This window comes from Paraburkholderia sp. EB58, assembly GCF_050436665.1.
Lineage (GTDB): Bacteria > Pseudomonadota > Gammaproteobacteria > Burkholderiales > Burkholderiaceae > Paraburkholderia.
Map to the genome: position 1 here is coordinate 1 of NZ_JBNDMQ010000048.1, position 56,381 is coordinate 56,381.

Below are 56,381 nucleotides of genomic sequence, written 5' to 3' on the forward strand. Positions count from 1 at the left end.
CAAACAGAAACCCCACCCCGCAAAAGGTGGGGTTTCTGCGTTTACGCGTCCGGAAACAGAACGCGTGCAAGCCCGCTCAGTCAACTCACACGACCGCTATCACCGCAAGCCAAAGGCGGATGTCAGAGACCCTTAGGTCCGCGGTTTCCTCACAATCACAGATCCACTTGGCCCACATCTGCAACGGCCCCTTCGCACATTCGTAGCGCCCGCTGCATCCATCACTCAGCGGTCCTCTTGCCACCACTTCACTTTCAAATCACTGTATAAATTCACAGTGGTTTTTTTGTACTTCAGAAGATTTCGGCGGCATCATACGTATCTGGCTGACAGTCACCATCATTCAGCCCCATGGACCGGTGTTCTCCGCAGGTCAGCAGTGTGAGTGGCACGGAATCCAGTCCCCAGCACCGGCAGGCCTCTCAGCACCCATCGCCATCCACGTAAAAGTGCCAATTCGCGTCAAACAATTTGCGTGTAGGATACTGTATATATATACAGTATCCTACACGCTCAATGTCAATCCCCGCTATCAGCGCCGAAGAGATCCACCCGTCGCTCTGGCGAGCCTCTCAGCTCGCGCGTGGGCGTGGACGCACGGTGGATACGGGCTATCCAGCGCTGTCGACGGAGCTGCCCGGCGGCGGCTGGCCGGTTGGCGTGCTGGTCGATTTGATGGTCCAGCAGGCTGGCGTTGGTGAAATGCGACTTTTGCGGCCCGCGTTCAGCGCGCTAGCCGATCGGCCGGTCGCGCTGGTCCAGCCGCCGCACATCCCTGACGGGCTGGGACTGGGATATATCGGGCTGTCGCTTGATCGCCTGTTGCAAATCAAGACGCCTAAAGCCGCCGACGCTTTTTGGTCCGCTGAACAGATCCTGCGTGCCGGAAGCTGTGGCGCGCTGATTTTATGGGCGCAACATGCGCAGTCATCATCGCTGCGGCGTTTGCATCTGGCCGCACAGACGTCCGAGACGCTCTTCATCATGGTCCGCCCTCTAACGGCGGCTCAGGATTCATCGCCGGCTGTATTGCGGCTGGCATTACGACCGGCCGCAGAAGGCCTGATGGTCGATATCGTGAAACGACGAGGTCCAACACGCGCGGAGCCTCTGTCGATTTCTCTTCAACCCACTCCAGTTTTGTTTTCCCGTCATGCGCGTCTTTCTCGCCGTCCACTTGCCGAAGTTGCCCCTCGAAGTCTTCCAGCCGAGGTGGTTGTCTGAACCGGAGCACGGCAGTGCCGTGCTCGAAAAAGACAAGGTTGTAATCGCGGACAGCGCAGCGCGTATGGCTGGCGTACAACTGGGTATGAAACGCGGTGGCGTAATGACGCTGTCACCGGAAACCGTCATGTACGAGCGTGACCTCACACGCGAAACCGCTGCGCAACGAGAAGTCGGAATGGCGTTGATGAAGTTTTCCCCTGACGTCGCATTACTCGATGAGGCGACGGTAATCGTCGAAGTCGGCTCAAGTCTGCGGCTTTTCGGCGGCCTGCTGGCGCTTTGCCGGCAGGCGAAGGCCATGCTCGCCACGCTCGGTTTGACCGCGCGCATCAGCGCAGCGCCGACCGGGCATGGGGCATGGCTATTGGCGAAGCACGCGAAGGGGCCAGGTGCGCAGCGCGTATTGCAGCTCGCCTCGCTCGAGCGCGCGCTATTGCCGTTGCCCATGCTCGCGGTACCGGAAATTCGCCTATTCGCCGATTGGTTTGCCGGCCTTGGCTGCGAGTCAATCGCTGACGTACGCCGTCTGCCTCGCGCCGGTTTGCAACGCCGCTGCGGTGAACATCTGCTGGATTCGCTGGATCGTGCCTTCGGTACCGCGCCGGAGCTGTTCGACTGGCTCGAGCCGCCACCTACTTTTTCCGCACATATCGAATTGCCCGACCGGCTCGAATACGCAGACGGTGCACTGTTTGCCGCGCATCGTTTGATCGTGCAGATCTGCGGCTGGTTATGCGCGAAGCAGTTGGCAGTATCCGCGATCACGCTATCCATCGAACATGAGCGGGGCAGGCAAGCGCTCCCGCCTACGCTGATTGAAATCGCGCTCGGTGAGCCAGCATGGCGCGAAGAGCATCTGCTGCGTCTCCTGAAGGAGCGGTTGCATCGCGTGGAACTCGCGGCACCCGCTATTGCGTTGCGGCTCGATGCATCGAAGGTCGAGCCGGTCGAACCGGATACGGATAGCCTGTTCCCTGAACCTGGTGGAACGCCCGAGGATCACGCACGTCTGATCGAATTGTTGATCGCGCGCGTTGGCGACGAAAACGTGCTGCGTCCTGCGCCGACCGCGGATCACCGGCCGGAAGTCGCGAACCGCTGGGTGCCCGTCAGCCAGGCGGCGCAGAAGATCGCGCTACCCGAAAGCCTGCCGCGCCCAACGTGGATGCTGGCCACGGCCATGCGTCTTTTGATGCGTCAGCATCGGCCGTTCTATGGCTCGCCGCTGCGGATAATGTCGCCGGCCGAGCGTATCGAAGCCGGCTGGTTCGACGGTGAACTTGTCACGCGCGATTATTTCGTTGCGCAAGCTGACGACCGCAGTTGCTACTGGATTTACCGCGAGCGTATCAGCAGCCGCGATGCCGAAGAAGAACCGCGCTGGTTTCTTCACGGCCTGTTCGGATGACGCGCAATGGACTCGACCTTCACTGCGCTGCCGGCGTACGCCGAGCTGTTCTGCTTTTCCAACTTCACGTTCCTGCACGGCGCGTCGCATGCGGAGGAGCTCGTCGAGCGCGCAGCGCAGCTCGGTTACGCGGGGCTCGCCGTCACTGACGAATGCTCGCTTGCGGGTGTCGTGCGTGCACACGTCGCGGCTGAAAAAGCGGAGCTGCCGCTTGTGATCGGCTCGTATTTTCGGCTGCGCAATGCTGATGGTTCCCCCGCGTTCGGACTGATTCTGCTCGCGCAGAATCGCGAGGGCTACGGCAATTTGTCGGAGTTGATTACGCTCGCGCGAACCCGCGCGCCGAAGGGTGAATACCGGCTGACGCCGCAAGATCTGTCACGGCCAGATTGTGACAACGCCCATCTGCGCGGCATGCCCGATTGTCTCGCGATTCTGGTGCCAGCATTTCCAGCCAAAGAAGAGGCGCTGGAAGTGCAAATTGAATGGCTCGACGCGACCTTTCCCGGGCGCGCATGGGTGGGGCTCGTGCTGCATCAGCGCGCGATGGACGATATCCATCGCGGAGCGGTCGAATATGTCGCCGACCGTCAGAATGTGCCGGTCGTCGCACTCGGCAACGTGGTGATGCATGTACGTTCGCGTAAGCCGTTGCAGGACACGATGACGGCGATTCGCATCGGCAAGCCGGTTCATGAGTGCGGTTATGATCTCGCGCCTAACGCCGAGCAGCATCTGCGATCACGGTTGCGCATTGCGAATCTTTATCCCGAGCAGACACTGCACGAAACGATCAGCGTGCTCGAGCGCTGCACATTCTCGCTTGAGAATTTGCGTTACGAGTACCCCGATGAACTCGTGCCCAAAGGTTACACGCCCACCGAGTACCTTCGTCAGGAGACGTATATCGGCGCGCAGTGGCGCTTTCCGTCCGGCGTTCCGGCCAACATCCAGCAACAGATCGAAAACGAACTGGCACTCATCGCGGACCTGAAATACGAACCGTACTTTCTGACGGTCTATGACATCGTTCGTTACGCGCGCAGCCAGCATATTCTGTGTCAGGGGAGAGGGTCGGCGGCCAACTCTGTCGTATGTTATTGCCTCGGCATCACCGAGGTGGATCCGGCGCGCAGCAACATGCTGTTCGGGCGTTTCATTTCTAAAGAGCGCGGCGAGCCACCCGATATTGATGTCGATTTCGAGCATCAGCGGCGCGAAGAGGTCATTCAGTACATCTATAACAAGTATGGACGTGACCGCGCGGCGATTGCGGCGGCGGTGTCCACTTACCGGCCGCGTGGTGCGTTGCGTGAGACGGGCAAGGCGTTGGGGATTGATCCGCACATCGTCGATGCGGTCGCGAAGTCGCACCATTGGTTCGACAATAGTCACGATCTACTGAAACGTTTCGAGGAGTCGGGACTCGACCCGGAAAATCGGTTGATTCAGTCTTGGGCCAGACTGGCGTCACAACTGCTCAACTTCCCGCGGCATCTATCGCAGCATTCCGGCGGCTTTGTAATCAGCCGCGGCAAGCTCACGCGTCTCGTGCCGGTGGAGAACGCGGCGATGGCGGATCGCTCGGTGATCGAATGGGACAAGGACGATCTCGAATCGCTCGGACTTCTAAAGATCGATGTGCTGGCACTTGGCATGCTGTCGGCGATCCGTCGCATGCTTGACTTCGCATCGGCGCGGCGCGGTGAGCGCCTCGATATGCAGGACATACCAGAGGGTGACAAAAAGACGTACGACATGATTTGTCGCGCCGATACGATCGGTGTGTTCCAGATCGAATCGCGGGCACAGATGAGCATGTTGCCGCGTTTGCAGCCACGCGAATACTACGATCTCGTCATCGAGGTGGCCATTGTGCGTCCTGGCCCGATTCAGGGCGGTGCGGTGCATCCTTATCTGCGCAGGCGGCAGGGATTGGATCCTGAAATTTATCCAAGCGACAGACTGCGGGAAGCCTTGGAGCGCACGAAGGGCGTACCAATCTTCCAGGAGCAGGTGATGCAGGTGGCGATGATCGCGGCCGGCTTCTCGGCAGGCGAAGCCGATGAGCTGCGCCGTGCAATGGCCGCATGGAAACGCAAGGGCGGGCTGGAGAAGTACTACGACCGCATCGTCAACGGGATGGAGGAGCGTGGCTACGAGCGAAGCTTCGCCGTGGCGATCTTCGAGCAGATCAAGGGCTTCGGCGAATATGGCTTTCCGGAGAGCCACGCGGCGGGTTTCGCCTTGCTCGTCTATACGAGCAGCTGGTTGAAGTGTCACGAGCCTGAGGCATTTCTTGCCGCCCTGCTCAACAGTCAGCCGATGGGTTTCTATTCGCCATCGCAACTCGTGCAGGATGCGCAGCGGCATGGCGTCACGGTGTTGCCGGCCGATGTGACCGTCAGCGGATGGGACTCGACGCTCGAACCGATCGAAGATGAAGAACGCCCGGCGGTTCGTTTGGGGCTATCGCTGTTGCGCGGCATGAAAGAAGACGCCGCAGAGCGCATTGAGAATTCGCGCGCGGTGCGGCCATTCAAGAGCGTGCATGACCTGGCGCGGCGTGCGCAACTCAACCGGCACGATCTGCACGTGCTGGCTGATGCGAATGCGCTGGCCGCGCTCGCAGGCAATCGTCGTGAGGCCTTGTGGCATTCGATTGCGGCTGTGCCCGATAAGGACATGCTGGCCGTCGCCGCTGTGCAGGATGAGACGCCGGAACTGGGCGCGCCATCGGAGGGGAGTGAGATCGTCGCGGACTACCGCTCGGCAGGCTTGACGCTCGGCCGTCATCCGCTCAAATTGCTGCGGCCTCAATTATTGGCCAACCGGCTGATGCCGGCATCGACGCTACGCAGTTATCCTAACGGACGTCTAGCTCGCGCTTGTGGGATCGTCACGGTCCGGCAGCGGCCGGGCACGGCGAAAGGCGTGATCTTCGTGACAATTGAAGACGAGACTGGCAACGTCAATGTGATCGTGTGGCCGGGTTTGCTCGAGAAACAGCGCAAAGAGGTGTTGAGTGCGTCGCTGCTCGCGGTGTACGGTGTCTGGCAGTGTGAAGGGGAAGTGCGGCACCTCGTTGCGCATCGGCTGGTTGATATGTCGCATCTGCTGGGTGGATTGCAGTCCACCAGCCGGGATTTTTGCTGACAGTCCCCACTGCGGCGGACTCAGGCCAGGCCGGGAAACCGGATGTGGACGGGGGTTTCGCTGCCTCAAAGACGTCCGGGGCTCGCCGAAGTGATTAGCGATCTCACGCTATGTTGCACCGTTGCATCGAGGCCACGGAAACTTCGTCAACACTTGCCGGATCGCTGTATCGAACGGCGTCCGCCGGCCAATCCCGAGCGCTTCCAGACGGTCTGAATCCAGATGGCAGTTGTGCGGGCGCGGCGTCGCATCCGTCGGCGTGTGCTGTGGCGTGAGCCTGGCTTCCAGTTGCAGCGCTTCGGCCAAGCGGATCGCAATCTCGTGCTTCGTCATCGGCTCATCGCCCGACCATTGCACGATGCCGCGAATCGCTTCGCCACGCGCATGGCGCTCGAGCATCTGACGGATGACGAACGCCACGTCGGGTGTGAACGTCGGGTAACGGATCGCCCATGCGTCCATCACGGCTGCTTTTGCGTCCTGCGAGTCGCCCGCTGATGCCGCAATAGCCGGCACCAGACTGGTCACGGCCGATTCCGCCCAATCGACAGTCGGCCCGTACAGCAGCGGCAAACGTAGCACACAGCCGAGCTCGGTCGTCTCAGTGAGCGCTCGCTCACCTTCGAGCTTGCTGCGGCCATAAGCGTTGAGCGGAGACGGCTGGGCATCGTAGCGGTAGGGTGGATGCGTGCCGTCAAACACGTAGTCGGTGGAGATCGACAACACCCACGCACCGCGTAGTCTGGCCGAGGTGGCCAGGGTGCATATCGCGTCGACGTTCAACGCGCGCGCCAACGCAGGATCGTGCTCGCAGACATCCGGACGACGTTCCGCTGCGGCAATGACGAGCGCATCGGGTGCTTCGCGCTCGATAAACTGCCTGACTGCCTGCTCGTCGCGGATGTCGAGCGCGACCCTGTGCTGGCCGGCACGCCGGAACGCGGTCGATACGACCTGCCAGTCCGTCTGTTGCGCCAGTTCGTCGACGAGGGCGCGGCCGAGCAAGCCGGACGCGCCGATGACTGCAACCTTGAACATGTGCGACGTCGCTTTAGTGAGCGTCGACGACGGTGTAACCGGCCTCGTCGATGGCAGCCTTCAGCGTATCGACCGATTGCGCGGAGTCGACCGCCACGCGGCCGGTCGCGAGATCGACCTTGACCTGCGCTGCGGCGTCCTGTTCGCGGATCGCGTTGGTTACAGCCGCCACGCAGTGCTGGCAGCTCATGCCTTCTACCTGAAATTCGATCGTCATCTGCTTTGCCTCGAGAAACATGAATGTTGCGATGGTTGAATTATGCCTGCCGGCACGCACCTCAGTGAGTGACCTTCCCACGGTGGGAAGGTGTACGATCGGCGGACACAGTGGGGAAACAGCTATGAACATCGGTGAAGCGGCCCGCGCGTCGGGCGTCACGGCGAAGATGATTCGCTACTACGAAAGTGTCGGTCTGTTGGCGGCGAAAGCTCGTACGACGGCCGGCTATCGGGTCTACGGTCCGCAGGAGGTGCACTCGCTGCGCTTTATTCGCCAAGCGCGGCGGCTGGGTTTCTTGGTCGAGGACATCCGCCGTTTGCTGGCGTTGTGGCAAGACCGTTCGCGCGCGAGCGCCGAGGTGAAGGCGATCGCGCTCGAACACGTCGCCGATCTCGACCGTCGCATCGCGGAATTGACGGAGATGCGCGACACGCTCTCGCATCTCGCTCAGCATTGCCATGGCGACGCCCGGCCTGATTGCCCAATCATCGAAGGTCTCGCCGATCCTGAAATGGCCGCATGCCACGCCTGCCACACCGACTGATGACCCAAGGCGCAACCTTGGACAACGTCGCGTCGCAACCGGGCCATGTAATTGCACCAATACGGTGCGAATATGTGACCCAATCTCGTGAAAATCAGCTCGAAACATCATTTAAGCTATAAAAATCAGTCGCTTGTCGTCGAATTCAGAATGCACCATTCCAAAACGGAATGCACGTCATTCGGGCATTTCACTGGTCAGGTTGCACCAAAAGCCTATAATCCGGGTTAACCCTTCATAAGGGAAATCCCTGATGTCCAACCCACCGGGGATTCATTTCTGATCCTTGGAGAACATCATGTTTGCAGTCATTCTTGAAAAGCTGAGCACCTGGTTTGAAACCGCTGAACGTAACCGTCGTGAGGCTTATCTCGCGTCGTCGTCGGACATCGTCCAGCTCGAACAGCGCATCCGTTCGCTCGAAACGAACGGCTACTCGCTGTAAGTCAGTCTGAAGTTCGTCTGACCCGCGGCGGCGCAAATCGCGCAGTCGCAGTAGTAGAGCGTAAGGCCCCGTATTGGCGGGGCTTTGTCATATCTGGTGTCTGCGTTTCGTCAGGCGCTCACCGGCCAACTTCCTCGTGCCGTTCAATATCGACTAGCTTGAACGTTGCTACCGCGGTAAGGTAAAGCGTTTTTTTGCGCAATCCGGCATTCCCGTAACCAACCCGGTCCGCTCATGGCTCCAGTCCGATTGATTCGCTCCTTGCGGGGCGCCGTAGTCCCAGCGCTGTTCACCACGGTCTCGATGTTGACGCTCGCGGCGCCGACGGCATTCGCCGCCTCGTCGAGTGGAGGGCAGCCGTTGATACTCGACACGCAGCAGGGCATCAGCGACGGCCACAGCGGCACGGTGCTGCAGACTGCGCCGCTATCGCACGAGCGAATTGTTCAGGCGAAGCCGATCGCGACGCCTACCGAGCTCACACCGGACTCGTCTGTGCCGATCGTCGTTGCCCCGTACATCCAGTTACCCGCCGGAGGTGGCACGTCGACGTCGCGTCCGCAGCCCCGTCCTGTGCAGCATTCGCAGTAGACGCTGCGCCCGCCTTAGGGGGGCTGCCGGCTCGACCATGTGCCGTAAGGTGGTCAGGTACATGCGCTGCGAGACAGCGCACCCTTCAATCGCCGCGGTGTTCCACCTTGAATTGCGCGGCCTTGTCCTGACCGAGTGCCTGCACCAGCCACGGCATGGTCTCTTTCAGCGTTTTAGCCATCGTATAAGGCGGGTTCAGGATGAACATTCCGCTACCGAAGAGCCCAAAACCATCTGACGGTGGATTGCTGACGGTCAGCGTCACGTGCAACCAGTTGCGCTCCTGCAGACGCTTCAACTGATCCGGAAAGCGTTGCGATTCGGGGCGCGTCACCTGCGGATACCAGATCGCATAGGTGCCGGTTGCAAAGCGTTTGAGGCTTTCCTCGACGCAATTCAACGTGCGCGTGTAGTCGCGCTTGTCTTCAAACGAAGGATCGATCAGCACCAGCGCGCGTCGCGGCGGTGGCGGCAGCAAGGCCTTGACGCCGTCGAAGCCGTCGCCCGCGTAGAGCATGGCGCGCCGGCCGGCATCGCGGAAGTTGTGCTGCAGCACGTCGATCTCGGTGCTGTGCAGTTCGAACAGGCGCATGCGATCCTGTTCGCGCATCAGCCGCCATGCGAGATACGGTGAGCCGGGATAGAAGCGCAGATTGCCGTCTGCGTTAAGCGCTGCGACCTCATCCACATAATCGGCCAGCATGGGCGGCAAATCCTTTCGCCCCCACAGTTTGGCGATGCCGGTCTCGAACTCGCCCGTCTTGGTGGCGTAGCCTTCCTTCAGCGAATAGACGCCGGCGCCGGCGTGAGTGTCGATGTACCAGTACGCCTTGTCTTTCTGGGCGAGGTAGCGCAACAATTGCACGACGACGGCGTGCTTCAGGACGTCGGCATGATTGCCTGCGTGAAAGGCGTGGCGGTAACTGAGCATGATGAGGTGAGACTCGAAAGAGGGCGTGCCGGTCGATTGTGGGCCGCGGTGGACCCAACGTGGGTCCGCCCGCGCGGGGCGCCGCGTTGCGACCGGAAGCGCACGTGCAAGGCGGACGCGTATTGTACGCGAGCCCGCGTTGCCGTCCGAACGGCGGCTGGACCTGGACCAAAACCAGAACCGTGAGCTACCTGACCGGCAGTCCGAACTCCACGCTGCCGGTGGCCGGTAACTGGTTGCGTTTGCCGCGCCGCCGCTCGCGCGGCGAACGCGACAGCGCGGTTTAGTCGTACGTGTCGCCGACGATTTCTTCGATCTTCAGCTTGACCTCCGGCGTGATCTTCGCGGCCACGTCCTGAGCCTTCATGTTCTCGCCAATCTGCTCGACACGCGACGCGCCCGTGATCACGGTGCTGACATGAGGGTTCTTCAGAATCCACGCAATCGCGAGTTGGCCGACCGTGCAACCGAGCTCGTCCGCCACGCCGCCGAGCTTGCCGACAACGCCGTTCCTGCCCGCATCCGTGACCTGCTTCTTCAACCAGTCGTAACCCTGCAACTGGGCGCGGCTGTCAGCCGGTACGCCGTCGCGATACTTGCCGGTTAGCAGGCCCGAGGCGAGCGGACTCCACGTGGTCAGCCCAAGGCCGATGTCCTCGTAAAGCCGCTTGTATTCCTGCTCGACGCGCTTGCGGTGGAACAGGTTGTACTGTGGCTGTTCCATGACAGGTTTATGAAGATGATGCCGATCGGCGATGTCGTAAGCCGCACGGATCTCGTCCGCGCTCCATTCGGAAGTGCCCCAGTAGAGCGCCTTGCCGCGCGTGATCATGTCGCTCATCGCCCAGACGGTTTCCTCGACCGGGGTATTCGGATCGGGGCGGTGGCAGAACACCAGATCCACGTAGTCGAGCTGCAGGCGCTTTAGCGAGGCGTCGATCGCGTTCAGCAGATACTTGCGGTTCAGCGTGTGATACTGGTTCGGCGCTTCCTGCAGGCCCCAGAAAAACTTGGTCGACACGACATAGCTGATGCGCGGCCACGCCAGTTCCTTCAAGGCCTGTCCCATGATTTCTTCGGACTTGCCGCCGGCATAGACCTCGGCGTTGTCGAAGAAGTTGACGCCGGCATCACGTGCGGCCGCCAGCGATTCGCGTGCCGCGTGCGTATCCACCTGATTTCCGTAGGTCACCCAGGACCCGATGGACAGTTCACTGACTTGCAGGCCGGAACGGCCGAGTCGTCGATAGTTCATGCATTTCTCCTTGCGAGTTGATGCAACCGGCATCCAATCCTGCCAGCGAAATCGGGCGCCAAATCAGGCGCAATCCATACAGTTTAAAGAGATACGGATTTCTGCGCGATTTCCCGATGCCTTTCACGGGGTTCATGCACAATAGCAAAGTTGGCCGCAGTGCAGCATTCGTCTGGACGGCCTATGCCGTTCGGTCAGCTTCACGCCGCCTGCGCGTCGTGGTTTCATTGCTCATCAACTGTATGGAGGCTCTGGATGTCGTCACTGAACACGAATCTGAATGGCAAGGTCGCGGTTGTTACGGGCGCGGCGAGCGGGATCGGCAAGCAGATCGCGCTGACATTGTCGGCAGCGGGTGCTGCAGTTGCGATTGCCGATCTGAATCAGGATGGCGCAAACGCCGTCGCTGAAGAAATCAAAAAAACCGGTGGCAAGGCCATCGGTGTCGCGATGGACGTCACGAACGAAGAAGCGGTCAACCAGGGTATCGACAAGGTGGCCGCTGAATTCGGCTCGGTCGACATCCTGATTTCGAATGCCGGTATCCAGATCGTCAATCCCATCGAGAACTACGCTTTTTCCGACTGGAAGAAGATGCAGGCGATCCACGTCGACGGTGCGTTCCTCACCACCAAGGCGGCCCTGAAGCACATGTACAAGGACGATCGCGGCGGCATCGTCATCTACATGGGTTCGGTCCACTCGCATGAAGCCTCGCCGCTGAAGTCGGCCTATGTCGCAGCCAAGCATGCCTTGCTGGGTCTGGCGCGCGTGCTGGCCAAGGAAGGCGCGAAGCACAACGTGCGTTCGCACGTCGTTTGCCCGGGCTTTGTGCGCACGCCGCTCGTCGACAAGCAGATTCCTGAACAAGCCAAAGAACTGGGCATCAGCGAAGAGGACGTGATTCGCAACGTGATGCTCGGCGGTACGGTGGACGGCATCTTCACCACGGTGGAAGACGTCGCGCAAACCGTGCTGTTTCTCTCCACCTTCCCGAGCGCGGCCTTGACCGGCCAATCCTTCATTGTGAGCCACGGCTGGTTCATGCAATAAGGAGCCCGCTATGGCGCAACGCAATGTCAAGCGGGCGCGTGCCGGTACCCTCGGCGACGGGGATGGCGAGCACGCGGGAGCAGCGGCTGGCGTTCGCGCCAGCCGGCAGATCCAGTTGCCGCAATACGAAACCATCGCGCTGATGCTGCAAGGCGGTGGCGCGCTGGGGGCCTATCAGGCAGGCGTCTATCAGGGCCTCGACGAGGCCGGCATCCAGCCAAACTGGGTGGCCGGCATTTCGATCGGCGCGCTCAACACGGCCATCATTGCCGGCAATGCGCCGGAGCATCGCGTCGCACGGCTGCTTGAATTCTGGGAGACGATCTGTCAGCCGGCGTTCGCGCCGCCGTTGCCACCGTTCCTCGAACAGGCGTTCTTCAATTACAACGACACGGTCCGCAAGGCTTTCACTGCCATGCAGGCTACGGGGGCGATCGTCCAGGGGCAGAAGGGGTTCTTTGTACCGCGCTTCCCGCCGCCTCTGCCAACCGTGTCCGGGCCGCCGCAAAACGCCAGTTACTACGACACGTCGCCCATGAAGTCGACGCTCGAGAAGCTGTGCGATTTCGACCGGATCAACTCGCGTGAAATGCGCGTCTCGGTGGGAGCGGTGAATGTCGGTACGGGCAACTTCGCGTACTTCGACAACACGCACATGAAATTGCGGCCGGAGCATTTCATCGCCTCAGGCGCATTGCCGCCTGGATTCGGCGCGATGGAAATTGATGGGGAGTACTACTGGGACGGCGGCTTGATGTCCAACACGCCGCTCTATGAAGTCGTGCAGACCACGCCACGCCGTGACACGCTCGCGTTTCAGGTGGATCTGTGGAGCGCCATCGGGCCCGTGCCGGACAATATCACCGATGTGCAGGGCCGCATGAAGGACATCCAGTATTCGAGCCGCACGCGCCTCGTCACCGACATGTTGCAGCGTTCGCAGCGCTTCAGGCACGTGTTGCGTGAAGTGCTCGACCGCGTGGCGCCCGAACACCGCGATGACCCTTGGTGCAAGTTGGCGGAAGATTTGTCCTGCTCAAAACGCTACAACGTCATCCATCTGATCTACCGGCAGAAGGAGTACGAAGGGCATTTCAAGGACTTCCAGTTCGGCTTGTCGACCATGCGCGAACACTGGGAAAGCGGTTTGGAGGACATCCGCAACTCTTTGGTGCAACCCGACTGGCTGACCTTGCCCGACAACGATGCCGGTTTCGTCACACACGACATCCATCGCGACAAACGCTGAGGTTTTTAGCGTCCAATGAAAACGGCGCCCTGTGAACTGATGATCACAGGGCGCCGTTTTTTTACCACCAAAGCTAGCCAGGCCTATTCAGTGAATGAGCGGCGCTCAATCGCGCCGCTTTCCTTCAGGCCATTACTTCAGTACTTGAGCAATAGCGGTAGTCACGGAATCGAGGTTGCGCGTGTTCAGCGCGGCCACGCAGATGCGGCCCGTGCTCACGGCATAGATGCCGAATTCTTCACGCAGACGGTCCACTTGTGCTGCCGTCAGACCCGAGTACGAGAACATGCCGCGTTGCGCGTTCACGAAGCTGAAGTCGCGGTCCACGCCGCTTGCCTTCAGGCGTTCGACCAGACCGTTGCGCATGGCGCGGATACGGTCGCGCATTTCGCCGAGTTCCGATTCCCACGTGGCGCGCAGTTCCGGCGAGCCGAGCACGGCTGCGACAACCGAGCCGCCGTGGGTGGGCGGGTTCGAGTAGTTCGTGCGGATCACGCGCTTGAGTTGCGACAGCACGCGCGAGGCTTCTTCCTTGCTGCCGGTGATGATCGACAGTGCGCCGATGCGCTCGCCGTACAGCGAGAACGACTTCGAGAACGACGACGAGACGAACACGTTCAGTTCCGCGAGGGCGAACAGACGCACAGCGGCAGCGTCCGATTCGATGTTGTCGCCGAAGCCCTGATAGGCGATGTCGAGGAACGGCACCAGTTCGCGGGCCTTGACGACTTCGACGATCTGCTGCCATTGAGCGGCGCTCAGGTCGACGCCGGTCGGGTTGTGGCAGCACGCGTGCAGCACGACGACCGTGCCGGCTGCGTAGCTATTCAGCGCGCTCAGCATGCCTTCGAAGTTCACGCCTTGGGTCTTCGCGTCGTAGTATGGGTACGAGACGACTTCGAAGCCTGCGCTTTCAAACAGCGCACGGTGGTTTTCCCAGCTCGGGTCGCTGATCGCGACCTTGGCGGCCGGGTTGACGCGCTTCAGGAAGTCGGCGCCGATCTTCAGCGCGCCCGTGCCGCCCAGTGCCTGCGCGGTCACCACACGGCCCGCGGCGATCAGCGGCGAGTCGTTGCCGAGCAGCAGTTTCTGCACGGCCGCGTCGTAGGCCGCAATGCCTTCGATCGGCAGGTAGCCGCGCGGCAGCGCCGCTTCGATGCGAGCCTTTTCCGCATCGCGCACGGCGCGCAGCAGCGGAATCTTGCCTTCTTCATTGAAGTACACGCCCACGCCCAGGTTGACCTTGGTGGTGCGCGTATCTGCGTTGAAGGCTTCGTTCAGGCCCAGGATCGGGTCGCGGGGAGCAAGTTCGACGGCGGAGAACAGAGACATGATGGTTCGGCAGTAGTGAAAAGAGGGACGGCTTCAAGCATGGCCGCGGCACCGGCGGAGCAAGCCTGCACAGGGACTTGCGGTTAGGCAGGCCGAATCAGGCAGTCGGTGTTTAAAAGCAGCAGCGAGCGCAGCATGCCATTGTAGCGAATCCTGGCGCGTTTTTTGGGCCGCGGCCGCTTCCCAAACCGATTATTTGCTTGAAAAACAGCGCTTTGGCATCAGTTTAGACAGGCGCGCGGCACTCGGCCGGCCGCTGCGGGAAGTCAGGAAAGCTGCTGCGCCGCGGCTCCGTGCGGATTCGGCGCACGGCCCAACAGGGGCCAGATGCCCGTCGCAGATCTCCGTAAGCGTTGCCCACAACCCCGCCGCCTTCGACCGCGCCAGGCTCCGGCCGTACGCTCAGCCCGCACTTCCGCAAACCGCTAGAATAGTCCTTTGCCCAGGCCCTGGTGCCGCACACATGTCCGAACATCATCTGACTGAAGTCAACGACGCTCTCGACGAGTCGAAATTCGTGACGTTCGAAGGCTCGCCGTTCCAGCTTTACCAGCCATACCCGCCCGCCGGCGACCAGCCCACTGCCATCGATACGCTCGTCGAAGGTGTCGAGGACGGCCTGTCGTTCCAGACGCTGCTTGGCGTGACCGGTTCCGGCAAGACCTTTACGATGGCCAATACCATCGCGCGGCTCGGCCGCCCGGCTATCGTGTTTGCGCCGAACAAGACGCTGGCGGCCCAGCTTTACTCGGAGTTTCGCGAGTTCTTCCCGCGCAATGCGGTCGAGTACTTCGTCTCGTACTACGACTACTATCAGCCGGAAGCGTATGTGCCGCAGCGCGACCTGTTCATCGAGAAAGACTCGTCGATCAACGAGCATATCGAGCAGATGCGGCTCTCGGCGACCAAAAGCCTGATGGAGCGGCGCGACGTGGTGATCGTCGCGACGGTGTCGGCGATCTACGGTATCGGTAATCCGTCCGAATATCATCAGATGATTCTGACGCTGCGGGCCGGCGACAAGATTGGCCAGCGCGACATCATCGCGCGGCTGATCGCGATGCAATACAACCGCAACGAGACCGAGTTTCAGCGCGGCGCGTTCCGCGTGCGCGGCGACACCATCGACATCTTTCCGGCGGAGCACGCAGAGATGGCGGTGCGCGTCGAATTGTTCGACGACGAAATCGAAACGCTGCAACTGTTCGACCCGCTGACCGGCCGCGTGCGTCAGAAGATTCCGCGCTTCACCGTGTATCCCTCGTCGCACTATGTGACGCCGCGCGAAACCGTGATGCGTGCAGTGGAAACGATCAAGGCCGAACTGCGCGATCGGCTCGAGTTTTTCTACAGCGACGGCAAGCTGGTCGAAGCGCAGCGTCTGGAGCAGCGCACCCGTTTCGATCTGGAGATGCTGCAGGAACTGGGTTTTTGCAAAGGCATCGAAAACTACTCGCGGCACTTCTCGGGCGCGGCGCCGGGCGAACCGCCGCCGACCCTCGTCGACTATCTGCCGAGCGACGCGCTGATGATGCTCGACGAATCGCACGTGCTGATCGGCCAGTTGAACGGCATGTATAACGGCGACCGGGCGCGTAAGGAGAATCTCGTCGATTACGGCTTCCGGCTGCCTTCGGCGCTCGATAACCGGCCGCTCAAGTTCAACGAATTCGAGCGCAAGATGCGCCAGGTGGTGTTCGTGTCGGCCACCCCGGCCGACTACGAGCAGAAGACGGCAGGGCAGGTGGCCGAGCAACTGGTGCGGCCGACGGGCCTCGTCGACCCCGAAATCGAAGTGCGTCCGGCACGCACCCAGGTCGACGACGTTCTCTCCGAGATCAACGAGCGCGTGAAGGCGGGCGACCGTGTGCTGGTCACGGTGCTCACCAAGCGCATGGCCGAGCAGTTGACCGAGTTCCTCGCCGACCACGGCGTCAAGGTGCGCTATCTGCACAGCGACATCGATACGGTCGAGCGGGTTGAAATCATCCGCGACCTGCGGCTCGGAACGTTTGACGTGCTGGTGGGGATCAACCTGCTGCGCGAAGGCCTCGATATTCCGGAAGTGTCGCTGGTGGCGATTCTCGATGCGGACAAGGAAGGCTTCCTGCGCGCCGAACGCTCGCTGATCCAGACGATCGGTCGGGCGGCGCGGAATGTGAACGGCCGGGCGATTCTGTACGCAGACCGCATCACGGATTCGATGCGCCGCGCCATCGACGAAACCGAGCGGCGCCGCAACAAGCAGATCGCCTTCAATCTGGAGAGGGGCATCACGCCGCGCGGTGTGGTCAAGCGCATCAAGGACATTATTGACGGCGTCTACAACGTCGACGAAGCGCGCGCCGAACTGAAGGAGCAGCAACAACGCGCCAAGTTTGAGGACATGTCCGAGAAGCAGTTGTCGAAGGAGCTCAAGCGCCTCGAGAAGCAGATGATGGAGCACGCCAAGAATCTCGAATTCGAAAAGGCGGCCCAGACGCGCGACCAGCTCGCGCTGTTGCGTCAACGTGTGTTTGGCGCCAATGTCGGCGATCATCTGACCGGCACCAACTGAGATACCGGCCGGCTCTCTCTCGAAGCCGGCCGGTTTGTCATGCGGTGCACCGCCGCATGGCTTGCAATTCACCCACTCCCGACCCGCGTCCCTCCGTTGGACCTGATTCCAACCGTGTCATTTTCAATCTGACCCCGAGCAGACCCATTCTGTAAGGCTGCAATGGCAGCCCTGTCGGGACAATCACTCATGCCCCCATCACGCCAAGTCCTTTCTGCAGATGGGTTCTCTGGCATCGTCAATTGTTCTCAACGCTGAACGATGTTAAACTCCATTCAATATTGAGAATGGTTCGCATTAACGTTAGTAATTTTGAGAAATGATTTTGAATGGAACGAGGCGCACCGTTCTCCGCCTGGTTCTCGTCGTCTCAGTCTAAAAAAACAAGGAGTTTCAATGCGAGTCTCTTCATTTCTGCGCGGCAGCGTGGTGGCCGTCGCGGTGGTAGCCGCGATGTCGGCAACGGCTGCTGAATATCCCATTGGCAAGCAGCAGATTCAGGGCGGCATGGAAATCGGCGCGGTCTACCTGCAGCCGATCACGATGGAACCGGAAGGCATGATGCGCAAGGCCTCGGAGTCGGACGTCCACCTCGAAGCCGACATTCACGCTGTCAAGAACAACCCGACCGGTTTCGCCGAAGGCGACTGGATGCCCTATCTGCAGGTGAGCTACGAGCTCTCGAAGGCCGGTTCTGCCCAGACGCAGAAGGGCGACATGATGGCGATGGTCGCCGACGACGGTCCGCACTATGGCGACAACGTCAAGCTGCAAGGCCCCGGCAAATATCACCTGAAGCTCTTCATTGCACCGCCGATGCAAATGGGCCACATGGCCTTCGGCCGTCACGTCGACAAGGAAACCGGCGTGGGTCCGTGGTTCAAGCCGTTCACGCTGGAATACGACTTCACGTACGCCGGCATCGGCAAGAAGGGCGGGTATTAATTCACGGATTCACGCTCCATGCACGTGCGTGCGCTGCGCCGGGCAAAACCGCCGCGACGTGAACGTCTCATCCGTGCAGCGAGCCGGGTTTTCTGGAAGGGCCAATGAGAATCAACCGAAAGATTGCGATCCTCGCCATGACGACCTCGCTCGTCGGCGCCGCTCATGCTGCGGACCTGCCGACCTTCAAGCTCGAAATGACAGACGGCAAGCTCAATCCGGAGCGTATCGAAGTACCTGCCGGGCAGCGCATCAAGATCGAAGTGCGCAATACGGGCAAGGGCGCGGCTGAATTCGAAAGCGTGCAGTTGCGCAAGGAAAAAGTGCTGGCGCCGGGCGCAGATTCGTTCGTGGTGATCGCGCCGCTGTCGCCCGGCGAGTACAAGTTTTTTGACGATTTCCACCAGCAGGCGCAGGGCGTGATCGTCGCCAAGTAGTTGAAATTCGTCAAAGCGGTACCGGGTCTGGATGCGGACGCACGGCGTCCGCTCAAGCAGTAGGAGAAGTTCGATGGGTCAGGTGTTGTTCATCGTGTGGCGGGAGAGCGTCGAGGCGCTGCTGGTCGTCGGCATCCTGTATGCGTGGCTGAAAAACGGCGACGACAATGCGCGGCGCGGTTTGCCGTATCTGTGGGCGGGCGTCGGCGTGGGCATCCTCGCGGCGATTGCGATCGGTGCGGCGCTGATCGGTTTCACCGAAGTGCTGTCCGGCGACGCGCAGGACTACTTCCAGACGGCGATGGTGCTGGTCGCCTGCGTGCTGATCGTGCAAATGGTGCTGTGGATGAAACAGCACGGCCGCACGCTCAAGCGTGACATGGAACAGTCGCTGCAACAGAGCACCCGCGATTCGAACTGGTGGGGCATTGCCGTGCTGGTGGCGCTGGCGATTGCGCGGGAAGGCAGCGAGACGGTCATCTTCCTGTATGGCCTCGGCTTCGGACAATCGGGCCACGTGGACGGCAGCCAGATGCTGGCCGTGCTGATCGGCGTGGCCCTTGCTTTCCTGACGTTCTACGTACTGCAACTGGGCGGCAAGTTCTTCTCGTGGCGGCTCTTTTTCCGCGTGACCGAAATCATGCTGCTGTTTCTCGGCGCGGGCCTGTTCCAGACCGGCGTCGACAAACTGATCGACAAGGAAATTCTGCCCACGCTCGTCGACCAGTTGTGGAACACGTCGGCGCTGCTCGACGATTCGAGCACGTTCGGTTCGCTCGTCGCCACGCTCACGGGCTATCGTGCGCATCCTGCGCTGACCAATCTGCTCGCCTATGCAGTCTATTGGGGCGTCGTGTATCTGCTGGCCCGCCGGGCTAACCGGCAGCCGGCGCAGCGCGCGGCGGGGCGCGCAGCATGAGCGGTGCGCCAGGCCAAACCGCCCAAACCGCCCAAACCGCCCAAACCGCCCACTCCGGCCGTCCCGGGCGGCTCGCTGCGGCAGGTCAGTGGATGCAGCGGCATGGGACGTTGATTCGCGGCATCCAGTGGCTGGTGGTGGCGGTTTACGCGTTTCTGATTCTCGTGCCGGCCTTCACGCCGTTGCCCGACGAGACCGCGCATCTCTGGAACAACCTCACGCTGGCCGCCCAGTTCGTGTTCTGGGGCATCTGGTGGCCGTTCGTGCTGCTATCGATGGTGATGCTGGGTCGTGTGTGGTGCGGTGTGCTCTGTCCGGAAGGCGCGCTCGCCGAGTTCGCCAGCAAATACGGCCGTGGCTGGGCGATCCCGCGCTGGATGCGCTGGGGCGGCTGGCCGTTCGTCGCCTTTGGCCTGACCACGATCTACGGCCAGATGGTGAGCGTCTACCAGTATCCGAAAGCGGTGCTGCTGGTGCTCGGCGGCTCGACCTTCGCTGCGATGATCATCGGCTTGCTGTATGGACGCGAGAAGCGTGTCTGGTGCAAATATCTGTGCCCCGTCAACGGGGTTTTTTCGCTTCTGGCGCGGCTCGCGCCATTTCACTACAAGGTCGACGAAGACGCGTGGCGCCGCTCATACAAAGAGGGCGAACACGGGCATCGCGTGATTCCGATTAATTGCGCACCGCTCGTGCCGCTGCGCAACATGAAGGGCGCTTCGGCGTGCCATATGTGCGGCCGCTGCAGCGGCCATCGCGACGCGATTGCTTTGACGTGGCGCGCGCCGTCCTCGGAGATAGTGGAACTCGGCGACCGGCAGGCGAGCGCCTGGGACACCGCGTTGATCCTCTATGGCCTGCTTGGCATCGCGATTGGCGCGTTTCACTGGACGGCGTCGACTTGGTTCGTCGACCTGAAGATGTTCCTCGCGACGTGGCTGGTCGACCGCGACATCACGTGGCCGCTCGCCACCAACGCACCGTGGTTTCTCTTCACGCATTACCCTGAGCAGAACGATGTGTTTTCGTGGCTCGACGGCACGCTGGTGATCGGCTATATCCTCACCACCGGCCTTGTCTACGGCACAGCGTTGCTCGTGCTGCTGATGGGCGCCACCCGCACGCTGGGCCGCTTTAGCACGGTACGGTTGCATCATCTCGCGCAAGGGCTGATTCCGATTGCCGGCGCGGGTGTGTTTCTCGGGCTGTCGGCGACCACGCTGTCGCTGCTGCGCGCGGAGCATGTTTCGCTATGGTGGGCGTCGGATCTGCGCATCGCGATTCTAGCGGTCGCCAATCTGTGGAGCGCGTGGCTCGCGTGGCTCGTCACACGGCGTTACAGTGCGCGGCTTTTCCAGCGCGGCTTCGCAATGGTATGGTTCATCACCGCCCTCGCGGTCGTCGATAGTGCCTGGTGGCTCATGTTTTGGGGCTGGACGCGCTAACGGCGTGTTGAGTTCAGGATACAGAGAGGCCGCCTGTGAGAACCAAACCTGCACTGACCGACGAAGACGTCAAGAACATGGCCGCTGCCGCCGAAGCGCACGCGGCTGCCAACCATTGGACCGTGACCGTCGCGATCCTGGACGACGGCGGTCATCTGCTTCACCTGCACCGGATGGATGGAACCGCGCCCAGCACCGTCGAAATGGCGATCGGCAAGGGTCGCACAGCCGTGCTCGGCCGGCGCGAAACCAAGGTGTATGAAGACATCGTCAAGAATGGCCGCACGGCTTTCCTGAGCGCGCCGCTGGTCGCGATGGTGGAGGGCGGCGTGCCGATCGTCTTCGAAGGCGAAGTGGTGGGCTCGATTGGTGTGTCCGGCGTGAAATCGGAGCAGGATGCGGCGGTTGCCCGCGCAGGTATCGCGGCCCTCGGGATCGCCTGAGCGAACTGCGCTGCAAGCGCCGCCTGCGCTGCAGCAAAATGCACAAAAGCCGTGTGGATGTTGTCATCCACACGGCTTCGTCGTTCCTGTCATTCAGCAGTTGCGACACGCGCTCCAGCGCCTGTCCGCATTGGTGAGAACCAAAAAAAGTGGCACGGCTTGCTGCGACGGCTGGCTTGGTTATCTGCACGAAGGGGTCTAGATCGCACGTGCAAGCCGTCGTTGCTGGCTAATGCCCCAACACCTCTCGAAGAGGTGGTCCCCACAATACCCGGTACGTCCTTCGTTACTTCGTCAAAATCAGCTTGCCGAGCCGTGTGGCGCGAAGCTGGTAGGTCTCACCGTTATGCACGATGCTCACATGGCTGTGCCCTTGCAGCAGCGTTTCGCTGCGTACCGACGGCGCGGCAGTTCCAGTCTTCGGCGCGGCTCCGTTGCTGCGTTCGCTGGTCTGTCTCGGAGCGGCTACTGTCGTGCTGGCTTTCGGACGGCTGGTCAGCGCAGCGGCGGCGGAGCGGCGCAGGCTAAGCGTAGAAGAGCGCGTGAGGTCGTTCATTCGTCCCGTCGTTTTGTCGATTCGATGAAGTGATTCTAAATGATAATCGTTCCCATTTACAAGGTCGATAAATTCATCGGAATATAGTTTTGATAGTCAGGGGATTGTCAGGGAAGGAGGTGTTCGAGGATCAAGGCGCGTGGGGCGTAGTCGTGCCGGACTCGCGTGGCCCGACGCGGGCGGACGGCCGCCGCCCCACGCCCCCATGCTCAATGCAGCGCGTCAGGCGCCTTGCGGCCTTGCACGTACTGGCGAATCAATCGCACCGTATCGATATCCGACTCGCGGTACGCCGATTTGACGATTTCCTGCGTCTGGCGCGCATCCTGATCGTCGGAGACGGGCAGGGTGGTGCTGTACTCGAAGCGCAGGAACAGTTGCAGTTCGTCGGGCTGCTCGATGGTCATCGTAAGCGAGCCGCCCACATGGGTTTCGGTCGCGAGGATGTCGTAGCGCACGCTGTCATTGGGCGAGAACGTTACGCGATCACGCACGGTCACCTGCCCGTAGTGCAGTTCGCGCTCGAGCGTGCTGTCGGTGCGTGACAGGATCGTGCACGTGTCGAGTCCCAGCACGAACAGTTGCGGCTGTTCGGCGCGCAACACCAGCCCTTCCCACAACTGATCGCGGGTCATGGTGTCGACGAACGGATTCAACGGATCGTTGATCTGGACAAGGTGTTCGAAATTCAAAACGGTGGCTTCCTCTTTAAGCGCTGCACTATGTTCATGATGTCCGGGCCAGACAAGGTGCGCTCGAGCTGGCTCAGGCAGCGGTGAGGCCCGTGCGGACCGAGATCGGGTGTGTCAGGATCTTGTGGACCGGGCACGCATTGGCGATCTGCAATAGACGTTCCCGCTGCTCGTCCGTCAGATCGCCCTCGAGCACGATGCGCCGGTCGATCGTCGAGCCTTCGTCGCCGGTCTCGATCGACAGCGTCACCCGGACGTCGGCGAGCGGCCAGCCCTTGCGCTGCGCGTACATCTTCAGGGTAATTGACGTGCATGCGCCGAGGCTCGACAGCAACAACGTCACTGGACCAGGGCCGCGGTCGCCGCCACCGAGCGACTCGGGCTCGTCGGCGAGCCACGTGTGCTTGCCGTCATCGAGAAGAACCTGAAAATTCGTCGAGCCGATGTGGGCTGTGACGGTGGACTCTGACATACGCGCTCCTGGACAGGGACGGAATGCGCCGCGCGGCGCAAGGGGCTGCGGCGCGCGGCATGAGTCGCTATTGTGAACGAAATTGTCCGGCTTCGTGCCGTAGAGGTCAGTGGGTAATTTGCCCCATCCGGCCTGCCTGATAGTCGGTCACGGCTTGGCGGATCTCGTCTTCGGTGTTCATGACGAACGGACCGTAGCGCACCACCGGCTCCTTCAGCGGCACGCCGCCGAGGAGCAGTACCTCGAGCGGCTCCTCACCAGCCGCCAGCGTGACCGTTTCGCCGTCGTTGCCGAACACGATCATCTGGCGCGCGCCGATTTCACGGCGAGCCTCGCCGTAGAAGCCCTTGCCCGACAGACCGTAAGCGAATACCCGGTAGTTAGGCGGAACAGCATGCTCAATCCTCGCACCCGGCTGCAGCGTGAAATGCTGATATAGAATCGGCGTGCGGGTTTCGATCGCCGCCGACACGCCCAGCGCTTCGCCCGCGATCACCTTCACGCTGACCTGGCCGTCCGCGGAGGTCGCGACCGGAATCTGCGCCGACGGCATTTCCTGATAGCGCGGCGCGATCATCTTGTCGCTGCGCGGCAGGTTCACCCACAATTGCAAACCGTGTACGCGGCCGCCGGTGCGCACGAACTCCGGGTCCGGCATTTCGCTATGGACGACGCCCGCGCCCGCGGTCATCCACTGTACGTCGCCGGCGCGCAGCGTACCGGAGTGGCCCGCCGAATCCTTATGACCGAACTGACCCTCCAGCGCGTAGGTGACTGTCTCGAAGCCTCGGTGCGGATGGTCCGGCGCGCCCTTGGCTTCGCCGGGCGCGTAGTCGATCGGGCCCATTTCGTCGAGTAGCAGAAACGGGTCGAAATCCATCAGCATGCGGGTCGGAAACGGGCGGTGGACGATAAAGCCGCCGCCTTCGGTCGTGCGAACCGCCGGGTACGTGCGTTCGATCGTGCGTGTCGAGCTCATCAAAAAGTCACCTTGGAAAATGGGGAATAGCGTTATTTCTGAAACATGGGGCTATTATAAGGACCGTTTTACGAGGTGCCAGCCACCATCACGCAATGGATTGTTCTATTCATGGAACGATGAGATGAAGATCGACTCGCATAATCTGAACGACCTGATGTACTTTTCTCAGGTTGTCGAGCACGGTGGTTTTTCGGCTGCCGAACGGGTGCTGGGCATCTCGAAGTCGCGCCTGTCGCGCCGTTTGACCGAACTGGAGGCGTCGCTCGGCGTGCGCCTGTTACAGCGCTCCACGCGCAAGCTCGCGCTGACCGAGGCGGGTCAACTGTTCTATCAGCATTGTCAGGCAATGCTGTCGGAAGCGCAGGCCGCGGTGAACGTGGTGCAGCAATTGCGCTCGTCGCCGCGCGGTACGGTGCGTGTGAGCGTGCCGGTCACCATCTCGCAGACGTTGCTGTCGCAGATCCTGCCGGAATTCATGCACCGCTATCCGGAAGTGCGCGTGGTGATGCGTGTGACGAACCGTGTTGTCGATCTGTTCGAAGATTCGATCGATGTCGCGCTGCGGGTGCGCTCGGAGCCGCCAGAAAACGCCAATATCGTCGTGCGGCCGTTGTGGCGCACGCAGCAGATGCTAGTGGGCGCACCGAGCCTGTTGCAGCAAAACGCACCGCCGCTACTTCCATCGGACCTGAGCCGCTTCGAAACACTCGATACGCCCACTACCGACGGCCGCCATGTCTTTCAGCTGATCGCTCCGGACGGTACGCGTCACGCGCTCGAACACGAGCCGCGTCTGGTGAGCGCCGATCTTATGACGATTCGCGAGGCGGTGCTGGCGGGCGTCGGCATCGCCGCTTTGCCCGAGATGATGTACGGGGCCGCGCTGCGCGCCGGACAATTGTCGCCGGTGATGCCGGGTTGGACCTTGCCTACGCCGCAACTCTATGCAGTGTTCGTTTCGCGGCAGGGCATGGTGCCCGCGGTGCGCGCGTTCGTCGACTATCTGGTTGAAATGCTCGATCCGGATACGGGTAAACACATCATGGGCGAATGTCCGACGGCAGCTGAAAAGGGCAACGGCTCGCAGCCGGTGCTGGCTCAAGCAGTGGACCAGGCGGCGTAAACGGCTGTATGCGCGACCGTATACGCCATTGTGCGGACCATTGCAAAGGCCGCACTGGCGCGGTGATGCATGGGCAGTGAGTCGTCACTCAACCAGGCATCCAGCCGCGTAATACAGGCAGCGTGATATCGTTTTGGCATTTAAGCGCCGTCTGCGATGAGTACTTTCAATGGGCGTTTGCTTGAATGCGTGAGCTAGCGGGCTTATAGTGAAATCCCTCCGCTAAGGAGTCTCTTATGCGGAAACTCATGGCCGCTATCTATAGCGAGCCTGATAGGGCTGATCGCGCTGTCCGTGTCGACCACGGCTGTCGCATGTGGAGTCACTCGCTACTCATCCGATGGCAAGTGATCTCGCCGCCCGAAGGCGCCGAGTGCGCACCAAAAAAGGCCTTCATCCGACGATGAAGGCCTTTTACTTTGTTGCTTAAGAGCCCTTGAAACAAGGGCTTTTCACGTTTGAGCGGATGCCGTGCTAGCGGCTCACCGGCTGCGTGACGAAGCCGATTTTCGTGAGGCCGCCGGCCTGCGCCGCGGACATCACCTCAGCCACCTTTTCATACGCAACCTTGCGGTCCGCGTTCAGATGCAATTCCGGTTGCGGCTCCGCTTGCGCGGCTTGCGCAATCTTCGCGCGCAAGTCGTCGTTGCTGACTGGCTTCTCGTCCCACAGCACAGTGCCGTCGGCTTCAATCGAAACGTTGACCTGCACTGGCTTCGTTTCTTCTTTCTGGCTGCTCGCGTGCGGCAGATCGATTTTCACCGCGTGACGGATCACCGGAATCGTCACCATGAAGACGATCAGGAGAACCAACATCACGTCGACGAGCGGCGTCATGTTGATTTCGTTCATCAAGCCATCGTCATCGTCGCTGGCGAAGGGGCTCATTCCCATCGGAGGACCTCCCTGATCAGTGGGTGCGCGTGGCAAGGCGCAGGCCGTCGCCGCGCTTGGACGACGACAGGCGGGCGCCCGTCACGAAGAACGCGTGCAGGCCGTGGGCGAAGCGGTTCAGCTTGGTGACGATCGCCTTGTTTGCACGGGTCAGCGCGTTATAGCCGAGCACGGCGGGAATCGCGACGAACAGACCGAATGCGGTCATGATCAGCGCTTCGCCGACCGGGCCAGCCACCTGGTCGATCGAACTCTGGCCGCTCGCACCGATCGCCAACAGCGCGTGATAGATGCCCCACACCGTGCCGAACAGACCGACGAACGGCGCCGTGCTGCCGATCGAGGCGAGGATCGCGAGGCCGCTCTGCATGCTGGCGATGCTGTCGTCCATGGTGTCTTTCAGGCAACGGGTGATCCAGTCGGACACATCCATGCGGTCGTGCAGATGCGGTTGCGTCTGATGATGGTGATCGGCGGCTTCCTGGCCCGACAGCGCGAGCGCGAGAAACGGGTTGCCCTGGAGCGACGAGGTGCCGGCGCCGAGTTTCTGCACGCCATCGGAGAGGTCGTCCGAATGCCAGAACGACTGTTCGGCGTTTTTCGTCAGGCGCTTGAGACGCATCACGTTCCAGCCCTTGATGACGATCACGCTCCACGACAGCACCGACATGATCAACAGCGCGAGCGCGATGCCGCGCGTCACGAAATCCCCTTGCGCCCAGACGTGGGCCAAACCGTAGTTCTGCATTGCTATTCCTTTTTTAAAGTCTTTTTGCTTGAGCCGCCCGGATACACGAGCGGCCCGCGTATTCAGTGCTCAGTCGCTCAGGCCGAACTGGTAGGGCTGCGTGTAGGCCGCCCGGATCGGCACGCCGTTCTCGAGATAGGGCTTACAGGCGCTTGCCCTGACGGCGGCCAGCGCGGCGTCGTCGAGCCGGTCGTATCCACTGCTCTTTTTCAGCTCGATGTTCTCGAGGTTGCCGGTCAGACCTACGACGAATCTGACGTAGGCCGTACCGGTTTCTCCACGGCGTCGTGATAGGGCCGGATAGTCGGGCTTCGCGATGTTGCAGTCGAGGTGCGAGACGTTCTTGGGCGCGCTGATTTCCATCGTCGGACGGCCGATTGTGGGCGCGGCTGCGGCTGCCGGCGCCGCAGGGGCAGCGGGCGCCGGCAGCGCGGATTCCGCCGCGGGGGCGGGCGCCGTGGGCGACGGGCTAGCGGCCACAGGCAACGGCATCGGCGTGGGCTTGGGCGTCGGGCGCGGCTGCACCTTGGGCTTGACGTGCGGGACCGGTGGCGTGGGCTTCGGTGGCGGCGGAGCAATCGACTGCAGGGCGGCCGGTGCTGCGACGGGCGCGGGGCTCAACAACTCGGCAGTCATGGTGCGCGATTCGAGTGGACGGCCTGCGGGCTCGTTGCGTACGGTCAAGATCACCGCGAGTAGCGCGATATGGATCGCAACGACCGCGGCGGTTGCCTTGACGGTGTGGGAATTCATACAGCTGGAGGGCGCCAGCGCGAGGCCGGCCGGGACGGAATGCGAGGCGCGCATGTTAGCGCGACCGCGCGCCGTCGATACCGGGTCTACGACAAAGCAACGTCATTTTCGGAATATCAGCAGCGAAATGCACAGTGTGGTCACGAAACCAATCAGCAATTCCATCTCAAACTCCTGTTAAGGGGTGAGCGGTAGCTGGCTGGTAACGTGTACTGGCTTGCTGACGGCAGTGGACTAAAGCGTGAGACCAGGGCGGACTCAGCAGGGCACGGCGAGCGCCGTGCCGGCAGGATCAGGCGGCCTTGCGCTCATAAAACGTAAGCGGCACCGGTTGCGCGTCGTGATGCTCGACCCCGCAACGGCTCGCGCAGACGCCGCTTTGCGCCATCACATCGCGCACCGACTCTTCGCATTTGCCGCAGCACATGGCGACGCCCAACTCGAACTGAAGCTCGTCGAACGAATCGACGCCTTCCGCGATAGAGGCACGGATCTTCCGGTCGGATACAGATTTGCACACGCAGACAATCATGGTAGGGCGCAATAGCTAACGTTAATGCGAATTATTATCATTTTGTTTGGTGCATTTGGCAAGCGTCCTGCGGGAATTTTTGTAACAAAACCAGACTGTTAGGAGGGATACCCCGCATTCCGGATGGGGCCGGATCGCGCGCGTTTTCTGCGGGCGGGACCCTGGACGGGACCTTGACCCCGGCGGCGCGCTGCTCTACGCCGCCTGCGAATCCGGCGCCACGGTGCGCCGCGACGGGATCACCACTCGCTCCACGGGGGCGTCTATATGCAACAGCGTGGCAGCAAGCTGCTGCAGATGCGCACCGTCGCTGGTCGAGCAAAATCGGGGCAGATCGACCGGGCGGCTGGGTTCGCTGCGCAGGCCATGCTGGTCGAGCACGCGCTCGACTTGGCGGGCGATGGCCACGCTCGTGTCGATCAGCGTCATGCGGTCGCCGACGATATCGCGGATCGCCGCATCGAGAAACGGGTAGTGCGTGCAGCCGAGCACGAGGGTATCGGCGCCGGCATCGAGCATGGGCTGCAGATAGCTGTTGAGCAGCGCGCGCAGTTCGGCCGAGCCGACGTCGCAGCGTTCGATAGCCTGCACGAGGCCATGGCCAGGCTGACAGAGGAAGCGGCAGTCGGCGGCGTAGCGTTCGAGCAGGCCCTGAAAGCGGGCGCTGCGCAGCGTCACCTGGGTGGCGAGCACGCCGGCCACGCGGGTTTTCGACTGCACCGCAGCAGGTTTGATACCGGGCTCGACGCCGATGAGCGGAATGGTCAGCCGCTCGCGTACCAGCGCGATGGATTGGGCCGTTGCCGTGTTGCAGGCCACCACCAGCACCTTGGCGCCCTGCTTGACGAGCCATTGGCCGATCGCGAGCGTGCGATCGGCGATGAAGTCGTCGTCGCGCTCACCGTATGGGGCGTACAGCGAGTCGGCTACATAGATCATCGATTCGTCAGGCACTTGTGCGCGCAAGGCGCGCAGCACCGACAAGCCGCCCAGTCCCGAATCGAACACGCCCACTGGCGCGTGTCCCGTCTGAATCTCAAGGACAGTGCGCGAGACGGGCGCGGTAAGACCTGCGTCTGACGAAGCGTTAGGCATGGGTGCAGTCACGGAAGCGGGCAAGGGCACAGGCAGGGGCACAAGCAAGGACAAAACAAAACGATAGAGCCCGCGCAACGCGTAAAGCGACGCGCGGGCTGCACGGCTTAGGACTCGATCGAACCCATGCCGCTCTGCTGGTAGTTCTGGATGCCGACCTTGTCGATCAGATCCAGTTGCGTTTCAAGCCAGTCGATATGTTCTTCCGTGTCGTCGAGAATCTTCACGAAGATCTCGCGCGAAATGAAATCGCGTACTGATTCGCAATACACGATGGCTTCCTTGCAGGTGCTCTGCGAAATCTGTTCGAGTTTCAGATCGCATTCGAGGATTTCTTTGGTTTCCTCGCCGATCAGCAGCTTGTGCAGGTCTTGCAGGTTCGGCAGACCGTCGAGCATGAAAATGCGTTCGATCAGCCAGTCGGCGTGCTTCATCTCGCCGATCGATTCGTCGTACTCATGCTTGCCGAGTTTTTCGAGGCCCCAGTGTTTGTACATCCGGGCGTGCAGAAAGTACTGGTTGATCGCAGTCAGTTCGTTCTTCAACTGCGAGTTCAGATATTCGATGACCTTCTTGTCGCCTTGCATGATTTTTTCCTTGTGGGGCTCTGAAATACGATTTTCAACAACAATAAACGCCTGACCCAAAAAAGCCAAGGATCGAAGCATTTTTTGACACATGCGGGCGGCCAGGCATTGCCGCGCGTCGCTGGATCAATGAAAAAGCCGGGACCCCGAGTCCCGGCTTCGTGTCAGCAGGCAGCGGGCCTAAGACCAGCCTTTAGGCTGGGTTTTAAACCGTTGCGACCGGAATCTTGCCGATCTTCGCTTGCCATTCTTTCGGGCCGGTCTGATGGACCGATGTACCGTTCGAATCGACTGCCACCGTCACCGGCATGTCCTGCACGTCGAATTCGTAGATGGCTTCCATACCGAGGTCTTCGAATGCCAGCACCTTGGCGCTGCGGATCGCCTTCGACACGAGGTACGCAGCACCGCCCACGGCCATCAGATAAGCCGCCTTGTGCTTCTTGATGGCTTCGATGGCAACCGGGCCGCGCTCGGCTTTACCGATCATCGAAATGAGACCTGTTTGCGACAGCATCGTCTCGGTGAACTTGTCCATGCGCGTGGCGGTGGTCGGGCCTGCCGGACCCACTGCTTCATCGCGCACCGGATCGACCGGGCCGACGTAATAGATCACGCGATTGGTGAAGTCCACCGGCAGCTTTTCGCCCTTGGCGAGCATGTCGGCGATGCGCTTGTGCGCAGCGTCGCGGCCCGTCAACATCTTGCCCGACAGCAGCAGCGTCTGACCCGGCTTCCAGCCGGCAACTTCTTCCGGCGTCAGCGTGTTCAGATCGACGCGCTTGCTCTTTTCCGTGTCCGGTTCCCACTGCACCTTCGGCCATGCGTCGAGCGACGGTGCTTCGAGCTTGGCGACGCCCGAGCCATCCAGCGTGAAGTGCGCGTGACGCGTAGCCGCGCAGTTCGGGATGATGGCGATCGGCTTCGAAGCAGCATGCGTCGGTGCGGCCATGATCTTGACGTCGAGCACAGTGGCGAGACCGCCGAGCCCTTGCGCGCCGATACCGAGTGCGTTGACCTTCTCGTGCAATTCGATACGCAGCTCTTCGATCCAGTCCTTCGGACCGCGAGCAATGATGTCCTGGATGTCGATCGGATCCATCAGCGATTCTTTCGCCATTACCATCGCTTTTTCCGCGGTGCCGCCAATGCCGATGCCGAGCATGCCCGGCGGGCACCAGCCGGCGCCCATGGTCGGCACGGTCTTCAGGATCCAGTCGACGATCGAGTCCGACGGATTCAGCATCGCAAACTTGGATTTGTTTTCCGAGCCGCCGCCCTTGGCTGCGACCTGAACGTCGACCTTGTCGCCCGGCACGATCTCGTAGTGAATCACGGCCGGCGTGTTGTCCTTCGTGTTCTTGCGCGCACCTTCGGGCGGGCTCACGATCGACGCGCGCAACACGTTATCCGGGTTCAGATAACCGCGGCGCACGCCTTCGTTGATCATGTCGGTGACGCCCATCGTCGCACCGTCCCAGCGCACGTCCATGCCCACCTTCACGAACACCGTGACGATGCCGGTGTCCTGGCAGATCGGGCGCTTGCCTTCGGCACACATGCGGCTGTTGGTGAGGATCTGCGCGATCGCATCTTTCGCGGCCGGGCTCTGTTCGAGCTCATAGGCGCGGCCGAGGGCCTGGATGTAATCGAGCGGGTGGTAGTAGCTGATGTACTGAAGCGAATCAGCAATGCTCTGAATCAGATCTTCCTGTTTGATGACGGTCATGGGTAGCTCAGTGGGGACATGGCGCTTGTTGTACCGATCGCAAAGGCTGTGCGTTCAGTCTTGCACCTTCAGGGGAGTGGAAACAGGTTGCTCGCGCGCCGGCTCGTGAAAATGAGCCGGGTGCGTATGTGTGGTCAGACGGTCGACGAGGGCCATCACGACCGCGGACAGCAGGAACGCCAGGTGAATGATCACCTGCCACATGATGGTGTGCGTCGTATTCTGGTCGGGGCTGATGAAGGTCTTCAGCAGATGGATCGACGAAATGCTGATGAGCGCCATGGAGAGCTTCACCTTCAGCACGCCGGCGTTCACGTGATCGAGCCACTCGGGCTCGTCCGGATGACCCTCGATGCCGAGGCGCGACACGAAGGTTTCATACCCGCCGATGATTACCATGATCAGCAGGTTCGAGATCATCACCACGTCGATCAGGCCGAGCACGACCAGCATGACGTTGGTTTCGTCGAGCGTCATCGAGGCCGTGACCAGATGCCAGACTTCCTTGACGAACAGGACCACGTAGACGCCTTGCGCGACGATCAGCCCGAGGTAAAGCGGCAACTGCAGCCACCGGCTCATGAAGATGAGGGACGGGATGGGGCGCATCGGGCGGCGCGTGTTACCGGCGGAGTCGGGGCGCGAAGCGGACATGGGCAAGAGTCAGGGCGTCAGGGCGATGGTAGCGGGCGGCGGGCAATGGCCGGGCACGCCGGGAAAGCTCGCAGCAGGCGCGCTATTGTACAGCGACACCCGGGTTTGCCTCGTGGAGATGGGCAAATACGCGGGCGGCGCTGGAATCTAGCCGACCAGTTCAGTTAGCATTGTAAAAGGGCAGGTACGCGGTGAGCGCGACGCCAAGGTCTGGCGTTTGCTTCCCTGCTTCTCAGGACTAGCGCGCCGCGTCCGGCGGCGCGGCCGCCCCGGCCCACGCCAACGCCGAAGCGCGTAGCATCCCGCTCTATGAGCGCTCGCGTAAGTGGCCGGTAAGTTGCGACGTTTATCGTCACAGACGAACGGGCCAATCGTGAACCGCGGGTATGTTGCAGTGCCGCATGCGGGTTTGCCGTTTGGCTGCGCAGGGTGTGAAGGCCCTGCGCGAGGGTTGGAGACAGGCGTCGCGCGGGTTGCACTGCGGCGTCACCATGATATGGCGCGTCACCGGCGCGCCAGCACAGGATTTACGTTTCATCTTCACCAAGGGGTAGTCGATGTCTGCGATTGAATCGGTTCTTCAGGAACGCCGCGTTTTCCCTCCTTCTGCCGAAGCAGTGGCGGGCGCCACGGTCTCCGGCATGGACGCGTACCGGGCGCTCGTCGCCGAAGCGGAGCGCGATTACGAAGGTTTCTGGGGGCGTCTTGCGAAAGAGACGCTGAGCTGGAAAAAACCCTTCACCAAGGTCCTCGACGAGTCGAAGGCGCCGTTCTATACGTGGTTCGAGGACGGCGAACTGAACGCGTCGTATAACAGCCTCGACCGTCACGTCCAAGCCGGCCACGGCCAGCGTACCGCGATCGTCTTCGAAGCTGACGACGGTACTGTCACCAACGTCACCTATCAGGATCTGCTGCAACGGGTGAGCCGCTTCGCCAATGCGCTCAAAAAGCGCGGTGTGAGGAAGGGCGACCGGGTAGTGATCTATATGCCGATGTCGATCGAAGGCATCGTTGCCATGCAGGCCTGCGCGCGAATCGGCGCGACCCATTCGGTGGTGTTCGGTGGCTTCTCGTCGAAGTCGCTGAATGAGCGCCTCGTGGATGTTGGCGCAGTCGCGCTCGTCACCTCCGACGAACAGATGCGCGGCGGCAAGGCGTTGCCGCTGAAGAACATCGCCGACGAAGCATTGGCAATGGGCGGCTGCGAAGCCGTCAAAAGCGTGATCGTCTACAAGCGCACGGGCGGCAAGGTCGCATGGAACGAAGGCCGCGACCTGTGGATGCACGAGATCACGCAGGGCGAATCCGATCAGTGCGCACCGGAATGGGTGAGCGCCGAGCATCCACTCTTCATCCTTTACACGTCAGGTTCGACCGGCAAGCCGAAGGGTGTGCAGCACAGCACCGGCGGCTATCTGCTGTGGGCCGCGCAGACCCTGAAGTGGACCTTCGACTGGAAGCCCACGGATGTGTTCTGGTGTACCGCCGACATCGGCTGGATCACCGGCCATAGCTACATCACGTATGGCCCGCTGGCGCTCGGCGGCACCCAGGTGGTATTCGAAGGCGTGCCGACCTATCCGAACGCGGGCCGCTTCTGGGACATGATCGCGAAGCACAAGGTCTCGCTGTTCTATACGGCGCCTACGGCGATCCGATCACTGATCAAGGCCGCGGAAGCCGACGCGAAGATCCATCCGAAGAGCTATGACCTGTCGTCGTTGCGCGTGATCGGCACGGTCGGCGAGCCGATCAATCCGGAAGCATGGATGTGGTACCACGAGAACGTCGGCGGCGGCCGTTGCCCGATCGTCGATACGTGGTGGCAGACCGAGACGGGCGGCCACATGATCACGCCGTTGCCGGGCGCGACGCCGCTGGTGCCGGGTTCGTGCACGCTGCCGCTGCCGGGCATCATGGCCGCGGTGGTGGACGAGACGGGCCAGGACGTGCCGAACGGGCAGGGCGGGATTCTGGTCGTCAAGCGCCCGTGGCCGTCAATGCTGCGCAACGTGTGGGGCGATCCGGACCGCTACAAGAAGAGCTATTTCCCGGAAGAACTCGGCGGCACGCTCTACCTTGCCGGCGACGGCGCGGTGCGCGACAAGGAAACCGGCTACTTCACGATCATGGGTCGTATCGACGACGTGCTCAACGTGTCGGGTCACCGGCTCGGTACGATGGAGATCGAATCGGCGCTGGTGTCCAATCCGATCGTCGCCGAAGCGGCCGTGGTGGGTCGCCCTGACGACACGACCGGTGAAGCCGTCTGTGCCTTTGTGGTGCTGAAGCGCTCGCGTCCGGAAGGCGAGGAAGCGGTGAAGATCGCCAATGAACTGCGTGCGTGGGTCGGCAAGGAAATCGGGCCGATCGCCAAGCCGAAGGACATCCGCTTCGGCGACAACCTGCCGAAGACGCGCTCAGGCAAGATCATGCGCCGCCTGCTGCGCTCGCTGGCCAAGGGCGAGGAGATTACGCAGGACGTGTCGACGCTGGAGAACCCGGCGATTCTCGATCAGCTTGGCGAGTCGCTCTGAGGTCAGGCGTTACGCCTCCGGGATAAGCTTCGGCCCACCTCCCGGAGTCGGCCAATACAGCTAAAAGCAGTCGGTTAAAAGCCACCGCGCGGACAATCCCGATTGCCTGCCCGGTGGCTTTTTGATACACAGGCGCATGGTCGCGCCACATACCCCCTCTCAACCCGCGCTGAATCCGCCACCCGAACCACCGCCGGTCTCAGATGCGATGGCGCGCGCGCATCGGCGCTACTGGCGTTTCAACGTGCTTTCGATTGCCGTGTTGATGACGCTTGGCTTCCTGGTTTCGTTCGTCGTGCCGCTCGCTGCGCCCACGTTGACGCAGGTGCGATTCGCCGGCTTCAGCTTGCCGTTCTATCTCGGCGCGCAAGGGGCGATCCTTATCTATGTCGGCTTGATTGTCATCTACATCGTGCTGATGCAGCGGGCTGACCGCACGCTGCAACGCGCCTTCGTTGCGGATGCGGATACGGATGCGGCCGTGGCCGGTCCGACTGCCACGCGCGGAAACTGAGCCGATGACGCTCACGCATCGGCTCATCCGCTCATACGCGCTCTACACGCTTGGTTTTCTGGCCTTCATCTACGTGATGTGGCGCATCGAGGAAGTGACCGGGCCGGGCGTGTGGATCGGCTACGTGTTCCTGTTTGTGCCGATCGCCGTATATGCGGTCATTGGTCTGCTGTCACGGACCTCCGATCTGGTGGAGTACTACGTAGCGGGACGGCGCGTGCCATCCGCCTTCAATGGCATGGCGACCGCGGCCGACTGGCTGTCGGCGGCGTCCTTCATCGGTTTGGCAGGTTCGATCTACGCGACGGGCTATGACGGCCTCGCGTATATGATGGGCTGGACGGGCGGCTATTGCCTCACCGCGTTCCTTCTCGCGCCGTATGTGCGCAAGCTCGCGCGCTACACGATTCCCGATTTTCTCGGCACGCGTTTCTCGAGCAACGCGGTACGCGGACTCGCCGCGCTGTCTGCGATCCTTTGTTCATTCGTTTATCTGGTCGCGCAGATCCAGGGCGTGGGACTGATTGCGACGCGCTTTATCGGCGTCGATTTTGCCGTGGGTATCTTCTGCGGACTGGCGGGCATTCTGGTGTGCTCGTTTCTGGGCGGCATGCGTGCTGTGACGTGGACCCAGGTGGCGCAATACATCATCCTCATTTTTGCGATCCTGATTCCGGTGTCGATGATCGCGCACAAGGACGGCCTCGGCTGGGTGCCGCAATTTAGCTATGGACGCCTGATGGCACGCGTGGAAACACTCGAGCACCAGGTGCGCGATGCGCCGCTCGATCAAAGCGTGCGTGACGACTACCGGGTGCAGGCTGCGAAATTGCAGACGCAGATCGACAGGTTGCCGCAGTCGTTCATTGACGAGAAGCAGGGGCTGACGGAGAAGGTGGCGGATTTGCGCCGGCATAACGGCCCGCTGCGCGACATCATCACCAGTGAGCGCGCGCTGGAGGTTTTTCCGCACGATGCAGCTGCCGCGAAGATTGTGTGGACGCAACAGCGCGAGGCGTTGCTGATGCGCGCCTCGGCGCCGGTGCCGATGTCCGAGCCGTTTCCCGCGCTCAGCGGTGAAGACCGGCAGACCCACGAGCGCAATTTCTTGTCGCTGCTGCTGTGTTTGTCGCTGGGGACGGCGAGCTTGCCGCATATTTTGACGCGCTATAACACGACGACTTCGGTGGCGTCCGCGCGGCGCTCGGTCGGTTGGACGCTGTTCTTTGTCGCGCTGTTCTATCTGACGGTGCCGGTGTTGGCCGTGCTGATGAAGTACGAGATTCTGACGAACCTCGTGGGGCACCCGTTTGCCGATCTGCCGCAATGGCTGACTCAGTGGCTCAGGATCGAGCCGAACCTGATCAGCGTCGCGGATACGAACCACGATGGCATCGTGCAGTGGAGCGAGATTCAGATGCAGCCGGATATGGTGGTGCTGGCGGCGCCGGAGATTGCGGGGTTGCCCTATGTGATGTCGGGGCTGATTGCGGCGGGGGCGCTTGCGGCTGCGCTTTCGACGGCTGACGGCTTGTTGCTGACCATCGCGAATGCGTTGTCGCACGACGTCTACTATCACATGGTCGATCCGGCCGCATCGAGCCAGCGGCGCGTGACGATCTCGAAGATCTTGCTGCTTGGAGTGGCGCTGTTTGCTTCGTATGTGGCGTCGCTGAATACGGGGAATATTCTTTTTCTGGTGGGGGCGGCGTTTTCGCTGGCGGCGTCCAGTTTGTTTCCGGTGCTGGTGCTAGGGGTGTTCTGGAAGCGTACGACGCGGCGCGGAGCGGTGGCCGGAATGGTGGCGGGGCTTGTGGTGTGCATCTATTACATGGTCTCGACGTATCCGTACTTTACGCAGATGACCGGGTTCGTTGGGTCGACTTGGTTTGGGATCGAGCCGATCAGCTCGGGCGTGTTTGGCGTGCCGGCGGGGTTTCTGGTGGCGATCCTGGTGAGTCTGGTGGATCGGAAGCCGGATGCTTATACGCGGGCGTTGGTGGACTATATTCGGCATCCGTGAGGGTGGGGGATGTGCTCTGGGCGGGCGGTTCGGGGGTGTTTGGGCGGCGCCTTGCGGGTGTTTTGCCGGTGTTTTCGGGCAGGGGTGGCGCGCGCCCCAGAGTTTGCTATAATTCGGCTCCCGCCGGAGAGATGGATGAGCGGTTTAAGTCGCACGCCTGGAAAGCGTGTATAGGTTAATAACCTATCCGGGGTTCGAATCCCCGTCTCTCCGCCAGAACATCAAGACTACAGGCCCTTCGAGGCCTGTTTTCGTTTCTACCCTCACCAGTAACACCACGAAGGGCGTTGGCGCGTTCCTCGGGAAGATCTGCATGCCTGCAGCCGAGGAGCTTGGCCTATTGCTTCAGGGCAAGGTCAAAAGCTGGCGGGCGACAAACGCCGTAGCGTTTCTTGAGAAAGCCCGGTCCAGGCTAGAGCACCAGGGTATGGTCGATGAGGTGCATGCTCACCCTCGGCTCGTCGGGAAGATCATCGAGAACAGTTCATGGGTGGACGAGTCGAATCTTCAGGACATGTGGGCCGGGCTCTTCGCGAGTTCATGCACACCGAGCGGCACCGACGAAAGCAGCCTGATCTTCATCAACATTCTGGAGCAACTCACGTCAGGCGAAGCCAAGCTGATCGAGTTTGCATGCAAGGATGTCCAGATTGATGGCGATCCAAGCGGTGGCCTGCTTCTGAACACGGGAACCGTACTCGTGCCTGTCGAGGGACTGCAGAAAGTCACCGGCATCTCCGGCCTCAGCGAAATAGATATTGCCCTTGACCACCTGCGGCAGATGGGCCTGTTCGAACTAGGCAGTGGAATTAATCCCAACAGCACTCCGTTTGTCGCGTCAATTACAGCAACCGCACTGGGGCTTAACTTCTTCGCCCGCACACAGGCCTTCGTCGGCGACCCTTACCACTTCTACCTGAAGAGAGATGTATAGGAACCGTTACGGCAGAACAGGGCCTGCCAGCCTATGTGACCAGCAGCGCTCCCCGTAGGCTGCATGCTCGAGTCGCAGACGAACATCTTGTGGTCAATGATGACGGGAAAACTTACACTCGCAATCTGACCAAAGGAGCTCAAAGTGAACAGAACCACAATCCTTTTGCTCGCCGCACTTTCCATCGGCAACACCCTTGCTTGCGCAGCGACGTCCGGCGCAAGCCAGTCACAGCCTTCGCAACAGGAAGCGCAATCAGCGGCAGCGAAGCTCGGGCAACTGTACGACAGCAACTATGCCCTTAAAAATGCTGATGCGATGGCGCAGTTGTATTCGGAAGACGGCACGCTGGTATCACCGGCCGGAAAGCTCATCAAAGGGCGGGCGGCACTCAAGCAGTACTACGAGAAGCGCTTTGCCTCGGGAGCGAAAGAGCATCACATTCACGTGATCGATGCGAACGTGCAAGGTAATGGCGGATTCAGCATTGCCGAGTTTTCAGTTGAAGTTCCGAAAGGCGATGGGACATACAGGCAGGAGACCGGACATATCATCGCGGTGTACGTAAAGGATAGTGACGGTTGGCATTTCCGGGCAGTGGAGCCGAGCGTAGTCGCTAAGGACTAGGGCGCCTGAAATTCGCCAATCCGCGAGCAGATATTTTCCGGAGACCGACCCCTATCCCCACATGAAAAAACCTTCACCCATTCGAAGTCGTAACGACAACCTTCCTTGCTTATGCTGAAAGCGCAACTTCGGCACCGGCCAGTTTTATAACGCAATACAGGCCGTCTAGCCGAAGGGCGCTATGAGACACACTGGAGGAAGACACTCATGAAAACAGCCTTGAAATACGTATTGCCCGTTGGGCTGATGTTGGCCAGTGCCTGCGCGATGGCCTCTGACCGACTCACTCCGCACCAGTGCAATTCCTATCCATTCAAGCCGACCAATGGCGAGGTAACGCACCGCGACCTGATGCGAGAGTTGACCGAACTCGAGGCGGTCGGCTACCGGCCGGGAGTCGACAATTATTCGCTCGACATTACTGACGCACGCGCACGGCTTATGGCGAAATACGCTACGGACTGCAAACCAGATCAGCATGCGGCGAGCATTCCGCCGTCGAATAGCTGAGTTTTGCAATGTGTGGGTGAGGGCGACGATCGGTACTGCGCTCAAGCCCCCACTTTAGCCATCCACTCAGCAATATCGTCGACCACCGTACCTTCGATGCCGTAATAGCCGTGCGGCGACAGCGACGCGCATTCGTTCGACGAACGCACGTCGCCTCCTTGCACGAATAGTACGGTCGCATGCGTGTTACGCATCGATTGTGCAATGACGTCTGCCATCGACGGCGGGGCCACTTTGCATCGATCGTCCCTATTCGCGACCACGAGTGCGGGTATGTGAACGTCCTCGGGATGGGCATCGAATACCGTCTCGTGCGAGGCGCCCACGATAGACACCGATTCGGTCAGGATCACGCCTGCGATCTCCGTGCCCCTGGCATGCGCGGCTGCGTTCATCGCCGCAATCGACCCCTGGCTCGTGCCCATCACCCAGACGGGCGCATTAGCCTGCTCATGGGCGAAGTCGATCACTTCCCGCGTCACGTCGGCATAGGCGGCGTTGCTGCGCTTGCCGCGCATCGACTGGTGATCAATTGCGTCGACGAGGACGACGCCATAACCCTTGGCAGTCCAGAGCTCGCGGGAGCGGACGACGAAATTGTCTGCGTGTTTGATCTGGCCATCTTTCTCGATACCGAGATCGTCGGCGCCGCCCGAAAACATCACGATGATGCCGCGTACTTCCGAAGGCGGAGCATCGTAAAGCACGCGTTGAAACTCGCCGCCTGCAAGCGGCAGGTCGCGCACGAGCACGCCACCTTGCGACGCGACGCCGATCGTTTCTTCATGCGCGAGTTTGTGGTGACGCGTTTCGAAGTCGGACGCGTACGCAGTGGCGACCGCAAGCGAACAAAGCGCGGCGGCAAGGAGGGACGAACGGAGGCAAGCAGTTGTCTGCAAGAACACGTAAAGCCTCTTGATCAGGTATCTTCAGAAATTCCTTGTCACCCGGTGGATGACCAACGCGAGGATACGAGACACGGCGTCAAATTGAAAACACATATGAATGGCGGCTGTCATATTTTCAGCGTACGTGAGCCTTGCACGCGGTCACACGCACCGCTCACTCTGCACCCGAAAAAATGACCAGCTAGAATAGAGCCACGCCAAACCGACTGTTCACTATGCACTCACACGAATCCCTCCAGAAACTGGACGTCATCGCAGCCGACCAGCTTGCCGATCATATCCCGGCGCATGTCATTGCTCATTTGCCGCCTGGCGAAGTCATCGTATTTGCCGTCAGCGATGACGCGTCGGACACGGCAGCATTCAGCGAGCGCTACGGCTTCGGCCTCGAGGACTGCGCGAACACCATCGTGATCCGCTACAAGAAGGACGGCACCGAGCAATATGCCTCCATCGTGACGCTTGGGTCGCTACGGCTCGATATCAACGGTGCGGTCAAGGCACACCTCGGCGCGCAGCGGCTCTCGTTCGCGAAGCGGGAGGTCGCGGTTGAGCATAGCGGTATGGAGTTCGGCGGTATTACGGCGTTCGGGGTTCCGGACGACTGGCGCATTCTCGTCGACGCGGCCGTGATGGAGCGAGAGCAAGTGGTGATGGGTGCGGGCGTGCGCGCGGCCAAGCTGTTGCTGGCGCCGGCTGTGCTGCGCAGCTTGCGCAACTGCGAGATTGCGCCGCTGACGTTGCCTGCGGAGTAAGCCGCGCCGTCAGCGCTGCGCTTACGCGCTGATCGCGGCAACGATCTGTTTGCGCAGCGCCTCGTCGGGATACTCACCAATGCCGGCGTGCACATTGTCGATCATGTACTCGGGGCGTCCGGTTCCGGGGATAACGCAGGTCACAGCCGGATTCGCCAGCACGAACTTGAGCAACACCTGAGCCCATGAGGTGCAGCCGATTTCCTTGGCCCATCCGGGTAATGGCCGGTCGTGCAACCGTCCGAGCAGGCTGCCGCCGCCGAACGGCTGATTGATCACTACGCCGATACCTCGCTCGGCCGCCAACGGCAGGATGCGCTCCTCGGCCGCCCGATCGTCTGCGGAATAATCGATCTGGACGAAATCGATCTTCTCGCTGCGCATGATACCTTCCACCTCATCGAAGGCGCTGGGCGTGTAATGCGTGATGCCGAGATAGCGGATCCGGCCGCTCGCTTTCCACTCTCGCAGCGTCGCCAGTTGGGTGCGCCAGTCGAGCAGGTTGTGGATCTGCATCAGGTCGATGCGGGGCTGTTGCAGCCGCCGCATCGATTCCTCCATCTGCGCAATGCCGGCCTCGCGGCCTTGCGTCCATACCTTGGTTGCCACAAACGCTTTCTGATGGGCCGCAAGCCGGGTGAGCAGGGTACCGGTCACGGCTTCGGAACTGCCGTACATCGGCGACGAATCGATGACCGAGCCACCGGCGGCGAACAGTACGCGCAGCACGTCGGCGAGCCGCGCTTCGCCGGCCGCATCGTCGTCCACGTCGAAGGTGCGCCAGGTGCCGCAGCCCACTACGGGGAGCGGCTCGCCGGTGCTGGGGATAGGACGTGTGTGCATTTTCGTGGCGGGGGCCGGCTGCGCGTTGAGTAAGGAGCCAAACGGGGAAGCCAGCATACTGCTGGCGGCGAAGCGCAAGAGGGTGCGGCGAATGGTGTTTGGTGCGGTTCGGGTTGGCGTCATGCCTACCTCCTTGCTTCTTGGCATTATCTCCGGCGTGGTCCGCGTAGCTATCTAACTGCCATGCTCGCACGAAACGGCTCAGGTGACGCGCCAGCCATTTTGCTACCCATCCCTGCGCAACCCGAGCGCGCGCCACGAATATGCCTCTACTTCAACCACTTGGCCTGTTTGCCCGCAAGTTATCCACATCCTTACGAACAGAATGTGTGGACAACTTGCGAGTCTGCGTTCGCGAGCCCGCGGTGTGCAGACCCATCGATCAAACAATATAAACCGTATATACTGTTTATATTGTTTATGACATGGAGATGACAATGAACGAACCCAGCATCAAAAAACCCACCAAGAAAGCATTTCACTTTCCGAAGGGCGCGACGGCAACAACCGAGACCTATGACAAAGAGGCGGGTGCACCGGTCGAAGCAACTGTGAAAGCGAAGTCGGCCGCGGTGCCGAAACTGTCGCGCCGCAAGTCCTCCGCGAAAGTAGAAGCCGCACCGAAGACAGAGACCGCACCGAAGGTAGAAGTCGTAGCGAAAGAAAAGGCAGCACCGAAGGCAGAAGCCGCGGCCAAACAAAAGGCAGCGCCGAAGGCGAAAGCCGCACCGAAGCAGAAAGCAGCACCGAAAACCAAGGCAGCGCCGAAAGAGAAAGCGACTGAGGCTAGCGTAGTCGCAGCCGCAACGGAGAAGCCCCAGCGCGCGAAGAAGGAACCCGCAAAGAAGGAAGCCGCGAAAAAGGAAACCCCGAAGAAGGCCAGCACGAAGAAAGAAACCGTGAAGAAAGAAAAAGTCGTCCGCGACAGCTTCACGATGCCCAAATCCGATTACGAAAAAATCGCCGCACTGAAGCAGAAATGCCTCGACGTAGGCGTCTCGGTGAAGAAAAGCGAAGTGCTGCGTGCAGGCCTGCTGCTGCTCGAAGGCGCAACCTCAAAGCGTCTGCTAGCCGCGATTTCGGCAGTGGAAGCCGTCAAGACGGGCCGTCCGTCGAAGTCATAACGTAGGCCGCCAAGCACCATCGCGAAGCGGCGAAGCATGCCGAGTCGGGCGATCACGAGGCAGCTAGCCACCATGCGCATCTCGCGCATGGTCATGGTCTGCACGCCGGCGAGCGCGCCGAACATGCTGCCAGGAAGGCGGCGCATCTGCACAGCGGTCACTGATTGATCCTGAATTGGCCGGAAGGCGCGCTCGAACGAAGAGCACGCCTTCCGGATGTTCTACTTGATCGACTGAATCTGCGCCTGACTGAGTTCCCACGTATGCGGCGGCAGCGGAATGAAGTGCACGGTATCGAGGTACGCTTCGTTGGTCTCGGACGGCACGATCGACCACAGCAGGAAGCGGCGCAGGGCAGCGGCCGTCGTCGGGTCGGGTTGCTTCGTCGACACCACCGCATACTCGTAGTTGACGAGCGGATAGGCCCCTGAGGCAGGGGCATACACCAGGCTCAGCCGTTCGTCCGCCGGCGTGCGCGGACCCAAAGACGCGGCGCCCGCCGTGATCGTGTCCCTGGTGGGCAACACGAATTCCCCAGCGCCGTTCTTAAGCGCTGCTGTGCCAAGCTGCGCGGCGGCCAGCTTGTCGCTGAAGCTGACGCCCACATAGCCAATCGAGTAGGGCGTCGACTGCAACGCCTGCACCATCCCCGCATTGCCCACCGCCGTCGCGCTACCCGGCACGTTCGGCCACGTGATGGTCGTGCCGTAGCCCTTGTCGTTTTCCCAGTCCGGCGTCGCGAACGACAGGAACTGCGTGAACACGAACGTATCGCCGGAGCCTTCGGCGCGGTGGATCGGCACGATCGCATGATGCGGCAACGCGACGCCCGAATTGAGCGCCGCGATCTGCGGCGCATCCCAGTTACGAATTGCACCGGTGTAGATTCCGGCGAGCACCGGTCCGTCCAGCTTGAGATGCGTCGTGTTCAGCCCAGGCAGGTTGTAGTTGATGGTCTGCGCGGCAATCGCCAGCGGAACGTTGATGATCTGCGGATGTTGCCGCATCTCGGCATCGGACATATAGGCATCGGACGCGCCGATCTGCACCTTGCCTGCCAGCACCTGCTGGATGCCGGCCTCCGAGCCGGTTCCGCCCACGCTAATGTGAACGCCCGGATGCGACTTGGTATAGGCATCTACCCAGGTCGTAAAGAGCGGATACAGCAGGGTCGAGCCGGTTTCTGTCAGCGTGAGATCTTGCGCATTGGCCAACGTGCTCGTCATCAGCGCGAGCGCTGCGGCGCATAGCGGCGCAGCGGCGAAACGCCGCCAGCGCAGGCGCAGTGCCGGATTCTTAACGTGGTGAGTCATGCCTCTCTCCGTCGCATTACTGTGAAGTCATCTTTTGTATGAAGCAGCCAGGACGATGCATGGACGCGTTTAATGTCCAATCTCGTCAAGGCTCACGCCATTCGTTTCGATGCGGAAGATCCACGTCACCACGGCGCCGAGGATCGACGTACCCACGAGGATGTAGAGCAGCGGGCCGGTGCCGATGCCTGTCAGCAGAATCGGGAACAGAAACGCCGTCGCCACCGCGCCGATCTTGCCGACTGCGGCTGCAAAACCGGCACCTGTGCCGCGAATCGCGGTCGGAAAGACTTCGCCCGCCAGCAGATAGGTCTGGGCGTTCGGCCCCAGGTTGGTCATGAAGTTGAACAGCATGAAGCCGGCGAAGATGATGACGGTTCGGGCGGAGCCTTCGAAACCATCGGAGAACGAAGCGATCAGCAGGCCTGCCGCACAACCGATAAAGCCAATCACCTGCAGCCAGATGCGCCCCACCTTGTCCGCGAGAATGACCGCGAAGATGATCCCGACGATCAGCAGCATCGTGATCAACGCCGCGCCTTTGGCGGCGAGGATGTCGTTGAGGATCAGGTCGGTGATGCTGCGCACGTGGTCCTGTTTGGCGCCGAACGCGGCGCCGAGGATGGTCGGCGTGAAGATGCCGATCCCGTACGTGCCCAGATCCTGCAGGAACCACGGCACCGAGGCGAGGATCGTCGCGCGCAGATTGCGCTTGGCGAACAGCGCGAAAAAGCTGCCCTGGCCGCCGTGACCGGTGGCGGCATTCTCGAGTTCACGCGAGAGCGCAATGCTGGTCGGATACTGCGGCGTGCGCACGAGCAGGCGTGTCGCAGCCGCTTCCGCACGGTCGACCGCGCCGCGAATATGCAACCAGCTCGGGCTTTCGGTGATGTAGAAGCGGCCAATCGTTACCGCTAGCGCCGGAATGATCGCCGTGCCGTACATCCAGCGCCATGCGTCGAGATTCGGGACCGACGAGAGCACGAGGAAGCCCACGGCAGTGCCGCCCAATGCGCCGAGCGCCTGGAAACCGAACGCGGCGAGCACGAGCTTGCCGCGGCTGGTGCTGGGAATGCTTTCGGAAATGATCATGTGCGCGGTCGGATAGTCGCAGCCGAGCGCGACACCGAGACCGAACAGGCAGATCACGAGCGAGACGAAGTTGGTGCACATCACCAGCAGCACCAGGAACGCGCAAAAGATGACCATCTCGACAATGAACATCCGCTTGCGCCCGAAGTAATCGGACATGCCGCCGAGACCCACCGCGCCGACCAGAATCCCCATCAGGCTGGCCGCGCTGATCAGGCCGTTTTGCGCTGCGCCGATGCCGAATTCGCGCGAGATCAGCGGCAGCGCCACGCCCGTCATGAAGACCACGAAGCCTTCGAAGAATTTGCCGGCCGCGGCAAGGGCCCAGATGCGCCATTGCATGCTGGTCATCGGGACGGAAGGAAGATGCGTGCCGTCGGGCCACATCGGACGCTCGTCGATGTACTGCTGGACGGATTTCACTTTGGCGCGCTGCAACTGGTCGGGATCTGCCGCTTCATGCATACCAATCTCCTTGTGGATGTGTTGCTATTGCGCTCGCGATGGGGTGGGATCTGGCTGATGCGAGAGGGCCGGTTGCGGACGGGCGCTTCGACGAGCGGCGCGAGACCCTCGCGGGGAATTGCGATACCACCGGCCATGTTGCCGCGCGCGGGTGTCGTTCGGATGACAGCCGCACCCAATAGAGCGGCCGCCAGGGGAAACCCGAACTGTGCGGGAGTGCTAAAGGATCAACCGGGGATCATGTCGTCCAACCTGACGGCGTGTAATCTCGTGCTAACGAAATTGCAATGTTTGCCGGTCGCTACCGGGCTTCGAATGCGACGACAAGGAAAGCCCGCGTGGCATTATCAAACCGCTGGCGTTATCCGCGGCTGCCCCGCGAGATCTCTTCACCCGCACGATGCGGCAGGCGCAGCGTCACCGGAATGGAAGCGAACGAGCACAGCCCCACGACGAGGAAGGCAGGCCAGAAATCCATCCACGCAACATGCGTGTGGCCATGCAGCATTTGCGAAATCTGTAACACGATCCCGCCGACCGTCACGCCGAGGCCGAGCGACATCTGCTGCACGACGCTGCCGAGACTCGTCGCCCGGCCGACATCGCGGCTTGCGATCTCCGCATAGGTCAGCGAGTTGAGACTGGTGAACTGCAGCGCCGGAAAGAACCCGCCGAGCAGCACCACGAACCAGATCAGCCAGGTGGGCGTACCGGGAAAGAAAGCGCCGCAAATTGCAATGGCGATGCCGGACAAGGCGGCGTTGACAACCAGCACGTTGCGAAAGCCGAAGCGCCGCAACACCGTTGATGCCATGGTGCGCATGAACATCCCGCCAAAGGCCGACGCACAGGTAATCAGTCCGGACTCGAACGCGCTCTTGCCGAGCCCCTCCTGCAGCAGCAGCGGCAACAGGAACGGCAACGCCCCTAAGCCGATCCGGAACAGCGACCCGCCGGCGACGCTAGCCTGAAATGTGGGAATGCGAAAAAAGCGCAGATCGAGCAACGGCAGCTTGATGCGCAGCGCGTACGGCACGTAGCAGGCGAGCAGAAAAGCGCCGCATAGGCACATGCCAACCGCGTTGCTGTTCGATGTCATCTCTCCGCCAATCAGCGAGAGCCCCAGCAGAAACAGAGTCGCGCCGCCTGCCGAAAGAAAGAAGCCGATCCAGTCGAGCGGCCCCGGATGCGGCTCGCGCGTGTTGACGATATGACGATTGGTCAGATAAATGCCGAGCACGCCGACCGGCACGTTGATGAAGAAGATCAGCCGCCAATGCAGATACGTGGTGATGAAGCCGCCCAGCAACGGACCGGCCGCGGGCCCGAGCATGGCCGGCACGCTCAGGTAGTTCATCGCGCGAATGAATTCGGATTTGGGCACCACGCGGAAAATGATGATCCGCCCAACCGGCACCATCATCGCGCCGCCCACACCCTGTATGAAGCGGGCAATCGTGAAGGTGGCGAGCGAGTTGGACGCCGCGCACAGCAGCGAACCGGCCACGAAAATGCCGATGGCGGTGCGAAACACGGTGCGGGCGCCGAAACGGTCGGCGAGCCAGCCGCACACGGGGATAAATACGCCCAGCCCGAGCACATAGCTTGTGACGGCAATCTTGAGGGTGACCGGATCGCGGCCGAAGTCCCGTGCCATCGATGGCAGAGCGGTCACAATCACATTCGCATCGACACTTTCCATGAACATTGCGCACGCGACGATGAGCGGGGCAAGAAGCGCTTTCTGGACGAGTGTCATGGGTGAAACGGTCTGAGGAAGGCCTGCGAAGTGGCGATTATGGCACTGGAACGCGCGGTTTTGCTCTGAAGTGCTCCCTACATGAGCCGGCTTGGCGGTTTGCGAACGCTTAAGGCAGGGCGGAACGCACAGTCTCGGAGTCCGGCACAAACTGTGCTGCCTGAGGTGTGTTGCCCACGCGGCTCGCTGCGGCGAGCCAAACCGGATTCGCGCATGTTGACGATTCTGCTTACCGCTTTCGCCACGCTCATCGTGGTGCTGGTCATCGCCAATCTGTCGAGCGGCGAGAAAAAGATCGAGCACAACATTGAGCGGCTCTATGCCAGTGACGACCCGCAGTTTTTACGCTCGATGGGCCTGCTGCTTGGGCCGCCTGTCATCGGCGGTAACCGTTTCGAGGTGCTCGCCAACGGCGATGAGATCTTCCCGTCGATGCTCGCCGCAGTCCGCTCGGCGCAGAAATCCATCACGTTCGAAACTTTTATCTACTGGTCAGGTGAGATCGGCGAACAGATGGCGCAAGCGCTCGCCGACAAGGCGCGCGCGGGCGTGGCGGTGCATGTGCTGCTGGACTGGATGGGCTCATCGAAGATGGACCGACGCTATCTGCAGATGCTGCGCGATGGCGGTGCCGAAGTGTTCCGCTATCACAAGCCGCACTGGACCGGGCTCGGCCGCATGAACGACCGCACGCACCGCAAGCTGCTGGTGATCGACGGGCACACGGGTTTTACCGGTGGCGTGGGCATCGCGCAGGAATGGACCGGCCACGCGCAGGATCCACAGCATTGGCGCGATACGCATTTCCGCGTCGCGGGCCCAGTGGTCGGGCATATGCAGGCGGTCTTCATGGACAACTGGGTCAAGGCGAGCGGCAACGTGCTGCACGGGCCGGACTATTTCCCGGAGATTGCGCCGTGCGGCGACGGCGTCGCGCATATGTTCAGCAGCTCGCCGTCCGGCGGAAGCGACGACATGCAGTTGATGTATCTTATGGCGATCACGGCGGCGAGTCATTCAATTCATCTGGCCAGCGCGTACTTCGTGCCGGACAAGCTGACCATCAACGCGATCGTCGAAGCCGCGCGCCGTGGCGTCAAGGTGCAGGTGATCACGCCCGGCAACAAGATCGACACGCATACCGTGCGCGAGGCGTCGCGGGCCTGCTGGGGCGATCTGCTGAAGGCGGGCGTCGAGATGTACGAGTACCAGCCCACCATGTTTCATTGCAAGCTGCTGGTGGTGGACGAATACCTGGTGTCGGTGGGCTCGACCAACTTCGACAGCCGCTCGTTCAAGCTGAACGACGAGGCCAATCTGAACATCTATGACCGCGACTTCGCGAAGCGTCAAACGGCGATTTTCACCGAAGACCTCGCGAAGTCGGAGCGCGTGACGCTCGACGACTGGTTGCGCCGGTCGCCCAAAGAGAAGCTCATCGAGAAGGCCGTCGCGTTGCTCGACGGACAGCTTTGAGAAGCAGGGCCACCGCTTGCGCGAAAGCGAGTGGCCCAGAGGAAACCAGGGCGGGTAGGGCTCCCGCCGGGCCCGTAACAGCGAATCAAACCCGGACCGGCGGAATACTCGACTGCTTGATGAACTGCGGCTCCTCGCGCCACTGGGTGGCCTGCTCGAACGCATAGCCGAGAGCCAGTAGCCGCGCTTCGCTCCAGGCAGGGCCGACGAACGACAAGCCGATCGGCAGACCGCGCACCAATCCGGCCGGCACCGTCAGATGCGGATAACCGGCCACTGCCGCGGGTGTAGAGAAACCGTCGCCGCTGCTATCGCCGTTGATGAAATCGGTGAGCCATGCAGTGCCGCCGGTCGGCGCGACGATCGCATCCAGCCGGTGTTTGCGAATCGCGCGGTCGATGCCTTCCTCGCGCGAGCCCTTCCGGCAGGCGGCCAGCGCCTGCACGTATACCTCGCTGTCCAGACCGCCCAACGCCTGCGCCTGGATCAGCAATTCCTGGCCGAAGTACGGCATCTCGCGGTCACGGTGCGTTTCGTTGAAGGCAATCACATCGGCGAGCGTGCGAATCGGCGCATGCGGCGCAAACGTCGCGAGCCAGAGCGGCAGATCGTGTTTGAACTCATGCAGCAGCACCGCCTGCTCTTCGTTTTCGTAACCGACCTTCGGCAGATCGATCGGATCAACGAGCTCGGCACCCTGCAGCACGAGTTTGGCGAGCGCGTACTCAATGCGCTCGTCGATTTCATCATGGCCGGTGAAGAATTCGCGCGCCACACCGATGCGCGCGCCGCGCAATGCATTCTTGTCCAGCGCCGCGAGATAGTCGTCCGGCGCGGGCGCGCCGAGGGTCGCCGGATCGCGCGGGTCCGGGCCGGCCAGCGCGGCCAGCAGCAGGGCGGCCTCACTGACGCTGCGGGCGATCGGGCCGGGCGTGTCCTGAGTGTGCGAGATCGGGATAATGCCGTCCCGGCTGATGCGCCCGACGGTCGGCTTCAGCCCGACGACACCCATGATCGACGATGGCGACACGATCGATCCATCGGTCTCGGTGCCGATCGCCATGCGCGTGAGATTCGCCGCGACGGCCGCCGCCGAACCCGAGCTGGAGCCGCTGGTAGAGCGGTCCAGCGCATACGGATTGCGTGACAGTCCGCCGCGCCCGCTCCAGCCGCTCGTCGAGCGTGAGGAACGGATGTTGGCCCACTCGCTCAGATTGGTCTTGCCGAGAATCACGCCGCCGGACGCGCGCAGGCGTTCGATCAGATGCGCGTCGCGTGTCGCTTTGACGCCGTCGAGCGCCAGGGAGCCGGCGCTGGTCGCCATGCGGTCGCCGGTTGCGATGTTGTCCTTGACCACAATCGGCATGCCATGCAGTGGTCCGCGCAACGTCCCGGCCGCGCGCTCGGCGTCGAGCGCAGCGGCAATCTGCAGCGCGTCCGGATTGAGTTCGATGATGCTGCGCAACTCGGGACCTTGCCGGTCGAGCGCGGCGATCCGCTCCAGATAGTGACGGCTGGTGCGCACGGCGCTGGCTGGGTCAGGAGCTGCGGCGGTGGCGTCGGCGCGTGCCATGTTCGAAGGCAGGGCCGATGCATTTCTCGTGGAGACTGCGGAGGCAAGCAGACCAAGTGAGGCAAAAAAACTGCGTCGTCTCATAGTGAGGTTCTTGTTGAAATGTGAATGCGGGATCGCCACGCGGTGCGCTTCCAGGCCGTTGGCTTTGCCCGGGCACGGTGGAGACGAATCGCAATCGCGCGAGATTACCTTAACAAAATTAGATGGCGGCGAAAGTCCGCACTGCAGACGAGGCGAAAGGGCAGCACCCGCGACCCGCCGCGTTTCTGAGCTGACGATGCGCTAACATACTGCGGTGCAAACGACAGCAAAATAACAAACGTCATGCAACGAATAAAACAGACGCCGCGCGCGGACTGGCCGCAGCGTCTCGACGACATCGGGTTTCGCTTTCATTCCATTGACAAGGACGGCGTCGCCCAGGCGCCCGACGCGAGCCAGTTTCCGTACTGGCTCGAAGACGCGGCCTACGTCTTTAGCGAGGCCGAAATCGAGGCTCTGTGGGCGGCCACCCGCGAGCTGCACGCACGCTGTCTGGAAGCCGTGGATTACGTGATCCGCGCCAACCTGTTTTCGCGGATGGCGATTCCCACTGCATACGAAGGGCTGATTCGCGCTTCCTGGGAGCGCCGCGATCCGTCTGTCTATGGGCGCTTCGACCTGACGCTCGATCAGAACGGCGTACCGAAGCTCTACGAATACAACGCCGACACGCCGACCTCGCTGATCGAGTCGAGTCTCGCGCAATGGTTCTGGAAAACCGACGTCCAGCCCGCACACGATCAGTTCAATAGCATCCACGAAACGCTAGTCGAACGCTGGGGTGTGCTGCGCAAGCACTACCCGCAGATCCAGACGCTGCACTTCGGCTGTGTCTTCGACAGCCTGGAAGACATCGGCAACGTCGAATACATGATGGAGACGGCGGTGCAGGCCGGCTGGCAAGTCAAGATTCTCGACATGACGCGCATCGGCGTGGATGCGGCGAGCCAGTTCTACGACGAACAGGACGAGCCGATCCAGTTGATGTTCAAGCTGTATCCGTGGGAGTGGATGATTCGGGAGAAGTTCGGCCGGCATCTGGTTTCGAGTCCCACGCGCTGGGTCGAGCCGCCGTGGAAAATGATCCTCTCCAACAAGGCGATTCTGCCGATTCTGTGGCAACTGTTTCCCGATCATCCGAATCTGCTGCCGGCGTCCTTTACGCCGTATCAGTTCGACGGCGTGCCGCATGCGAAAAAGCCGTTTCTGTCGCGCGAAGGCGCGAACGTGACCCTGGTGCAGGCCGATGGACAAGTGATTGCGCACGAAGGCCGCTACGGCGAAGAGGGTTTCATCTATCAGGCTTTTGCGCCGCTGCCGCGATTTGGCGAGCGCTACGCGACGCTGGGCTCATGGGTGGTCGGCGATGAGGCGGTCGGGCTTTGTTTGCGCGAGGAGTTTCACCCGATCACGAAGAACACCAGTTATTTTGTGCCGCATTTCTTCATCAAGAACTGAGCATCAAGAACTGAGCATCAAGAACTGAGTCGAGGGCCATGCATAAAACACAAAAACGACCGACACTGATGTTGATTGGCGCCGCGGGGACGCTGGCCGGGGCTGGCCTGATCGCGGGGTGTCACAACGACACGCCAGTTCAGGTGGAACGCGCCGAGTATGCGTCGCTGACCGATTGCGAACGCGACTGGAATCGTCCCGACGATTGCACGCTGGCTGCCGATGGCGGGCAACCTGCTTCGGGTGCGTCGGGATCGTCGGGTTCAACTGCCGGTGCTCATGGTGGCGGTGGGGCGCACTGGTACGGACCGTACTACACGCAGAGTGGCAAGGTGTATCACGCGAATGGAGACGAGACAGACGAGATTGTGCGCGCGTCCCATTCGACTGAGATCAGCGAGTCGACCCGCTCGGAAGGCTCGCTGACCGGCCATGGCGGCGGCGAAGAAGGCATCTCGCGTGGCGGCTTTGGTGAGTCGGCTCATGCGGGTGGCGGGGAAGGTGGGCACGGCGGGTAGGGTGGAATTGCGCGCGCAAGTCAGTTGTAAAGGCGCGCGTGCGGGAGCGAAGATTGCGTGGCTTGCGGGGCCTGGGCACGGCAATGCGTGTCCGCGCTTTTCACTGGATTCTCACTGGAGGCAATTGATGTCGACAACGATACTCGGCCGTAGTCTGTTGCGTTACATGCTGGCGATCACCTTGACAGGGATGTCCGTGCAGGCATGGAGTGCGGATTCTGCACCGCCCACCGCCGCCACGACCGCCGCCACCGATGTTCCGTCAGCGCCAGGCGCGTCAAGCGCTGCTCCTGTGCCTGCCGGTGACGATACTTTTCTGCTGACCATTTTCCTGCGGCACGACGAATCGAAACCGCTGCCGAAAATCAACGACGAGTTACGTGCTCAGGGCTTCTTCAAAGCCTTTCCGCCGCCAGGCATCGAGGTCGTCTCGTGGTACGTGATGATGGGCATCGGCCAGGTCGTCACCTTGCGTGTGCCGGCGAACCGCCTGCGCGAAGTGAACCGCGCCATCGAAAATACCGCATGGAGCGGATATCGCACAGAGTTTTATCCGACCTACGACTACAAGGCCGCTGCGCAGCAAATGCACGAGACGAACGGGAAGTAGGGGTGATCAGGCAGCGAGAGCCCCATTCACCGCGCTTCGCATCGCCTTGCAATGCCGCACCAGATTCGTCTGTGACTGAACGAATTGCTTGAGCGGCGTATCGATGTCGTAGAAGTAGATGTTGGAGACAAAGCCATACACGCTTGCGTCGGTGCTGGCCGGTTCGGCGCCGAACAGGAAGCCTTCGTCGTCGATCAGATTCGACAACACCTGCAGATCGGCCACACCCCGCGCATAGACGTCTTGTGCCTCAAAACGGCCGATGCCCTGATAGTGATAGCGCTCGAAGTTGTATTTTCGCGCGCCGTCGAGTGCCTCTGCGGTGACGCCCGGATGCGTCGTCAGTATCGCGTCCTTGAAAACGGGCCAAAAGCGCGGATCGGCCCAGCGCGAATACGACATCACCCAGTACAGATCGTCGAGCGTGCGGCGGATGAGCAGATCGAGATCGCGCTGCGGATGCGTGAGCGCGTCGTCGATCGGCGACGCGTATTTCTGTTTCAGATGCGCGATGATCGCATCGCTGTCGCCGATCGTCGTTGCCTCGTCGACGAGATACGGCAACTGTGCGCGCGGCGCCGCTTTCGCATCGAGAATATGGTGGTGTTCGAAAGGCAGCCGGCAGAGCCGCAGAAAGGCGAATACCTTCTGCCCGTAGGGGTTGTTGTCTTCAAGCCCATACAGGCCCGGGTACGAATAGAGCGTGATCATGAAGCACTCCGTGCAATGTGCGGCGGCCATCCGGCGGTGCGCCGGCTAGTCCTTAAGATAGACGCTCATCCGCTCGAGTGCAATTGAGCCGCAAATCCCCGGCGTTATGATGACGCTAATCGAATCCCATGCAAGCTCATCATGCGTATCGCACCGCTCCCGCCGCTCCAATGTCTGATCGCGTTCGAATCGGCCATGCGTCATGCCAGTTTCACCAAGGCCGCCGCCGAACTGCATCTGACGCAAAGCGCCATCAGCCGTCAGATCGCGCAGCTCGAAGATTTTCTCGGGCGTTCGCTGTTCGTGCGGGAGCATCGGTCGCTGCGGCTCACCATTGCCGGTGAAAGCTACGCAAAACACGTGCAGTGGCTGCTCACCAACTGCTCGGAGGCGACGCTCGACGTGATGAAGCGCTATGGCGACCAGGAGTTGACCGTGGCCTGTTCTTCGGGCGTTGCCGTGTTATGGCTGACGCCGCGCCTCGGCGCCTTCCGTGCAGCGTATCCAAACGTCCATGTGCGCATGATCGTGCGCGACGGCCTCGCCTCGCTCTCGCCGGCGGAATTCGACGTCGGCCTGTACTACATCAGACAACGCGCCGAACCGCATTTCACCGCGCGCCGGATCTTCGATGAGGAGGTCTATCCGGTATGTTCACCTGGTTATTTGAGCGGCCGCCAGCTTGAACCCGCCGACCTCGCTCAGGAGACCTTGTTGATGCAGGAGGACGGTCAGCGGCAGTGGATGTCGTGGCCGGAATGGTTCAGACTGAACGATGTGCAGATGCCTGGCTCGCCGAAATCGGTGGTGGTGAATCACTATCCGCAACTGGTGCAGATGGCGATTCTCGGCGAGGGTGTGGTGCTCGGCTGGCGTCACATGATCGACGCATGCCTCGCGGAAGGATTGCTGGTGCGAGCGACGCGCGCATCGGCAAGTCATGGCGGCGGCTACTACGTGGTGTCGCCGAACGACCGCTCGCAGAATCAGGCGGCCCGCGTGTTTACAAACTGGCTATTCGAGCAGGCAGAACAGCAGATGATGCAGCAAACGGCGCAGCCAACCCAGCAACAAGCGGCCCCCTGAATTTCGCATGCGCTACACGCATGCATGCATGCGATTCTTTCGTTTCAGAAAAAAACCAGATCTCTTCTACGATCGGTCTTATGCAGACGGGGCGCCGCTCAATCGTGAACCGGCGCGACGCTGACAGCTCATTCAAATGAGGAAAGAGACCATGCAAGGAACGCTTTCACCGCACGTCGCGCTGCCGCTCGACTCACTTGCCCGGCAGCGGCGCCGCGCGATCCTCGCGACCGTGCTCGGCAACGGTCTCGAGTGGTTCGACTTCACCGTGTATAGCTTCTTTGCGGTCATCATCGCCAAACTGTTCTTTCCCACTGGCAATGAGCTGACTTCGCTGCTGCTGACGGTGGCGACCTTCGGCGTCGGCTTTTTCATGCGTCCGGTGGGCGGCATTGTGCTGGGCATCTATGCCGACAAAGTGGGCCGCAAGGCGGCGTTGTCGCTGACCATCCTGCTGATGGCGGCGGGCACGGCGCTGATCGGCCTCGCGCCCACCTACGGCCAGATCGGCATATGGGCGCCGGTTCTGATTGTGCTGGCGCGCCTGCTGCAAGGTTTCTCGGCCGGCGGCGAAATGGGCAGCGCCACCGCGTTTCTGACCGAATACGCACCGCCGGAAAGACGCGCGTATTACTCGAGCTGGATCCAGTCCAGCATCGGATTCGCCGTCTTGCTCGGCGCGGCCGTCGGCACCTTTGTGACGGCGTGGCTGAGCGCCGATGCGCTGCATTCGTGGGGCTGGCGAATGCCGTTCCTGATCGGCATCCTCATTGGTCCGGTGGGCTACTTCATTCGCAGCCGGATGGACGAAACACCGGCCTTCATGGCGGTAGCCGAGGAAGCGAAGAAGGATTCGCCGCTCGCTGAAGTCCTGCAAAACTTTCCGCGCGAGACCTTCGCCAGCTTTTCGATGGTGATCCTCTGGACCGCATGCACTTACGTGCTGCTGTTCTACATGCCGACCTACTCGGTGCGCACGCTGCATCTCCCGCCGTCGCAGGGCTTCCTCGCGGGGATGCTGGGCGGTATGATGATCATGTGTTTCTCGCCCGTGGTGGGCTGGCTCGCCGATCTCTATGGCCGCCGGCGCTTCCTGACCGGCGCCGCTGCCGCGATCCTGCTGCTCGCATGGCCGATGTTCGTGTATATCAACCGGGCGCCGGGTCTGGCCGCGTTGCTCGTGTTTCAAGGCATCTTCGGACTGCTGATCGCTGCCTATACCGGCCCGATTCTCGCCGCATTTGCCGAACTGTTCCCCACCAAAGTGCTGTCGACGGGTCTGTCGGTTGCCTACAATTTTGCAGTGACGATCTTCGGCGGCTTCGCGCCGTTCTTCATCACGTGGCTGATCGCCTCCACCGGCAGCAACATGGCGCCGGCCATCTACGTGATGATCGCCGCAGCCATCAGTCTCATCGGAACCTTCTACGTGCGCGACCCGCGCCGCCTGCGCGGCTGACGCCGGTTCCCTCATCTAGCCAGGAA

At 61.4% G+C, this 56,381-nt stretch carries 54 protein-coding genes and 1 tRNA gene; 31 read left to right on the forward strand and 24 right to left on the reverse strand.

Going from position 1 to position 56,381, the window contains the following annotated elements; all coding sequences use genetic code 11:
• Positions 1-516 precede the first annotated feature (516 nt).
• Genes imuA through P3T40_RS39700 form a run of 3 tightly spaced genes read left to right on the forward strand, consistent with a single transcriptional unit; the run spans position 517 to position 5,791 of the window.
• A complete protein-coding gene (gene imuA / locus P3T40_RS39690; protein WP_429273202.1) occupies positions 517-1,224 on the forward strand; it encodes a translesion DNA synthesis-associated protein ImuA in 708 nt (235 codons plus the stop codon).
• Positions 1,154-2,635 (forward strand): Y-family DNA polymerase, encoded by a 1,482-nt coding sequence (locus P3T40_RS39695; protein ID WP_429273148.1) that lies wholly within the window; start codon positions 1,154-1,156, stop codon positions 2,633-2,635. The genes imuA and P3T40_RS39695 overlap by 71 nt, the downstream gene beginning before the upstream one ends.
• A gap of 6 nt (positions 2,636-2,641) precedes the next feature.
• Positions 2,642-5,791: an error-prone DNA polymerase gene (locus P3T40_RS39700; RefSeq protein ID WP_429273149.1), complete on the forward strand. Its 3,150-nt coding sequence runs from the start codon at positions 2,642-2,644 to the stop codon at positions 5,789-5,791.
• A gap of 108 nt (positions 5,792-5,899) precedes the next feature.
• On the opposite strand, the gene P3T40_RS39705 is transcribed toward P3T40_RS39700, so the two are convergent.
• Positions 5,900-6,829 carry a dTDP-4-dehydrorhamnose reductase family protein gene (locus P3T40_RS39705; protein ID WP_429273150.1) on the reverse strand — a complete coding sequence of 310 codons (930 nt, stop codon included), beginning with the start codon at positions 6,827-6,829 and terminating at the stop codon, positions 5,900-5,902.
• A gap of 13 nt (positions 6,830-6,842) precedes the next feature.
• Positions 6,843-7,046, reverse strand: coding sequence for a heavy-metal-associated domain-containing protein (locus P3T40_RS39710; RefSeq protein ID WP_429273151.1), 204 nt, complete (start codon positions 7,044-7,046; stop codon positions 6,843-6,845).
• Between the two features lie 124 nt (positions 7,047-7,170).
• Between P3T40_RS39710 and cueR the strand changes: the two genes are divergently transcribed.
• The 3 genes from cueR to P3T40_RS39725 all read left to right on the forward strand — a co-directional run bounded on the left by cueR (position 7,171) and on the right by P3T40_RS39725 (position 8,629).
• Entirely contained in the window at positions 7,171-7,593 is a 423-nt protein-coding gene (gene cueR, locus P3T40_RS39715) for a Cu(I)-responsive transcriptional regulator (RefSeq protein ID WP_429273152.1), read from the forward strand.
• A 298-nt stretch (positions 7,594-7,891) separates the two neighbouring features.
• Entirely contained in the window at positions 7,892-8,038 is a 147-nt protein-coding gene (locus tag P3T40_RS39720; protein ID WP_429273153.1) for a DUF3563 family protein, read from the forward strand.
• A gap of 234 nt (positions 8,039-8,272) precedes the next feature.
• A complete protein-coding gene (locus P3T40_RS39725; protein ID WP_429273154.1) occupies positions 8,273-8,629 on the forward strand; it encodes a hypothetical protein in 357 nt (118 codons plus the stop codon).
• A gap of 85 nt (positions 8,630-8,714) precedes the next feature.
• Here the strand turns inward: P3T40_RS39725 and P3T40_RS39730 are convergent, their stop codons facing one another.
• Positions 8,715-9,560 (reverse strand): 23S rRNA (adenine(2030)-N(6))-methyltransferase RlmJ, encoded by an 846-nt coding sequence (locus P3T40_RS39730; protein WP_429273155.1) that lies wholly within the window; start codon positions 9,558-9,560, stop codon positions 8,715-8,717.
• A gap of 283 nt (positions 9,561-9,843) precedes the next feature.
• Positions 9,844-10,815 carry a potassium channel beta subunit family protein gene (locus P3T40_RS39735; protein WP_429273156.1) on the reverse strand — a complete coding sequence of 324 codons (972 nt, stop codon included), beginning with the start codon at positions 10,813-10,815 and terminating at the stop codon, positions 9,844-9,846.
• Between the two features lie 255 nt (positions 10,816-11,070).
• Between P3T40_RS39735 and P3T40_RS39740 the strand changes: the two genes are divergently transcribed.
• Complete coding sequence (locus P3T40_RS39740; RefSeq protein WP_429273157.1) at positions 11,071-11,868, forward strand: 3-hydroxybutyrate dehydrogenase; 798 nt, start codon at positions 11,071-11,073, stop codon at positions 11,866-11,868.
• Between the two features lie 10 nt (positions 11,869-11,878).
• Positions 11,879-13,117 (forward strand): DUF3734 domain-containing protein, encoded by a 1,239-nt coding sequence (locus P3T40_RS39745; protein ID WP_429273158.1) that lies wholly within the window; start codon positions 11,879-11,881, stop codon positions 13,115-13,117.
• A gap of 132 nt (positions 13,118-13,249) precedes the next feature.
• Here P3T40_RS39745 and P3T40_RS39750 read toward each other — a convergent pair whose 3' ends face one another.
• Positions 13,250-14,449 carry an amino acid aminotransferase gene (locus P3T40_RS39750; RefSeq protein ID WP_429273159.1) on the reverse strand — a complete coding sequence of 400 codons (1,200 nt, stop codon included), beginning with the start codon at positions 14,447-14,449 and terminating at the stop codon, positions 13,250-13,252.
• A gap of 463 nt (positions 14,450-14,912) precedes the next feature.
• On the opposite strand from P3T40_RS39750, the gene uvrB reads away from it, so the two are divergent.
• The 6 genes from uvrB (at position 14,913) to P3T40_RS39780 (ending at position 21,195) form a co-directional block, all read left to right on the forward strand.
• Positions 14,913-17,006 carry an excinuclease ABC subunit UvrB gene (gene uvrB / locus P3T40_RS39755; RefSeq protein WP_429273160.1) on the forward strand — a complete coding sequence of 698 codons (2,094 nt, stop codon included), beginning with the start codon at positions 14,913-14,915 and terminating at the stop codon, positions 17,004-17,006.
• A gap of 396 nt (positions 17,007-17,402) precedes the next feature.
• A complete protein-coding gene (locus tag P3T40_RS39760) occupies positions 17,403-17,951 on the forward strand; it encodes an iron transporter (RefSeq protein ID WP_429273161.1) in 549 nt (182 codons plus the stop codon).
• Between the two features lie 104 nt (positions 17,952-18,055).
• On the forward strand, positions 18,056-18,388 hold the full coding sequence (locus P3T40_RS39765) for a cupredoxin domain-containing protein (protein ID WP_429273162.1): 333 nt from the start codon (positions 18,056-18,058) through the stop codon (positions 18,386-18,388).
• A gap of 73 nt (positions 18,389-18,461) precedes the next feature.
• Positions 18,462-19,307 carry an FTR1 family iron permease gene (locus tag P3T40_RS39770; RefSeq protein WP_429273163.1) on the forward strand — a complete coding sequence of 282 codons (846 nt, stop codon included), beginning with the start codon at positions 18,462-18,464 and terminating at the stop codon, positions 19,305-19,307.
• Between the two features lie 92 nt (positions 19,308-19,399).
• Positions 19,400-20,752, forward strand: coding sequence for a 4Fe-4S binding protein (locus P3T40_RS39775; RefSeq protein WP_429273203.1), 1,353 nt, complete (start codon positions 19,400-19,402; stop codon positions 20,750-20,752).
• Positions 20,753-20,787: 35 nt separating this feature from the next.
• Complete coding sequence (locus tag P3T40_RS39780) at positions 20,788-21,195, forward strand: GlcG/HbpS family heme-binding protein (protein ID WP_429273164.1); 408 nt, start codon at positions 20,788-20,790, stop codon at positions 21,193-21,195.
• A 286-nt stretch (positions 21,196-21,481) separates the two neighbouring features.
• On the opposite strand, the gene hemP is transcribed toward P3T40_RS39780, so the two are convergent.
• The 4 genes from hemP to P3T40_RS39800 all read right to left on the reverse strand — a co-directional run bounded on the left by hemP (position 21,482) and on the right by P3T40_RS39800 (position 23,894).
• Positions 21,482-21,751: a hemin uptake protein HemP gene (gene hemP / locus P3T40_RS39785; protein ID WP_429273165.1), complete on the reverse strand. Its 270-nt coding sequence runs from the start codon at positions 21,749-21,751 to the stop codon at positions 21,482-21,484.
• 209 nt (positions 21,752-21,960) lie between these two features.
• Positions 21,961-22,443, reverse strand: a complete 483-nt coding sequence (locus P3T40_RS39790; RefSeq protein WP_429273166.1) for an SRPBCC family protein — start codon at positions 22,441-22,443, stop codon at positions 21,961-21,963.
• A gap of 73 nt (positions 22,444-22,516) precedes the next feature.
• Positions 22,517-22,915 (reverse strand): OsmC family protein, encoded by a 399-nt coding sequence (locus P3T40_RS39795; RefSeq protein ID WP_429273167.1) that lies wholly within the window; start codon positions 22,913-22,915, stop codon positions 22,517-22,519.
• A 106-nt stretch (positions 22,916-23,021) separates the two neighbouring features.
• Entirely contained in the window at positions 23,022-23,894 is an 873-nt protein-coding gene (locus P3T40_RS39800) for a pirin family protein (protein WP_429273168.1), read from the reverse strand.
• A gap of 124 nt (positions 23,895-24,018) precedes the next feature.
• Between P3T40_RS39800 and P3T40_RS39805 the strand changes: the two genes are divergently transcribed.
• The gene (locus P3T40_RS39805; protein ID WP_429273169.1) at positions 24,019-25,020 is read left to right on the forward strand and encodes a LysR family transcriptional regulator; all 1,002 of its coding nucleotides are present in this window, start codon (positions 24,019-24,021) and stop codon (positions 25,018-25,020) included.
• 474 nt (positions 25,021-25,494) lie between these two features.
• Here P3T40_RS39805 and P3T40_RS39810 read toward each other — a convergent pair whose 3' ends face one another.
• The 8 genes from P3T40_RS39810 to P3T40_RS39845 form a co-directional block, all read right to left on the reverse strand.
• Positions 25,495-25,914 carry an ExbD/TolR family protein gene (locus tag P3T40_RS39810; protein ID WP_429273170.1) on the reverse strand — a complete coding sequence of 140 codons (420 nt, stop codon included), beginning with the start codon at positions 25,912-25,914 and terminating at the stop codon, positions 25,495-25,497.
• A gap of 16 nt (positions 25,915-25,930) precedes the next feature.
• The gene (locus P3T40_RS39815) at positions 25,931-26,662 is read right to left on the reverse strand and encodes a MotA/TolQ/ExbB proton channel family protein (protein ID WP_429273171.1); all 732 of its coding nucleotides are present in this window, start codon (positions 26,660-26,662) and stop codon (positions 25,931-25,933) included.
• Positions 26,663-26,731: 69 nt separating this feature from the next.
• A complete protein-coding gene (locus tag P3T40_RS39820) occupies positions 26,732-27,469 on the reverse strand; it encodes an energy transducer TonB (RefSeq protein WP_429273172.1) in 738 nt (245 codons plus the stop codon).
• A 238-nt stretch (positions 27,470-27,707) separates the two neighbouring features.
• Positions 27,708-27,947, reverse strand: a complete 240-nt coding sequence (locus P3T40_RS39825) for a (2Fe-2S)-binding protein (RefSeq protein WP_429273173.1) — start codon at positions 27,945-27,947, stop codon at positions 27,708-27,710.
• A gap of 195 nt (positions 27,948-28,142) precedes the next feature.
• Complete coding sequence (murI, locus tag P3T40_RS39830) at positions 28,143-29,042, reverse strand: glutamate racemase (RefSeq protein WP_429273174.1); 900 nt, start codon at positions 29,040-29,042, stop codon at positions 28,143-28,145.
• Positions 29,043-29,149: 107 nt separating this feature from the next.
• Positions 29,150-29,629: a bacterioferritin gene (bfr, locus tag P3T40_RS39835; protein ID WP_074297671.1), complete on the reverse strand. Its 480-nt coding sequence runs from the start codon at positions 29,627-29,629 to the stop codon at positions 29,150-29,152.
• Between the two features lie 205 nt (positions 29,630-29,834).
• Positions 29,835-31,358, reverse strand: a complete 1,524-nt coding sequence (locus tag P3T40_RS39840) for a fumarate hydratase (RefSeq protein ID WP_429273175.1) — start codon at positions 31,356-31,358, stop codon at positions 29,835-29,837.
• 54 nt (positions 31,359-31,412) lie between these two features.
• Positions 31,413-31,967: a TIGR00645 family protein gene (locus P3T40_RS39845; protein WP_429273176.1), complete on the reverse strand. Its 555-nt coding sequence runs from the start codon at positions 31,965-31,967 to the stop codon at positions 31,413-31,415.
• Between P3T40_RS39845 and P3T40_RS39850 the strand changes: the two genes are divergently transcribed.
• The 8 genes from P3T40_RS39850 to P3T40_RS39885 all read left to right on the forward strand — a co-directional run bounded on the left by P3T40_RS39850 (position 31,939) and on the right by P3T40_RS39885 (position 39,160).
• The gene (locus tag P3T40_RS39850; RefSeq protein ID WP_429273206.1) at positions 31,939-32,163 is read left to right on the forward strand and encodes a hypothetical protein; all 225 of its coding nucleotides are present in this window, start codon (positions 31,939-31,941) and stop codon (positions 32,161-32,163) included. The two genes, P3T40_RS39845 and P3T40_RS39850, sit on opposite strands and share 29 nt — an antisense overlap.
• Before the next feature lie 406 nt (positions 32,164-32,569).
• Entirely contained in the window at positions 32,570-34,552 is a 1,983-nt protein-coding gene (gene acs / locus P3T40_RS39855) for an acetate--CoA ligase (protein ID WP_429273177.1), read from the forward strand.
• 136 nt (positions 34,553-34,688) lie between these two features.
• A complete protein-coding gene (locus P3T40_RS39860; RefSeq protein ID WP_429273178.1) occupies positions 34,689-35,066 on the forward strand; it encodes a DUF4212 domain-containing protein in 378 nt (125 codons plus the stop codon).
• 4 nt (positions 35,067-35,070) lie between these two features.
• Complete coding sequence (locus P3T40_RS39865) at positions 35,071-37,089, forward strand: sodium:solute symporter family protein (protein ID WP_429273179.1); 2,019 nt, start codon at positions 35,071-35,073, stop codon at positions 37,087-37,089.
• Positions 37,090-37,214: 125 nt separating this feature from the next.
• A tRNA-Ser gene (locus tag P3T40_RS39870) sits at positions 37,215-37,305 on the forward strand.
• Positions 37,306-37,402: 97 nt separating this feature from the next.
• Positions 37,403-38,023, forward strand: a complete 621-nt coding sequence (locus tag P3T40_RS39875) for an Abi-alpha family protein (RefSeq protein ID WP_429273180.1) — start codon at positions 37,403-37,405, stop codon at positions 38,021-38,023.
• Positions 38,024-38,188: 165 nt separating this feature from the next.
• Positions 38,189-38,650, forward strand: coding sequence for a YybH family protein (locus tag P3T40_RS39880; RefSeq protein WP_429273181.1), 462 nt, complete (start codon positions 38,189-38,191; stop codon positions 38,648-38,650).
• 207 nt (positions 38,651-38,857) lie between these two features.
• The gene (locus P3T40_RS39885) at positions 38,858-39,160 is read left to right on the forward strand and encodes a DUF4148 domain-containing protein (protein WP_429273182.1); all 303 of its coding nucleotides are present in this window, start codon (positions 38,858-38,860) and stop codon (positions 39,158-39,160) included.
• 41 nt (positions 39,161-39,201) lie between these two features.
• Here the strand turns inward: P3T40_RS39885 and P3T40_RS39890 are convergent, their stop codons facing one another.
• Positions 39,202-40,065 (reverse strand): alpha/beta hydrolase, encoded by an 864-nt coding sequence (locus P3T40_RS39890; RefSeq protein ID WP_429273183.1) that lies wholly within the window; start codon positions 40,063-40,065, stop codon positions 39,202-39,204.
• Positions 40,066-40,283: 218 nt separating this feature from the next.
• On the opposite strand from P3T40_RS39890, the gene P3T40_RS39895 reads away from it, so the two are divergent.
• Positions 40,284-40,823 carry a YbaK/EbsC family protein gene (locus P3T40_RS39895; RefSeq protein WP_429273184.1) on the forward strand — a complete coding sequence of 180 codons (540 nt, stop codon included), beginning with the start codon at positions 40,284-40,286 and terminating at the stop codon, positions 40,821-40,823.
• Positions 40,824-40,844: 21 nt separating this feature from the next.
• Here the strand turns inward: P3T40_RS39895 and P3T40_RS39900 are convergent, their stop codons facing one another.
• Positions 40,845-41,666: an aldo/keto reductase gene (locus tag P3T40_RS39900; protein WP_429273204.1), complete on the reverse strand. Its 822-nt coding sequence runs from the start codon at positions 41,664-41,666 to the stop codon at positions 40,845-40,847.
• Between the two features lie 437 nt (positions 41,667-42,103).
• Here P3T40_RS39900 and P3T40_RS39905 point away from each other — a divergent pair, with 437 nt between their 5' ends.
• Entirely contained in the window at positions 42,104-42,790 is a 687-nt protein-coding gene (locus P3T40_RS39905) for a hypothetical protein (protein WP_429273185.1), read from the forward strand.
• A 221-nt stretch (positions 42,791-43,011) separates the two neighbouring features.
• Here the strand turns inward: P3T40_RS39905 and pstS are convergent, their stop codons facing one another.
• The 3 genes from pstS to P3T40_RS39920 all read right to left on the reverse strand — a co-directional run bounded on the left by pstS (position 43,012) and on the right by P3T40_RS39920 (position 47,419).
• Positions 43,012-44,103: a phosphate ABC transporter substrate-binding protein PstS gene (gene pstS / locus P3T40_RS39910; protein ID WP_429273186.1), complete on the reverse strand. Its 1,092-nt coding sequence runs from the start codon at positions 44,101-44,103 to the stop codon at positions 43,012-43,014.
• Between the two features lie 69 nt (positions 44,104-44,172).
• Entirely contained in the window at positions 44,173-45,660 is a 1,488-nt protein-coding gene (locus P3T40_RS39915; RefSeq protein ID WP_429273187.1) for an MFS transporter, read from the reverse strand.
• Positions 45,661-46,021: 361 nt separating this feature from the next.
• On the reverse strand, positions 46,022-47,419 hold the full coding sequence (locus P3T40_RS39920; protein WP_429273188.1) for an MFS transporter: 1,398 nt from the start codon (positions 47,417-47,419) through the stop codon (positions 46,022-46,024).
• 213 nt (positions 47,420-47,632) lie between these two features.
• Here P3T40_RS39920 and cls point away from each other — a divergent pair, with 213 nt between their 5' ends.
• On the forward strand, positions 47,633-48,895 hold the full coding sequence (gene cls / locus P3T40_RS39925; RefSeq protein ID WP_429273189.1) for a cardiolipin synthase: 1,263 nt from the start codon (positions 47,633-47,635) through the stop codon (positions 48,893-48,895).
• Positions 48,896-48,980: 85 nt separating this feature from the next.
• On the opposite strand, the gene P3T40_RS39930 is transcribed toward cls, so the two are convergent.
• Entirely contained in the window at positions 48,981-50,552 is a 1,572-nt protein-coding gene (locus P3T40_RS39930) for an amidase (RefSeq protein ID WP_429273190.1), read from the reverse strand.
• Between the two features lie 243 nt (positions 50,553-50,795).
• On the opposite strand from P3T40_RS39930, the gene P3T40_RS39935 reads away from it, so the two are divergent.
• From P3T40_RS39935 to P3T40_RS39945, 3 genes are all read left to right on the forward strand, one after another.
• Positions 50,796-51,971, forward strand: coding sequence for a glutathionylspermidine synthase family protein (locus tag P3T40_RS39935; protein WP_429273191.1), 1,176 nt, complete (start codon positions 50,796-50,798; stop codon positions 51,969-51,971).
• A gap of 38 nt (positions 51,972-52,009) precedes the next feature.
• A complete protein-coding gene (locus tag P3T40_RS39940; protein WP_429273192.1) occupies positions 52,010-52,489 on the forward strand; it encodes a hypothetical protein in 480 nt (159 codons plus the stop codon).
• Positions 52,490-52,655: 166 nt separating this feature from the next.
• Complete coding sequence (locus P3T40_RS39945) at positions 52,656-53,099, forward strand: hypothetical protein (RefSeq protein ID WP_429273205.1); 444 nt, start codon at positions 52,656-52,658, stop codon at positions 53,097-53,099.
• Between the two features lie 6 nt (positions 53,100-53,105).
• Here P3T40_RS39945 and P3T40_RS39950 read toward each other — a convergent pair whose 3' ends face one another.
• Complete coding sequence (locus tag P3T40_RS39950; protein WP_429273193.1) at positions 53,106-53,810, reverse strand: glutathione S-transferase C-terminal domain-containing protein; 705 nt, start codon at positions 53,808-53,810, stop codon at positions 53,106-53,108.
• Between the two features lie 141 nt (positions 53,811-53,951).
• On the opposite strand from P3T40_RS39950, the gene P3T40_RS39955 reads away from it, so the two are divergent.
• Complete coding sequence (locus tag P3T40_RS39955) at positions 53,952-54,896, forward strand: LysR substrate-binding domain-containing protein (protein WP_429273194.1); 945 nt, start codon at positions 53,952-53,954, stop codon at positions 54,894-54,896.
• Positions 54,897-55,047: 151 nt separating this feature from the next.
• Entirely contained in the window at positions 55,048-56,355 is a 1,308-nt protein-coding gene (locus tag P3T40_RS39960; RefSeq protein ID WP_429273195.1) for an MFS transporter, read from the forward strand.
• Positions 56,356-56,381 lie beyond the last annotated feature (26 nt).

Coding starts and splice junctions, on each gene's coding strand:
- P3T40_RS39730 (WP_429273155.1), bottom strand. CDS start 9,560: ATGCTCAGTTACCGCCACGCCTTTCACGCAGGCAATCATGCCGACGTC.
- murI (WP_429273174.1), bottom strand. CDS start 29,042: ATGCCTAACGCTTCGTCAGACGCAGGTCTTACCGCGCCCGTCTCGCGC.
- P3T40_RS39955 (WP_429273194.1), top strand. CDS start 53,952: ATGCGTATCGCACCGCTCCCGCCGCTCCAATGTCTGATCGCGTTCGAA.
- P3T40_RS39720 (WP_429273153.1), top strand. CDS start 7,892: ATGTTTGCAGTCATTCTTGAAAAGCTGAGCACCTGGTTTGAAACCGCT.
- P3T40_RS39805 (WP_429273169.1), top strand. CDS start 24,019: ATGAAGATCGACTCGCATAATCTGAACGACCTGATGTACTTTTCTCAG.
- P3T40_RS39700 (WP_429273149.1), top strand. CDS start 2,642: ATGGACTCGACCTTCACTGCGCTGCCGGCGTACGCCGAGCTGTTCTGC.
- P3T40_RS39815 (WP_429273171.1), bottom strand. CDS start 26,662: ATGCAGAACTACGGTTTGGCCCACGTCTGGGCGCAAGGGGATTTCGTG.
- P3T40_RS39920 (WP_429273188.1), bottom strand. CDS start 47,419: ATGACACTCGTCCAGAAAGCGCTTCTTGCCCCGCTCATCGTCGCGTGC.
- P3T40_RS39775 (WP_429273203.1), top strand. CDS start 19,400: ATGCAGCGGCATGGGACGTTGATTCGCGGCATCCAGTGGCTGGTGGTG.
- P3T40_RS39850 (WP_429273206.1), top strand. CDS start 31,939: ATGAAGATGAGGGACGGGATGGGGCGCATCGGGCGGCGCGTGTTACCG.
- P3T40_RS39725 (WP_429273154.1), top strand. CDS start 8,273: ATGGCTCCAGTCCGATTGATTCGCTCCTTGCGGGGCGCCGTAGTCCCA.
- P3T40_RS39825 (WP_429273173.1), bottom strand. CDS start 27,947: ATGATTGTCTGCGTGTGCAAATCTGTATCCGACCGGAAGATCCGTGCC.
- P3T40_RS39930 (WP_429273190.1), bottom strand. CDS start 50,552: ATGAGACGACGCAGTTTTTTTGCCTCACTTGGTCTGCTTGCCTCCGCA.
- P3T40_RS39820 (WP_429273172.1), bottom strand. CDS start 27,469: ATGCGCGCCTCGCATTCCGTCCCGGCCGGCCTCGCGCTGGCGCCCTCC.
- bfr (WP_074297671.1), bottom strand. CDS start 29,629: ATGCAAGGCGACAAGAAGGTCATCGAATATCTGAACTCGCAGTTGAAG.
- P3T40_RS39860 (WP_429273178.1), top strand. CDS start 34,689: ATGGTCGCGCCACATACCCCCTCTCAACCCGCGCTGAATCCGCCACCC.
- P3T40_RS39845 (WP_429273176.1), bottom strand. CDS start 31,967: ATGCGCCCCATCCCGTCCCTCATCTTCATGAGCCGGTGGCTGCAGTTG.
- pstS (WP_429273186.1), bottom strand. CDS start 44,103: ATGACTCACCACGTTAAGAATCCGGCACTGCGCCTGCGCTGGCGGCGT.
- P3T40_RS39875 (WP_429273180.1), top strand. CDS start 37,403: ATGCCTGCAGCCGAGGAGCTTGGCCTATTGCTTCAGGGCAAGGTCAAA.
- P3T40_RS39960 (WP_429273195.1), top strand. CDS start 55,048: ATGCAAGGAACGCTTTCACCGCACGTCGCGCTGCCGCTCGACTCACTT.
- P3T40_RS39745 (WP_429273158.1), top strand. CDS start 11,879: ATGGCGCAACGCAATGTCAAGCGGGCGCGTGCCGGTACCCTCGGCGAC.
- acs (WP_429273177.1), top strand. CDS start 32,570: ATGTCTGCGATTGAATCGGTTCTTCAGGAACGCCGCGTTTTCCCTCCT.
- uvrB (WP_429273160.1), top strand. CDS start 14,913: ATGTCCGAACATCATCTGACTGAAGTCAACGACGCTCTCGACGAGTCG.
- P3T40_RS39945 (WP_429273205.1), top strand. CDS start 52,656: ATGCTGGCGATCACCTTGACAGGGATGTCCGTGCAGGCATGGAGTGCG.
- P3T40_RS39810 (WP_429273170.1), bottom strand. CDS start 25,914: ATGGGAATGAGCCCCTTCGCCAGCGACGATGACGATGGCTTGATGAAC.
- P3T40_RS39710 (WP_429273151.1), bottom strand. CDS start 7,046: ATGACGATCGAATTTCAGGTAGAAGGCATGAGCTGCCAGCACTGCGTG.
- P3T40_RS39740 (WP_429273157.1), top strand. CDS start 11,071: ATGTCGTCACTGAACACGAATCTGAATGGCAAGGTCGCGGTTGTTACG.
- P3T40_RS39795 (WP_429273167.1), bottom strand. CDS start 22,915: ATGTCAGAGTCCACCGTCACAGCCCACATCGGCTCGACGAATTTTCAG.
- P3T40_RS39905 (WP_429273185.1), top strand. CDS start 42,104: ATGAACGAACCCAGCATCAAAAAACCCACCAAGAAAGCATTTCACTTT.
- P3T40_RS39750 (WP_429273159.1), bottom strand. CDS start 14,449: ATGTCTCTGTTCTCCGCCGTCGAACTTGCTCCCCGCGACCCGATCCTG.
- P3T40_RS39915 (WP_429273187.1), bottom strand. CDS start 45,660: ATGCATGAAGCGGCAGATCCCGACCAGTTGCAGCGCGCCAAAGTGAAA.
- cueR (WP_429273152.1), top strand. CDS start 7,171: ATGAACATCGGTGAAGCGGCCCGCGCGTCGGGCGTCACGGCGAAGATG.
- P3T40_RS39865 (WP_429273179.1), top strand. CDS start 35,071: ATGACGCTCACGCATCGGCTCATCCGCTCATACGCGCTCTACACGCTT.
- P3T40_RS39770 (WP_429273163.1), top strand. CDS start 18,462: ATGGGTCAGGTGTTGTTCATCGTGTGGCGGGAGAGCGTCGAGGCGCTG.
- P3T40_RS39735 (WP_429273156.1), bottom strand. CDS start 10,815: ATGAACTATCGACGACTCGGCCGTTCCGGCCTGCAAGTCAGTGAACTG.
- imuA (WP_429273202.1), top strand. CDS start 517: ATGTCAATCCCCGCTATCAGCGCCGAAGAGATCCACCCGTCGCTCTGG.
- P3T40_RS39800 (WP_429273168.1), bottom strand. CDS start 23,894: ATGAGCTCGACACGCACGATCGAACGCACGTACCCGGCGGTTCGCACG.
- P3T40_RS39695 (WP_429273148.1), top strand. CDS start 1,154: ATGCGCGTCTTTCTCGCCGTCCACTTGCCGAAGTTGCCCCTCGAAGTC.
- P3T40_RS39895 (WP_429273184.1), top strand. CDS start 40,284: ATGCACTCACACGAATCCCTCCAGAAACTGGACGTCATCGCAGCCGAC.
- hemP (WP_429273165.1), bottom strand. CDS start 21,751: ATGAACGACCTCACGCGCTCTTCTACGCTTAGCCTGCGCCGCTCCGCC.
- P3T40_RS39705 (WP_429273150.1), bottom strand. CDS start 6,829: ATGTTCAAGGTTGCAGTCATCGGCGCGTCCGGCTTGCTCGGCCGCGCC.
- P3T40_RS39935 (WP_429273191.1), top strand. CDS start 50,796: ATGCAACGAATAAAACAGACGCCGCGCGCGGACTGGCCGCAGCGTCTC.
- P3T40_RS39765 (WP_429273162.1), top strand. CDS start 18,056: ATGAGAATCAACCGAAAGATTGCGATCCTCGCCATGACGACCTCGCTC.
- cls (WP_429273189.1), top strand. CDS start 47,633: ATGTTGACGATTCTGCTTACCGCTTTCGCCACGCTCATCGTGGTGCTG.
- P3T40_RS39940 (WP_429273192.1), top strand. CDS start 52,010: ATGCATAAAACACAAAAACGACCGACACTGATGTTGATTGGCGCCGCG.
- P3T40_RS39950 (WP_429273193.1), bottom strand. CDS start 53,810: ATGATCACGCTCTATTCGTACCCGGGCCTGTATGGGCTTGAAGACAAC.
- P3T40_RS39760 (WP_429273161.1), top strand. CDS start 17,403: ATGCGAGTCTCTTCATTTCTGCGCGGCAGCGTGGTGGCCGTCGCGGTG.
- P3T40_RS39885 (WP_429273182.1), top strand. CDS start 38,858: ATGAAAACAGCCTTGAAATACGTATTGCCCGTTGGGCTGATGTTGGCC.
- P3T40_RS39840 (WP_429273175.1), bottom strand. CDS start 31,358: ATGACCGTCATCAAACAGGAAGATCTGATTCAGAGCATTGCTGATTCG.
- P3T40_RS39900 (WP_429273204.1), bottom strand. CDS start 41,666: ATGCACACACGTCCTATCCCCAGCACCGGCGAGCCGCTCCCCGTAGTG.